Origin of the sequence: Shimia aestuarii, assembly GCF_022814865.1 — a bacterium.
GTDB lineage: Bacteria > Pseudomonadota > Alphaproteobacteria > Rhodobacterales > Rhodobacteraceae > Shimia > Shimia aestuarii_A.
This window is the reverse complement of record NZ_JAKVRD010000014.1, coordinates 57,341-97,733: the sequence shown is the minus strand read 5'-3', so window position 1 is coordinate 97,733 and position 40,393 is coordinate 57,341. Positions and strand designations below refer to the sequence as shown.

Genomic DNA, 40,393 nt, shown 5'->3' with positions numbered 1-40,393 from the left:
CGCTCCGTGACCTGCGCCACCGCATCGATCTTGAACTCATCCGAGTAGCGAATTTGCCCTGACATTTGCATCGTCCTTTGCTTCCGAAATTACCAAGCAAAACGTCTACAAATCTAGGGGCACCTCAAGCAGCGGGAATCGGCGCGATCGTCGCCTGTCTGAACTGGCGGCTTGCCCCCGATGAACTGCGGCACTGCATCGATCTGGTCGAGCCGGTTCTCGCGGTTGTCGAACCGGAACTTTCAGAAGCTTACCGCGCCGTCGCGTCGACACCCTGTCTAACCGTCGGGCCAGACCTGGAAACGGCCATTGCCGGGGTCGAGCCGGACCCGCGCACCGGAACCATGGTTGACGACCCCGAGGCCGGTCTGACGATCCTCTATACCTCGGGGACCACGGGCCTGCCCAAGGGGGCGCATATCAGCCACCGCGCGCATATCGCCCGATCCATGGTTTTTGCGGCCCAGCTGGCGCTGGATCCCGGCGACGGGTTCATCGCCTGGGCGCCGATGTTCCACATGGCCTCCACCGATCATGCGCTGGCAACGATCCTGCGGGGTGGGACCGTGGTGATGGTGGACGGGCTGCAGCCCGCCGTCATCAACGAGGCGCTGTCACGCCACAGGATCGGCTGGTTCGTGATGATGCCCGGGGCACTGGAGGCTTTTATTAACGAACGGCACGCCAACCCTTTGCCGCTGAAGGGGATCAAGGTTTGCGGCGCAATGGCTGATCTGGTGCCGCCGCATCAGATCGCGGAACTGACCGGTCTTCTGGACACGCCCTATCTGAATTCCTTCGGGGCGACCGAAACCGGCCTGCCGCCGGGAACCGCCGATCTGATCGCGCCGGGTGTGACCCCGGACCGGCTGTCCAAGCGCATCAGCGCCTTTTGCGAGGTGCGGCTGGTCGATCCCGACGACCGCGAAGTCCCCGATGGAACGCCGGGCGAAATGGCGCTTCGGGGTCCGACGCTGTTTTCCGGGTACTGGAACGCCGACGACACCAATGCCCGTGACTTTCGCAACGGCTTTTTCCACATGGGCGATCTGTTCCGGCGCAATACGGACGGCACCGTCGACTTTGTGGATCGGGCGAAATACCTGATCAAGACCGGAGGTGAAAACGTCTATCCGGCGGAAATCGAACGTGTGCTTCTTTCTCATCCCGATGTGATCGATGCCGCCGTGGTAAGGGCCTTCGACGCGAAATGGGGGGAAAGCCCGGTGGCCTTTGTCGCCTGTGACGATGACGGGCCGGATGCCGAGGCGCTGCTGAACTTGTGCCGCGAAAGCCTCGCTGGCTATAAGCGACCACGCGAAATTCGCTTCATCGCGTTCGAGGATTTTCCCAGATCGACCAGCGGCAAGATCCAGCGGCATATCCTCGAAGCCCGGCTCGCAGATTAATTTTCGCTCTGACCCGATCGTCAGCCAGCCACGCCAGTTCGCCCCAATAGCGATAAAAGCGTTCTTATCCTCGTTGCCACGAGCTTCTTATCCCCGCCCTTTGGAGTAACCCCCTGAAAGTGATCCACCATCTGGGATAGATTGACCCGCGATTGAAGCGCAGCCCTCTGTCGGACTACACGGCTAGGGTTTTCCGGGTGTTTGAGCTCAGGAGGATTCGTAGATCCCTGAGCCATTCATCAATGCGATCGGTGGTTTGTTCCCGGTTTCGCTGTGGGGGCAGCAGTAACCCTGCGCATCGCACGGACGGGCATGGACTGCCGGCAATTGCCGGTTGGGGCTGCTGCGGGCCTTCAAGGGAAAGTCGGCGACTATCCGATGTGCGGGACAAAGCGGACATTCGCCAAGCGACCTCAAACGTCCGGTTCTGTACTGCGGCCCGACAAAACGATATCAAGTGATCAGCGGTCAGCCGATCGCACCTGTGTAACTGTCTTCTTCGGCCCTCCTGTCTGCATGATCTGGGACAGGTAAGAATTGCGCCGTCTGATGAAGTCACGCAGAAGGGTCGGGTAATCTTCACTGACGGCATTCTTCACAGAAACCCGACGCTCCAGTTCATGTCGCCAGGCCCTTACACGGGCAAGCCCTGTGAAGACGCCAAACTCTCCGATGGTGTCAAAAACGTCGAAATAGCGGAAGACCGGCCGAATACGACATCGACGAGGCTGAACCGGTGGCCATCGAACCATGGTCCCTCCCCAAGCTCCGCGTCCAGCCGAAGGAACTTTGCGCAGAGCGCCGGCACTTTTTCTTCCAACGCTTTCTCGTTCGGCGCCGAGTAGAACCCCGCAATGCCGTTCAAGACAGCAGATCCAAATTCAATCCAGGCACGGTGGCGGGCGCGATCGAGAGCGTCGTGCGAATGAAGCGCGTGGGGTTGTGTATCCTCAAGATATTCGAGGATAACCGCAGATTCGAAAATCGGCGTCCCGTCCACAACTAGGACAGGCGTCTTGCCCAGCGGAGATATGGCAAGAAACCAGTCGGGCTTGTTCGAAAGATCGATGTCAGTTCTCTCGAACGTGACACCTTTCTCAGTGAGCGAGATCGCCGCGCGCTGCACATATGGGCAGAGCGCATGGCTAATGAGGTGGAGGCTCATGTTGTCTCTCCCGCCATCTGCACGTTACCGGGCGCGAAGGAAGGGCTGAGGGCGAAACGGCCGTCGCCCAGAAGCCCTTGCACGATGGCAAGCAGCGTCAGATAGGCCGGGTATTCCCACCCGCCGTTCTCGTATCCGAACATCCAGCCGTTTCCGGAGTGAGCCCAGGTCGCACCGGCTAGGATGGGCACGGTCGCCGACGCGACCCACCGAGCCTGTACGCCGAGGACCAAAAGGGCACCGGCAATCGCCTCGACTGCAAAGACCATATAAGCAAACCAGCCGGGCAGCCCGATCGAAATGAAGAACTGCGCCGTTCCGGGAAGTGTGAAAATGAAGAGCTTGAGAAACAGGCTGTGCGCCAGGAACATGATCCCGAGTGCTATACGGAGCAGGAATATCCCAAATTCTGTGAGGTGCGATTGTGACATGATATGATCCCATATGTCGATGCAGTTGCATCTATATATAGCGCGTCACATGCGATGTCAAGGTTGATGCACTTACATGTACATGATAGGTGCTGGATATGAACGAGATTGACCATGCTACTGAGGCCGCCTGGACAGCCCTCATGACTAAAAGCCGCGTTTTGCTTGAGGCTGTCGAAACGTCTCTGAAATCGGCAGGATACCCGCCAATTGCATGGTATGACGCGCTTCTCGAACTCGAGAAGGCAGGCCCGGACGGACTCCGGCCATTCGAACTCAAAGACCGGATTTTGTTACCCCAATACGGTACCTCGCGGCTGCTGAACCGTATGGTGAAAGCAGGGCTGGTGAACCGACAGGACTGCTTGGAAGATGGGCGAGGTCAAAACATTTCTATCTCTGAAAAGGGTAAATCTGTCAGGAGGGCGATGTGGCCGATCTATGAACGAGTTCTGTCGGAAAGGATCGGCGCAAAGCTGAAACCCAAAGACGCCGCTCAATTGGCCTCGCTACTCTCAAAGCTCTGAAGTCTAGGTCGACTGACGCGAAACCTGTCTGTGACTTTCCACGCTAAGTGGCCCTGAATTTTTTCACGTTAGTTGGCCGACAGTTGCCTATGTCGGTGTGCGAAGGGTGTTTCGGGTTGTTTCGACGTCCTTTCGCATCCAACAGACTTCTGCGTGATCGTTGATAAATCCCATGGCCTGCATGAATGCATATACGGTGGTCGGTCCCACGAATTTGAAGCCAAGCTTTCGTAGGTCTTTGGACAGGGTCTCGGACGCTGGTGATTTGGACCGCATTTGTGGCAGTGCGTCGTCCTTGGCAGGTTCATATAGCCAGATGAATGCGGCGAAGGAGCCTTCCTCTTGGACGACCTCGAAAGTACGGCGAGCGTTGTTGATCACGGCTTCGAATTTGCCTCGATAGCGAACAATTCCTTCATCGGCAAGTAGGCGCTCAATGTCGTTGTCGTCAAAGTTCGCAACTCCCCGAAAGTCGAACCCGGCGAAGGCAGCACGAAAGTTCTCGCGCTTGGCCAGAATGGTGCGCCAGCTCAGCCCTGACTGGAAACTCCGGCGTGACGGCAGCCCATCGGCACCGTGGGCGTCCATCCGTTCCAATTACGGTTGCAGCATCAGGCCGCTGCCGCATAAACTTGAACAGAAACCGAACGAGATCCTCCGTTACGATACAGTCTCAGCTCTCCGAAAAACCCTGACGACGGACAATCGGCGACCGCACTGCTAAAGGCTATAACATTACTGCTTGGCAGGCCTGAACCTGCTGGCGGCGATCTGGATACCGCGCGCGCCTACGGGAAACGGTTGGCCGAGGTCGCGAGCCGCTGGAACAGCTGATCCAGCTGTCTGAATAATCGGCCCGGCCGCCCGGATCGGATGTGCTGCGGCCGGGTTGCGCTCAGTCCGCGACCCCCGCCCGCCCGATCAGCGCCATGAGCGTTCCGGTCATCGTTGCGACGAGCTTTTCATCCTGGCCCTTCACGGCATAGGCACGCGCCTCGCATATGGTCAGCGTCCTGCCTGGTTTCACCACGTCAGCGACGAAGCGAAACCGTTCGCCGTCCGCCGGGTTGAGTAGGTTGATCTTGAATTCGGCCGTCAACACTGCCGCGTCCGCTGGCATCAGCGAAAAGGCCGCGTATCCGCAGGCGCTGTCCAGCGCTGTCGACACGATTCCGGCATGCAAAAACCCATGCTGCTGGGTCAGTGCAACCTGATGTGCCATTTCCAGAACGATGCGGCCGGGTAACAACTCGGCAATGCTGATCCCCAACGTGTTCATCACCTTCTGGCGATCGAAACTGTTGCGCACGCGTGCGTCATAGTCGGGGTTTTTCTGTTTGAATTGTGTCATGGCGGGTCTTCCTCTTCGATTTCATTCGTCAATGACCAATCTTAGGCGGTCTTTGAGGCGCGTATCTTGTAGCGAAAGGTCAAAACGACGCGGAATAGACAGAGCGCGCAACGCGCCGGGCGGTTTGCCGGCGAAGATCCGGCAAGCGGCGGACAAGTGAGATTGATCGTAATATCCGGCGTCCAGCGCCAGATCGCTCAGCGGCAGGGTCTTTGACGCAAGCTGCCCGAGAGCCCGGCGAAAGCGTCGCAAGGTCGCAAGCCGCCGCCGCGACACGCCGGTTTCCGCCCGCACCTTTCGACGTTTGGTCCGGTCGCTGTAAGCTCCGGGTGGTGCGGCAAAGCGCAGGTCTCTCGCAAGGCCGTCAAGCACCGCGATGAGCGCAGGCAGGTCATCGTCCCCGGTCTGAACCCGGGCCAGTTCTGAGGCCAGCATGTCCAGCCCTTTGGAGTCGGGAAATCGCGGCGGTCGTGACGACAGTCGCAGCCCGGCCACGACACCCTGGAATGGCCTTGGGCGGGGCGAAAAATAGGGGCGCGGTTCTGCCAGCGATACGCGCCCGCCGCCGCTGTCGTCGCGCGTTACCGAAAGGGTAAAGAGGTCGGTTGCGAACCGCCCGCGTCCACCACCGCTCAGCACACCGGTATCGCGGAACACGAACAAATGTTCGATCTGTTTGGCCGCTTCCTCAGGCGGCGCCAGTTCGAGATAAAGCGGCGGCGCCATCAGGTTACTTGACGAAAGCATCCCGGTTCTCGGCGACGAAATCGGCAAATCGGCGCGCCGGGCGTCCCATCACATCGCTGACCGTGGTCTCGATGCCGGCAAGGTAGCCCTTGGGCGCGATGGAAGCCAATTCGACCATGGCTCTGGCGACCTCGTCCTGCATTCCGCCAGCCACCATACCCGCCTTGGCATTTTCGGCCGACAGGGGTGCGCAGGTGACAGTGCGCCCGGTCACCCTGGACAGGAGGGCGGCGATATCTTCTCCGGTAAGAGCTTCGGGCCCGGTCAGACCAAGAGCCTTGCCTTCGTAACCCGGAGCGGTCAGCGCCTCGGCGGCGACATCCGCGATGTCGCGGGCGTCGATCCAGGCCACGGGGCCGCCCAGATCGTCATAGTACACGGCGTCCTTTGCAATGTTACCGGTCTGCCACAGCAGGTTCTGCATGAAATAGGTCGGCTGGACAAAGGTCCAGTCAAGGCCGCTTTGCTTCAGCAGCTCCTGGGTTTCGGAATGCCACTTTCCAAAGGTCAGCCCCGCCTTGGGCGACGCGCCAAGCCCCGTGGCCACAACGATATGGCGCACGCCCGCGGCCTTGGCCGCCTCGATCACGTTCGCCTTCCACTGGCGCATGTTCAGATGGGCAGGCGTGACCAGGTATATCTTTTCTGCCTCGTCACAGGCCCGCGCCAGCGCGGCAGGGTCCGTGAAATCCGCTGCGACCGCCTCGCATCCTTTGGCCCTTAGCGCATCTAACTTGGAGGGGGCGCTGGTGACAGCGCGCACGGACGCGCCTTTTGCCAGAAGCGTATCGACGAGGGGCGCGCCAGTCGTGCCCGTGGCTCCGAAAACAGTGATCATGACTTTTCCTTTTGCAGGTCTGCGATGGGCTGAATGGTTTCCGGGTTGCTGATCGACGACAGATCGCCCGGATCTTCACCGAGAAAGGCGGCACGCACGACACGGCGCATGGTTTTCATGCTGCGGGTCTTGGGCAGCGCTTCGACAAAGTGGATCTCGCGCGGGCGGAAGGGCTTCGAGACGATCTCTCCGACACGATCCTTGAGCCGGTTCACGAGCTCCGCGTCCGGCGACACATTTGGGGCCGCCACGCAGACGCAGACGACGGCCACGCCCTTGATGTCATCAGGTGCCGCGATGGCAGCGGCGTCCACCACCTCTCCGGTTTCGGTCAGGGCCGCCTCGATCTCGGGCGGGCCGATGCGTTTGCCGGCGATGTTCAGCGTGTCGTCCGACCGGCCCAGGATATACCATGTCCCGTCCGGATCGCAGCGCACCCAGTCGCCGTGCCGCCAGAGGCCGGGGAAGGTGGACCAGTAGGTTTCAAGGTAGCGATCGCGGTCCCCCCAGATGGCCGGGGTCAGACCCAGAGGCGGCTGGGTCACGACCAGTTCGCCGACCTCGCCCGGTGCGGCTTCGCTGCCGTCCTGGCGCAGAACCTTGGCCCCGACACCCAGGGCCTGGGCCGAAAATCCGCCGGGCTTGAGCTCGTGCAGCACGGTCGAGGTCAGGATCGCGCCAAAAAGCTCGGTCCCGCCCGAGATGTTCAGCGGTACGGCGCGGCGGCGACAGATGAGATCGAGCTGCCAGAGCCAGGCTTCGTCGGTCCAGGGTTCACCGGTCGAGGCGACAATGCGCAGGGGCGACAAGTCGTAGCCCGACAAAGGTTCAGTATCCCGCGTCATGAACTGCCGTACCAGAGTCGGGGCCACGCCGAGATGCGTGACCTCCATATCGGACGCAAGACGCAGCAGCCTGAAGGGATCGCCGGGCATTGATGGTGCGCCCTCGGCGAGCACCAGGGTCGAACCAGACAAGAGCACCGATAAAAGGGTGAGCGGTCCCATGACCCACCCCATGTCGGTCATCCAGAGGTGCCGGTCATCCCGTTTCATGTCGAGGCAAAGCAAGAAATCGGCCGTGGCCTTGGCCTGCACGCCCAAGTGGGTATGCACGACACCCTTGGGCCGCCCGGTGGTGCCCGATGTATAGGCGATGAGAAAGGTGTCATCGGGACTGACGGGAACGGCGGCAAACTCCGGACTGGCGCGGCCCACTGTTTCGGTCCAGTCCAGATCGCGGGCCGGATCGGCCATCGCACCGCCGAACCGTCGCAGGCTGATTACGGTATGAACCGATGGCAGGTCGGTCAAAGCCTGGGCAAGGGTCGCTTCCATCCAGACCGGCTTGCCTCGCCGGGGTGTGGCATCCGCCGTCAACACCGCCACGGCATCCGCGTCGTTCAGGCGCGATACGATGGCATGAGGCGCAAAACCGGAAAACAGCGGCACCGCAACCGCGCCCAGCCGGGCAATACCCAGAAGCGCGGCCTCGATTTCGGGGATCATCGGCATATAGATGCCCACCGCCTGACCGGGCCTTACACCGCGCGCGGCAAGGGCCGAGGCGACGCGGGAGGCTTCGGCGGTAAGGTCGGAATAGGTCCAGCGACGGCGGCTTCCGTCTTCGCCGACCCAGTCGATTGCGACCTTGTCGCCCAAGCCATCGGCAATTCGGGCGTCAAGACAGGTTTCCGTCAGATTCAAAGTACTCCCGACGGCCCACCGGATCGATTCGGGCCCTTCGGAGATATCTCGCAACCGGCTGTAGGGCCGCGCGAACCGTATCCCGGCATGGTCAATGATCTGGCCCCAGAACCAGTCTGGGTCTTCATTCGAACGGCGGACGAGTTCCTCGTAACTGTCAATGCCGCAGCCCCTCAGAAATGCGGTCAGCGTGCTTGTCCGCTGGATGTCAGAGCCTGGCTGAAACATTCGCAACCTTTCTAGAATGAAGAAGGGCCGCACATAAGGCGCGGCCAGTCGGGGAGGTAACTCTTTTGGCACGGTTTGGCAGCAACGCCTGGTGTCCGGCGCTGCTGTCATGGCTTCAACCGTGCATGGACAAGCCGCCCGAAACCGAAATCACCTGGCCGGTAATGAACCCTGCGTCGTCCGACGACAGGAAGCAGATGATGCCAGGGTAATCCGTCGGCTGCGCCAGGCGCTTCATCGGAATCGCCCGCTTGAGACCTTCGGCGATCTTTTGACCGGCCTCGCCCTCGGCAACCTGAGCGAACAGAGGTGTGTCGGTCGGTCCCGGGGCGACCGCATTCAATTGAATACCTTTACGCGCCAGTTCGCGCGCAACGGTTTTGGTGAACGAGATGATGCCACCCTTGCAGGCCGAATACACGGCTTCGCCGGATGATCCGACGCGTCCGGCGTCGGACGCGATGTTGACCACACGGCCGCCGCCGTTCTTGACCATGCCCGGAAGCACCGCGTGATGCATATTCAGCGGACCGTAAAGATTGATGTCGATGACCTTCTTCCAAAGGTCGGGATCGGTGTCGAGGAACGGTTTGATCACGTCCCAGCCCGCGTTGTTCACCAGCACATCAATCGGTCCGCCGGATTCGAACTCGGCAACGGCGCTGTCGACTTGGGCACGATCGGTAATATCCGCCTGAAATGCCGCCGCTTTTCCGCCGGATTCAGTGATTAGTTTGGCGGTTTCATTCGCTCCGGCTTTGTTCAGATCGAAAACAGCGACTTCGGCACCCTCCGCGCCGAACCGTTCGCAAACCGCTCGGCCAATGCCGCTCCCACCGCCGGTCACAACGACCCGTTTTCCACTCAACCCTCGCATGTGGAGGCCCTCCTCTTCCGTTGCACCTTGAAAAGAGTTTGATTCGACACTCTCTCCGATGCATTCTAACAGTTGTTAGATTTATTGCAATGGACAGCCTCATCTCCGACAAGTATCGACAATGGATGGCACGACAGATTGAAGATACCAAGATAGTGAGTGACGATCTAAGCAAGTCGGAGAGGACCCGCGAAGCCATACTCGCTGCGGCCGCGCGACTTTTTCGGTATGAAGGCTATCACGCAACGACTATGCGCGACATCGCGCAGGAAGCTGGCATTGAGGCCGGCAGCATTTATTATCATTTTCAATCCAAGGACCAGATTCTGAGCGAAGTTCTCGATCTTGGCGTCCGTCAACTATATGAGGCGGTCAGTGAAATCGTTCGGTCGGCACCGACAAGTTCGGAGGATTTTCGCAAGACTTTCGGACTGCTGATTGAAACACATCTGAACTATCTCTTGACCGACAGCGACTTCACATCAGCCAATATTCGGAACTATCCGATGTTGTCGGACGAAACACGCGCCCCGCATCGCGAATTGCGTGCATCATATGCAGGGGCCTGGGGCAAATTCCTGAATGACGCCAAACGCGCCGGCCACCTTCGAAGCGACATATCCACTGCTGTGATCCGCCAGTTCATCCTGAGTGCCATGAACTGGACCGTAGAATGGTACGATGTCGACAAGTATCCGGTGCGCATCCTCGCGGAACGAATGAGTAAGCTGATACTTGACGGAATGTGTCCACATCGCAAGGCGGGTACCGAAGGCTTGAAGCTGTGCCCCGCCACTCCCGCCAAAACCCCGGATCCCGACAGCAAGGCGGCTAAGACCCGTGCAGAAATTCTAAAGGCCGCAGCGCGCGTTCTGAGGGACAATGGCTACAAGGCGACCACGCTGAGAAAGATCGCGGAAGAAGCGGACATGAAAGCGGGCAGCGTCTATTACCATTTCAACTCCAAAGAAGCGATCGTTGACGAAGTTCTAAACGCCGGACTGAGGGACTTGCTATCAGGTGTCGAAGCCGCCGTTCGGAAATTCGATGCCCCGTACGATCATCACGCCAAGATAGCGACTGCAATCTGGGCGCACCTGGATTTCCTCTTTAAGGCAAGCGAATTCACCTCGGCGAATATCAGAAGCTATGGAATGCTCCCCAATCATTTCAGGGAGAGGCACAGGGGTATTCGCCATGAGTATGGAACACTCTGGGATCGGATACTCCGTGAAGCTCAGGACGACGGTGCCATACGGTCGGATATCAAGATCGTCCCCTTGCGCCAGGTGATGTTGGGTGCCTTAAACTGGACGGTGGAATGGTTCGACCCGAACAAGGCAGGAGTGGAAGGATATCTATCACTGCCTGAATTCTCCAGCATGCTCATCAATCTGTTACTGGAAGGCATTTGTAACCGGGAAGCGGCCCCGTCCACAGGACAAGGTAGCCCTGAAAGCGGTTGCCCCGGTCAGACCAGAAGGAAGTGATACAGCCCTTCGGCAACCGCCTTTTCCCGATCCGTCTGCCAGCTGAGCACGCTGACGCTTGCCATCCGCTTGCCTTTGCGCGTGACGTTAGCGCGCGCAAAAAGCGGTCCCTTCACACCGGGTCTGAGGTAATCGACGGTCAGGTTGATCGGTTTGGCCGGAACGTCGGCGAAATCTGGCTGTACCGCGATGGCGGCAGTGGCCTCCATAAAACTCGCGATCATTCCGCCATGGTAGTACTCCATGATCGGGTTACCGATATGGCGGTCATCAAAGGTCATTTCCGCCTCAGCATGGAGACTGTCTAGACTTCTGACCTCAAAGTTGAGAAATCGGAAGAACGGCACCCGGGATACATTGGCATTGACAGTTTGCACGTCCATCACGAGGTTTTTCCTTTTGTCATTGCGTCAAACAGGCTGGTTTCGCCGCGCGTCAATGCAAACGAGGCGGTTCCCCTGGCTATTTCAGCATCCTCATGGCCCGCGAACCAGACGCTGCCGGAATTGAAGGCGATGTGGCGGGTCTTGCGAAAACAATGCGCTTGAACGATGACATCCGCGCGCGAACGGGCCGGGCGCAGGTAATCAACTCTGAGGTCAAGAGTGGCCATGGTACTGACGCCTTCGATGGCAACAAAGTTCGCCAGTCCAAAGACACTGTCCAGAAGTGCCGTCAGGATACCACCGTGGAGCAGCGATTGTTCCGCATCGACGCAAAAGTCCGGATTGAACGGCATCCGAACCCGAACACCTTCGGTCGAGACCTCTTCGATCTCAAGCGCCATATGCGTTATCAGACCCTTGCCGCGCGCATTCCACATCTGCGCGATTTGCTCCATCTTCTTTTGGGTGATGTCTGACATGCGATCTTTCCTTTAACGCCCCGTGAAATTGGGTTCTCGTTTTTCGACGAACGCAGCAACCGCCTCGTGGTGGTCTTCGGTCTGATGCATGAGCGCCTGATAGGCCGCCGCGGAATTCAGGAAATCCGGCAGGTCCATCCGTTCGGCATTGCGCATCAGACGCTTGGCGACCCGCACCGCGCGCGGCGGTTTCGCGGCGATGACAGCGGCCCGTTCGCGGGCACGTTCCATCAATTTTTCATGAGGCACGAGTTCAAGCACCATACCAAGCTCCAGCGCTTCCTTGGCCTCGACCATGCGCCCTGAGAAGGTCAGATCGGCGGCCTTCTGGTGGCCCAGACGACGCAACAGGAACCAGCTGCCCGCATCGCCCGGAATGATTCCGAGATTCAGAAACACCTCGCCGAACCTTGCTTTTTCCGACGCGATGCGCATGTCGCACATCATGGTCAGGTCGCACCCCGCGCCCACCGCCGGGCCGTTGACTGCGGCGATGGTCGGAATATCCATGTTGTAGAGCGCAAGCGGCAGCCGCTGCACCCCATCAACATAGCTCTGCGCCGCCGCCAGCGGCTCCTTGCGGAACACGCTGTCGGGATCGTTCATTTCCTTGATGTCGCCGCCGGCACAAAAGGCCGGGTCGGCGCCGGTCAGGATCATCACGCTGACCTGAGGATCGGCCTGCACCTTGGCGAAGGTCTTCAGAAGGGCAGCGATCATGTCGTTTCCGGTGACCGGGTTGCGCCGCTCGGGATCGTTCAGCGTAACCGTGGCGATCCTGTCGGAAATCTCCAGAAGGACGGGCTGTTTATTCATTCTTGCCATCTCCCCGTTCGCGTTTTTCGAACATCGCGGGGTTGATCATGTCCCGCGCGTCATGACCCATATGCAAGGTCTCACCGCCGTCTACATAAATGTCTTCTCCGGTGATGAAACCGCCAAGTTTCGAGGCCAGGAAAATGATCGTGCCTGCGATGTCCTCGGCCGCCCCCATCCGGTTTAGCACCGAGCGGTTCAGCTTTTTCCACTGTTCCGGCGGAATCGGATAGCGGCCAAGCGCATCGGTCTTGATCGTGCCCGGCGCGACACAGTTCAGCCGGATGCCGTACTCGCCCCATTCGGCGGCCAGCGTTTTCATCATGCCCGTCACACCGGCGCGGGCGGCGACGGTGTGTGTAAAGCCGGTAAGCGCGGTGCGCGCCGAGATGGCGGTGACAAACACAACCGATCCACCATTGTCGTACATGAAGTGATCGGCAGCGGCGCGTGTCATTTGCCAAGACCCTATCAGGTTGTTGCGGATCACGGCTTCGAAGCCCTTGTTGGTGATATCGCGGGCGGCCGCGATATACTGGCCGCCGGCATTGTTCACCAAGACATCCAACTGCCCATAGTGGTCCTTGATCCGCCCCATCGCAGTTTCGATACTGTCTTCGTCGCGGGTGTCTCCGGGCACGACAAAGGCCTCGCCCCCCGCCGCGCGGATCATTTCGGCGGTCTCCTCCAGCGGCTCTTCCCGGCGCGCGAACAGCGCAAGCCTGGCCCCGCAAGCGGCCATTTCGATCGCCGTCGCCCGGCCCATTCCAGATCCAGACCCCGTGACCAGGGCAACCTGGCCCGCCATGAGATCCGACGCGTAACGCCTTGATTTCGCTTCGCTCATGTTCCGCCCCCTTAGTTCTTCAGCAATTCGCCGGAGATGATGAGTTTGCGAACCTCCTGGGTGCCCGCGCCGACCTCAAGCACGCGACCGGTTCGGTACAGCCGGTTCACTTCGGTATCACGCATGTAGCCTGAGCCGCCGTGAATCTGGACAGCTTTGTCCAGCACGAAGGATGTCGCCTCAGCGGCCTTGTAGATCGCCGCAGCGGTGAGCTTGTGGATTTCGCCGCGCCCGCCTGCGCCCTCTTCGAGGCCCTCACACATGGCTGCGGTGCGCAAGGACAGGCTGCGCGCGGCCTCGATCTGCGTATACATGTCGGCCAGCATCGCCTGAACCATCTGAAAACTGGCGATCGGTTTGCCGAATTGCTGGCGTGTCTTGGCGTAATCGATGGAAATATCCAGCGCCCGCTGCGCAATGCCCAGAGCGTTGAAACAGACGATGCCACGTTCCAGATCAAGTCCGGACATGGTAACGGCAACCCCGCCATCCAGCTTGCCGACCATGTTTCTGGCCGGAACACGGCAATCTTCGAATACCAGTTCGCCCGTCGGCGAGCCGCGGAATCCCATCTTGTTGAGCTTCTGCGCCACCTTGAAACCGGGCGTGTCGGTTTCCACGATAAAGGCGGAAATGCCCTTGGCCCCTTTTTCGGGCGATGTCTTGGCATAGACCAGCACCAGATCGGCAATCGGCCCATTGGTGATGTAGATCTTGGCGCCGTTCAGGATGTAGTCGTCGCCATCCTTTTTGGCCGTGGTCCGCATCGAGCCAAGCGCATCGGACCCCGCACCGGGTTCGGTCAGGCCCAGAGCACCCACCAGCGTGCCGTTGCACAGGCCCGGCAGGTATTTTCGGCGCAACTCGTCATTGGCGTTGCGATAGATGTTGTTGACGCACAAATTGTCATGGGCCACATGGGTCAGTCCGATGGCCGCCGAGGCCCTAGACATTTCCTCGGTGATGATACAGGCCGAGGTAAAGTCGAGCCCGGCCCCGCCGAATTCCGGCGGCACGTTCAGGCCGAGATATCCCATCTCGCCCAGCTTGGGGAAAACCGAAGACGGCAGGTCATCAGTATCGTCCATTTCCGCATTCAGATGGTGGAACTCGGACATGAAGAACTTGCCGGACTGATCGGCCAGGGCCTGCTGTTCGTCCGTCATGAAATGTGTTGGCAGAGCGGTGTCGTTGCGCAGTTGCTTGTTCATTGTCTCGTCCCCCTCAGGCGCGCAAAAGTTCTTCGGCAATGATGATCTTGCGGACTTCGCTTGTACCCGCGCCGATTTCCAGCAGCTTGTTGGCGCGGAACAGCCGGTTGATCTCGGTGTCCTGCATGTAGCCAGAGCCACCATGAATATGGCAGGCTTCGGTCACCGCCTTGTTGAATGCCTCGCCGGCGTAAAGACAGGCCGCCGCCGTCAGTTTGTGGATTTCGCCGCGGCCCCCGGCGCCTTTCGGCAGGCCGGTACAGGCGGCCAGCGCGCGATAACCGAAGGCGCGCGCGGTTTCGACCTCGGTGTAGATCTCGGCCAGTTTCGACTGCATCATCTGGAAACTTGCGATCGGCTTGCCGAATTGTTCGCGGATCTTGGCGTATTCCAGCCCCAGTTCCAGCGCGCGTTCGGCCATGCCGACACAGACCGATGCGACCATGGCGCGTTCCAGATCCAGCCCGCTCATTACCACCGAAACGCCGGTGTTTTCCGGTCCAACCATGGCGGATGCGGGTACGCGGCAATCCTCAAACACCAGTTCTCCGGTTGGCGAGCCGCGAAAGCCCATTTTGTCAAGCTTTTGTGCCACCTTGAAACCGGGATTGTCCGTCTCGATGATGAAAGCAGAAATGCCCTTGGCGCCCTTCGACTTGTCGGTTTTGGCATAAAGCAGGATCACATCGGCAATGGGGCCGTTGGTGATGTAAATCTTCGAGCCGTTGATGACATAATCATCACCGTCGCGGCGGGCAGTGGTGGCCATGGATCCGAGCGCATCGGATCCCGCACCCGGTTCGGTCAGGCCCAAAGCACCGACGAGCTCGCCCGAGCAAAGGCCCGGCACGTATTTCTTCACCTGCTCTTCGGAGCCATTGCGCAGCAGGTTATTCAGGCACAGGTTGTCATGCGCCCCGTGCGAGAGGCCCACAGCCGGATTCCACTTCGAAATCACCTCGGACACCAGCGCCTGGGTAAACTCGTTCTGCCCCGATCCGCCCAGCTCCTCCGGCGCGGTAATCCCCAGCAGGCCCAGCTCGCCCATCTGCTTGAACAGATCATCGGGCCACCATTCCTCGTCATCCATGCGCGCCTGCAGCGGGTGCAGCACCTCGCGCGATACCCGATCCACGTGATCGACGATCTGGCGTTGCTCATCAGTCAAAGAATAGTTCGCCCTGATGGCTTCCAGATCAGCCGAGATGGCCTCACTTTGAGCGGTCATATCGTCCTCCCGAAAAATGTTGTTTGCGTTGTTGACCAAAATCAAACATATGTTAGAAAATAGATCAAGCCAAGCTTTTGACGACCTTACGTAAGAAAGCGCGGCGTCCTAGAATACAGGGGGGAGCTTCGGAAATGACTGAGAGCGTTGTTCAATCGCAGGTGCTCGGCAAAGAAGTGAGTATCACGATTCGACGTCCTGAAAATCGAAATGCCCTCAACCGTGAGGTCGCAGACGGGATCATGGCCGCCATATGTGCTGCCGAGAGGGACAGCGATTGCCGCGTGATCGTTCTGACCGGCGAGGGCGAGCGCGCCTTCTGTGCCGGGGGCGACATCAAGGCGGGGGCGGATGGCGGCCCGTTTGTTCAGGATCCGGCGGACCCGGATCATTTTGCCGGAAGGTTGTTCGAGACGATACAGGCGTGCCGAAAGCCAACGATCGCGCGCATCAATGGCGTCGCGATGGGGGCGGGAGCGGGCATCATCTGTGCCTGCGATCTGGCTGTGATGGCGGATCATGCCCGCATCGGAACGCCGGAAGTGAAGGTGGGTCTGTTTCCCATGACGATCGTGCCACCCATGATGCGCGTGCTGCCCCGGCGGAGGCTGATGGAGATGTTCATCACCGGCGTTCCTCTGACGGCCGAGGAAGCCCTGCAGTTCAATCTGGTCAACTATGTGACCGATGCCGCGGGGTTGGACGACAAGGTTGCAGAACTGGTTGCCCAGATTGCTGCGCAGTCGCCGAGCGCGATCCGGCTGGGAAAATACGCCTGCCACGCGATGGAGGACATGACCTATCCGCAGCAGATGCGGTTTGCAGAAACACTGTTACCGCGAGTAGCGCAGACCGAAGACGCGCGCGAAGGCTTTGATGCCTTCATCTCGAAGCGCAAACCTGAATGGACGGGCCGCTGATCAAACGGGGAGGAGAGGAATATGTCGGAACGCAAGCTGCGCATCGGATGCGCGTCGGGCTTCTGGGGCGATACGCCGGAAGCGATCGGTCAACTGGTCTCAAAGGGCGAGATCGACTATCTGGTGTTTGACTATCTGGCAGAGGTGACAATGTCGCTGATGGCGCGGGCCCGCGCCAAAGCGCCCGAGACGGGCTATGCGCCGGACTTCGTCAAGGCGCTGGCACCCTGGTTGCCGGATATCAAGGCAAAAGGGATCAAGGTCGTTGCCAATGCAGGGGGCGTGAACCCGCGTGGCTGCAGCGATGCGCTTGCCAAAGCCGCCGCCCAGGCCGGGATCGATCTGTCCATCGGAGTCGTGCTAGGCGATGACCTGTTGCCCAGGGCCGATGAAATTCGCAAAAACGGTCAGACGGAAATGTTCTCGGGTGTCGCATTTCCAGATGATATCTGGAGCATGAATGCCTATCTGGGTGCCCGCCCCATCGCTGCCGCGCTGGATGCCGGGGCCGACATCGTGATCACCGGACGCTGCGCCGACAGCGCGGTCGCGCTTGGTCCCCTGATGCATGAATACGGCTGGGGCGACGATGACTGGGACAAGCTCAGCCAGGGATCGCTGGCCGGCCACCTGATCGAATGCGGCCCCCAGGGAACCGGCGGCAACTTCACCGACTGGCAGGACGTGCCGGGTTGGGACAATATGGGCATGCCCATCGTCGAGGTGTCCGAAGACGGCAGTTTCATCATGACCAAGACGCCTGACACCGGCGGGCTGGTCGTGCCCGGGTCAGTCGGAGAGCAGATGCTCTATGAAATCGGGGATCCGCGCGCCTACCTGTTGCCCGACGTGATCTGCGACTGGTCCGGGGTCACCCTGGAGCAGGTCGGACCCGATCAGGTGCTGGTCAAGGGCGGCAGGGGGCTTGGGCGCACCGACAGCTACAAGGTGTCGGCGACCCATGCCGATGGCTGGCGCGCGGTCTCTACCCTGACACTGGCCGCGATTGATGCACCCGCCAAGGCCGAACGTGTGGCCGAGGCGATCCTGACCCGCTGTCGCCGGATTTTCCGCGACCGCAACATGGGCGATTTTCGGCAGGTCAGCGTCGAGGTGCTGGGGGCCGAGGCTGCCTATGGCGCAAATGCGCGCGCTCGAACCCGCGAGGTGGTGCTCAAGATCGGCGCGGTCCATGACGATCGCGCCGCGCTGAACATCTTTGCCGGCGAAATAGCACCGATGGCGATTTCGACCGCGCAGGGTCTGACCGGGTTCTTCGCCGGACGGCCCAAGGTGCAACCGGTGGTCCGCCTGTTCTCCTTCCTTCAGAGCAAGGCCGAGACCCCCGTCGCGGTCGAGGTCGACGGCAAGGATGTGCCCGTGAGCGTGGCCACTACGCCAGTCCACCTTGATCCACCTGCCGCACCGCCCGCAGATAGCCGCGAGCCCGGCCCGGACGCTGTCAAGGCCCGCCTCGTCGATCTGGCCTGGGGCCGCTCGGGCGACAAGGGGGATATCGCCAATATCGGCATCCTCGCGCGCAAGCCGGACTACCTGCCATATATCCGCTCGGCTCTCAGCGAAGAGGTGGTGAAGGACTATTTCGCCCATGTCTGCGAAGGCAAGGTCGAACGGTTCGACCTGCCCGGAAGCCATTCGCTGAATTTCCTGCTGCATGACTCGCTGGGCGGGGGGGGCATCGCTTCGGTCCGCATAGACCCGCAGGGCAAAGGGTTCGCGCAGATGCTGCTTGATATCGAAATTCCCGTGCCAGCCGATCTGGCCGCACGTGACGGACTGAATGCCGCGGCCCGGAACTAAGAGGACGACACCATGACCATTTCGAAACTCCTGGTCGCCAATCGGGGCGAGATCGCGGCGCGCGTGCTGCGCACCGCCAAGGCCCGCGGGCTTGCGACGGCCGTGTTGCGTCATGTCGCCGAGCAAGAGGGGCCAGCGCATCTGATCGCAGATGAGGTCGTGATGATCGACGGCCCGACGCCCGTGGCCGCCTATCTCGATATTCCTCAGATCGTCGAAGCCGCCAAAGGGATCGGCGCGGACGCGGTTCATCCCGGCTATGGCTTTCTGTCAGAGAATGCCGGTTTTGTCGCGGCGCTGGAAAAAGCCGGAGTGACCTTTGTCGGCCCGACGTCCGAGGTCATCGACCTGATGGGGGACAAGGTCCGCGCCCGCGCCTTCGTCGAGGAACGCGGGTTTCCCGTCGCCCCCTCGGCCATCGAGGATGATGATCCGGCGAGCTTTGTCGAACGCGCCCGCGCCGTGGGCTATCCGCTGCTGATCAAACCCTCGGCCGGCGGTGGCGGCAAGGGCATGCGCGTTGTGCGCGAGGACAGCACGCTGGAAACCGAAATCGAAACCGCGCGCCGCGAAGGCGAACGATATTTCGGCGACGGGCGGCTTTTCGTCGAACGCTATATCGAACGCCCGCGCCATATCGAGGTGCAGGTGATGGGCGACGGACAGGGCAACGTGGTCCATTTCTGGGAACGTGAATGTTCGATCCAGCGCCGGTTCCAGAAGATTATCGAGGAAACGCCGTCACCGGCGCTGACCCCCGAGCAACGGGATGAGATCTGCGAGACCGCTGCCGGAATTGCCCGTGCCGTCAAATACCGCGGGGCAGGGACCGTTGAATTCATCTATGCGCAGGACGGGGCCTTTTATTTCCTGGAAATGAACACCCGCCTTCAGGTCGAACATCCGGTGACCGAACTGGTGACCGGCTTCGATCTGGTTGCCGAGCAGCTGCGTGTCGCGGCGGGCGACGGGCTGAGCGCCGTGCAGGCGGATATTCCCCAAACCGGACACTCGATCGAACTGCGCATCTGCGCCGAGGACGCGACGGCCGATTTCCGGCCCGCGATCGGCGATATCCTGCTGCTGGACGAACCCCAGGGCGAGGGGATCCGCGTGGACAGCGGCATTCTGGATGGCGGCAAGGTGACAACCGACTTCGACCCGATGTTGTCCAAGCTGATCGTACATGGCCCGGATCGCGCGCAGGCCATCGCCCGTGCCCGGAGCGCGGTGCAAAGCTATGTGATTCTCGGGGTAACGACCAACACTGGTTACCTGGATGCAATCCTTGCACATCCGGATTTCGCCTCTGGTGACGTTTCAACTGGCTTCCTGGCTGAACAATCCGAAACGCTGACCGCGCCGGGCGAAGATGTCTCTGACTTGCTGATAGCGGCGGCGGCCCTATCGGACGAGCGCCTGGTGAGTGACGTAATGCAGATACCGGAAATGTACCGCAAGATGGGCGGGTGGAGAAACTGATGCAACGGATTTTTCAGATCGACGGAGAAGAGACTGATTGCTGGCTGGGTCATGATGGCAGCCGGTTCGTGCTCAATACCCCCACTGGCGCTGTTGCCTGCCAATTGGACCCGACGGGTCTGCCGGGCGGTTACAAGCTGCGGGCCAAGGGTGTTGTGCGCGAATTGCGACTGGCCGTGGGGCCGGAAGCAACTTTTGTGCACATGGACGGGCGAACCTACGAAGTCGGGCGGGTTGAGCCCGCCGAACGCCTGGCCGGAAGCGACGGTGGCGCGAGCGACGACCGATTGGTGGCGCCCATGCCGGGTGTCGTGGTGTCGGTTGCGGTTAAACCCGGCGATGCGGTTGAAGAAGGCCAGCCGCTTCTGGTGATCGAAAGCATGAAGTTGGAAACCACACTGACGGCGCCGCGCGGCGGGGTCGTTGCCGAAATGCCATTCGCCGAAGGCGACAGTTTTGGTCTGAAAGACATCCTGGCCCAATTGGCCCCGGAGGAGGAGTGACAATGCGCAGGATTGAAAGTCAGATCGACACCAATGCCGCCGACTACAAGGCAAATTTCGCCGCCATGTCTGAACGGCTGAAGGAATTCCACGCCCGCCAGCACGCGGCGCGTTTCGAACGTCCGCAACGCGATATCGACCGCCTTGCCCGCCAGAACAAACTGGGCGTGCGCGAGCGGTTGAAACTGCTGCTGGACCCCGGCACTCCGTTTTTGGAGTTTTCCACACTTGCCGCCTGTCGCGAATACGATGGCACCGTGCCTGGCGCCGCTGTGGTGACGGGCATCGGTATTGTGCAGGGTCGCGAGGTCGCCATCCACGCCAACGACGCTAGCGTCAAGGGCGGGGCTTGGTATCCACATACGGTCAAAAAGGTCGTGCGTCTTCTGGATGTCGCGCTGGAAAACCGCCTGCCGGTCATCCATATCTGCGACAGCGCGGGCGGTTTCCTGCCGCTGCAGCACGGGGTGTTTCCCGACCGGTATCTGGGCGGGCGGGTGTTCCGCAACCAGGTCAAGCTGAGCCAAGCCAATATCCCGCAGATTGCCGTGGTCGGCGGACACTGCACGGCTGGCGGTGCCTATGTGCCGACGCTGAGCGACTACAACATCATCATCGAAGGCACAGGCGCGATTTTCCTTGGCGGTCCCCCGCTGGTCAAGGCGGCCACCGGCGAAGAGGTCGGTGTTCAGGAACTTGGTGGGGCGGTTATGCATACCTCGGTTTCGGGAACCGGCGACTACCGAGCCGCCACTGAACAGCACGCCTTTTCACTGGCGCGCGAGATTGTCAGCCAATGGAAGCGCACCCCGAAAACGATCATCGAAACCGCCGCTTTTGAAGAGCCATACTACGACCCCAAGGAGCTTTATGGGATCATCCCCAAGGACCGGAAAACCCAGTTTGATATGCGCGAGGTTCTGGCGCGGATCGTCGATGGCTCGCGCTTTCACGAATACCAGCCCGACTATGGCACCACGATGGTTTGCGGCTTTGCCCATATCTGGGGTTACAAGGTCGGCATCCTTGCCAACAACGGGGTGCTGTTCAACGACAGTTCGCTCAAGGCAGCGCATTTCATGCAGTTGTGCAACCAGAACCGCACGCCTCTGGTCTTTTTCCAGAACATCACCGGCTATATGGTGGGCCGCGAATACGAAGAACGAGGCATCGCCAAGGATGGCGCCAAGATGCTGATGGCGCAGGGCGGCTCGGTCGTGCCGAAGTTTACCGTGATCGCCAATGCGTCTTACGGGGCCGGCAACTACGGGATGTGCGGACGGGCCTGGGACGCGCGCACGCTGTTCATGTGGCCCCAGGCCGAGATCGGCGTGATGGGGGCGGATCAGGCCGCAAATACCATGGCGGACGTCAAGATTCGGCAGCTTCAGCGCGAAGGCAAAGAGCTGACCGAAGAAGAAATCGCCGCGATCCGCGAACCGGTGCTGGAAAAATACAAGCGCGATGTCGAGGCTTATACCTCGACATCGGAATTGTGGGACGACGGCATCCTCGATCCGGCGGACACACGCAACGCGCTTGGCATGTCGATTTCTGCCTCGCTCAATGCACCGATCGACGATCCGCACTACGGGATCTTCCGTCTGTAAAGGCTTGAGGGACGGCACACCGGGTCTGGGAGTGCCGTTCCGCGTCAAAGCGCTTCCATCTGGCGCTTTCGGAATCTGAAGTAGTCCTGACCGGTCCGGTTCCCGGACAGGTCAGGACGATGTCCGCCGCGCCTCCTGAATGGAGACGACGTCAGAGGCCGCCATGCCGGGCCGGTTTGCCTCGACCGCCTTCAGCGGCTCGACCGGCGTCAATCCGGCCAGACAGTCGCGCGCAAGTTGCTGGTATTCCGCGGTGCCGCGCGTTTTCCACGCGATTTCTTTCTCGCTGACCTCGCGGATCACCTTTGCCGGCGATCCCACCACCATCGAACGCGGCGGAATCACGGTTTCGCCACGCACAAACGCCTGCGCGCCGACAATCGATTCCGCCCCAAGCTCTACACCATCCATAATGACGGAATTCATTCCGACCAGAGCGTTCCGGCCCACTGTGCAACCGTGCAGGATCGCGCCATGGCCGATGTGGCCGTCGCTTTCCACCACGGCGTCGCGGCCGGGAAAGGAATGGATGATGCAATTGTCCTGAACATTGGCTCCATCCCCGATCACGATCCTGCCGAAATCGCCCCGCAAGCTTGCTCCGGGGCCGATGTAGCATCCATGACCCAAGATGACATTTCCGATCAGAACGGCCTGGGGGTGGACATATGTATCCTCGGGCACGACGGGTATAAAACCCTTGAACTCATAACAGTATGCCATTCCGACCACCTTTCGTAAGCTGAGTGCTAAACGCTTGTCAGCGGTTGCGCCGGGACCAGAATCCCTCAATTGTGCCGCCAATCAGGGCGTGTGGCCCGAAAACAAACACAAGTTAGAAAATAGCGCAAGCTCCCTACGTCACAGCTTGGCGATATTGACACTTCCCAAGGTTGGAATTTAAAATCTAACAAATGGTAGAAAATAGGCTGGCGGACCGATTAGGGTGGCCTGACCGAACTTGGGAGAGAGAGAAATGACAGACAAAGCCTATGTTGCAGGCGTTGGGATGGTCCCGTTCCAGAAGCCGGGAAAATCCGAAAGCTACGATGTGATGGCGACCGCTGCGACCCGGTCCGCTCTGGCAGACGCGGGGTTGGATTATGATAAAGTCCAACAGGCCTATGTGGGCTATGTCTATGGCGACAGCACCTGCGGTCAGCGCGCCTTGTACCATGTCGGAATGACAGGCATCCCGGTTCTGAATGTGAACAACAACTGCTCGACCGGATCGTCCGCCCTGTTCCTGGCCAGGCAGGCAGTTGAAAGCGGCGCGGTCGAATGTGCTCTGGCACTTGGGTTCGAACAGATGCAGCCTGGCGCAATCGGTGCGATGTTCCATGACCGGGTCAGCCCGTTTGCGGCATTCGACAATGAAACCGACGAACTGGTTGGCAGTGCCGAGATCCCGCTGGCGCTGCGGTACTTCGGCGGTGCGGGCAAGGCGCATATGGACGAGTTCGGCACCCCCCTGGAAACCTTCGCAAAAATCCGCGCCAAGGCCAGCCGACATGCTGCGAAGAATCCGGTTGCCCTGTTCAGGCAGGAGGTGACGGCGGAAGACGTCATGGCCGCCCAGGTCGTCTGGCCCGGCGTCATGACCAAGCTCATGGCCTGTCCGCCAACCTGTGGCGCGGCCGCCGCGATCATTTGTTCCAAGGAATTCGCCGACAAGCACGGACTGGACAGTTCGGTTCGGATCGCGGCGCAGGCCATGACGACGGACGGCCCGGAAACTTTCGAAGCCCATGACATGCGCGAAGTGGTCGGCTTTTCGATGGCCAAGCGCGCCGCCGATCAGGTTTACGAGGACGCGGGCATCGGGCCCGAGGACGTGGATGTGGTCGAACTGCACGACTGTTTCGCCCACAACGAGCTTATCACCTATGAGGCGCTTGGCCTTTGCGGTCGCGGCGAAGCGGCGAAATTCGTTGATGATGGCGACAACACCTACGGCGGAAAATACGTGACCAACCCGTCGGGCGGTCTTTTGTCCAAAGGCCATCCGCTTGGGGCGACCGGCCTAGCGCAATGTACCGAGCTCGTTCAGCAGCTTCGCGGCCAGGCAGATGCGCGCCAGGTTGATGGCGCACGTCTGGCGCTTCAGCACAATCTGGGCCTCGGCGGGGCCTGCGTCACCACGCTTTATGAAAAAGCCTGATAGCGCCTTTCGGGAGGAATCAATATGACTGGAAAACTCGACGGGCGCGTGGCGCTGGTCTCGGGCTCGGGCCGGGGCATTGGCCGCGAAATCGCTCTCAAACTGGCCTCGGAAGGGGCCCGGCTGGTGATCAACGATCTGGACGCCGGTCCGGCCAATGAAACCGCCGAGGCGGTGCGCGCAATGGGAGCTGAGGCCGTGGTCTGTGCCGGCAGCGTTACCGAAGACGGTTTTGCCGAACGGTTCATCAAGACCGGCGTGGACAGTTTTGGCGGGTTAGACATCATCGTGAACAACGCAGGCTACACTTGGGATAGCGTCGTTCAGAAGATGTCCGACGAACAGTGGCAGGCGATCATCGACGTCCACCTGACGGCACCTTTCAAGATCCTGCGCGCTGCCCAGCCGGTGATCAGCGCCAAGGCCAAGGAAGAGGCCGCCGCCGGGCAAGAGGTGTTCCGCAAGGTAGTCAACATCTCGTCCATCGCAGGGACCGGCGGCAATGCTGGCCAGATCAACTATTCCGCCGCTAAGGCCGGTATCCTAGGGGTCACCCGGACGATGGCCAAGGAATGGGGCCGCTATAAGGTCAACGTCAACGCCGTCGCCTTCGGCCCGATTCGCACCCGCTTGACCGAAGGCAGCGCGGATGGCGACAGCACGATCAAGGTCGAAGAAAAAGAGATCAAGGTCGGCGTGAATCCCGATCTCCTGTCCCAGATGGAGCGCATGATCCCGCTGGGCCGGGTCGGCACTCCGGAAGAAGCTGCCGGTGCCGTCTATCTGTTCTGTGCGCCGGAATCGAACTTCATTTCAGGCCAGCACGTCATCTGCGGTGGCGGTTTCGTGATCTAAGGCAGTTGCCCGGACCCGATGACGTGGTCCGGGCAAGCACATTAATGTCTGGGCGGCCTCTTGGCGGTCGCCAATGCGGAATTTTCCGCAAACTCTAGTCTGGCACGATCACGACGATTGACTCACTTGAGTTATTAACCTAACAGTCGTTAGTTAGGTGTTGGGGGATACGAAAGTCTATGGCACAAAACGCGGCAATCAAAGTCAACGAGACATCGCGCAGCGCGGTTGGACGGGACGGGGTGCTGGACATTGCCGCGCGGCTTTTCCGCGAACAAGGCTACGGGTCCGTTTCGCTCCGAAAAATTGCCGAGGCCGCCGGGATCAAGGCGGGTAGCATATACTATCATTTCGGTTCCAAGGACGAGATCGTCGCGGCCGTTCTTGATGCAGGGATTCGAGTCGTTCACGCGAGCATGAGAGACGCCATCACCGACCTGCGGGCCGATACCGACGGCGAAACGGTACTGCGCGCCGCGATCCGGGCGCATCTGCGCGCGCTTCTTGATGTGAGCGATTATACATCGGCGAATGTGCGTATTTTCGGGCAGGTGCCGCAATCCGTCCGGGATGCCAACTTGCCTACGCGAAGGGCCTATGAGGCAGAGTGGGACAGTCTTCTGTCCCAGCTTAAGAAAGACGGCACGCTGAAGCAAGACGTCGATATCCGTCGCCTGCGCCTGATGCTGATCGGTACATTGAACGCCACGCTCGATTGGTTCGACCCGGACCGCGGTAGCGCCGATGCGTTGTCACGCACCTATGCCGATGTGTTCCTCAACGGGATACTCCAAAGACAGGATACCTGACTTCATGGCACGTCTTGAAACAGCGGTGCTGACCGCATCAGAGACCTACACCCGCAACCACGCCGCACAAAGCGAGCGCGTCGAAACGCTGCGCGCGCGGATCGCCGAAGCAACGGCTGGCGGCCGCCCCGATATGGTCGCGCGGCATCGCAAGCGCAGCAAGCTGTTGGTCCGCGAACGGATCGACCTGCTGGTGGATCCGGGCACTGCGTTTCTTGAGCTGTCGTCGCTTGCCGCCTACGGTCAATACGGGGGCGAGGTGCCCGGTGCGGGGATCGTGACCGGTATCGGGATCGTCCACGGGCTGCCCTGCGTTGTGATCGCCAACGATGCGACAGTGAAGGGTGGGTCTTTCTATCACGAAACCGTGCAGAAACACATCCGCGCCCAGGAAATCGCAGCCGAGAACCGGCTGCCCTGCCTCTATCTGGTGGATTGCGGCGGTGCCTATCTGCCAGAGCAGGACCGGGTTTTCCCCGATGCCCGCCATTTCGGCAATTCCTTTTATCGTCAAACCAACATGTCCGCGAGCGGCCTGCCGCAGATCTCGGCGGTCTTTGGAGGCTGCACGGCCGGTGGGGCCTATATCCCGGCCCTGTCGGACGAAGTCATCATGGTACGCGGCAACGCACGCATCCATCTGGGCGGCCCCTCGATCGTCAAGGTGGCGATCAACGAAGAGGTTGATGGAGAAACATTGGGGGGGGCCGAGATGCATTCGCGCTTCTCCGGTGTGTCTGACCATCTGGCCGAGGACGAGTATCATGCGCTTGCTCTGATGCGCGACATCGTATCCGAACTGGGCCTGTCGCGCCCGATGGGTCCCGATGCAACCTGCGCGCCGCCGGCGCGCAACCCAGAGGAACTGCTTGGCGTCATCAGCGCCGATCGCAAACAGCCCTATGACATGCGCGAGGTTCTGCTGCGCATGATCGACGCCGGCGAATTCCGCGAATTCAAGCCCGGATGGGGTGAGACGCTGGTCTGCGGCACCGCGCGGATTCACGGCTATCGAGTGGGCATTCTCGCAAATAATGGGGCGCTTGTGTCCGACAGTTCGCTCAAGGGCGCGCAATTCGTGTCGATGTGCGATCAACGCAACATCCCGCTTTTGTTCCTCCACAACATCTCGGGCTTCATGGTCGGCACCGAAGCCGAGCGCGGCGGCATTGCCAAAGACAGCGCCAAGCTGGTCTATGCCATGTCGGTTGCCAAGGTGCCGCGCCTGTCGGTCCTCTTGGGCGGCTCATACGGGGCAGGCAACTACGGCATGTGCGGACGTGGTTTCGCCCCGAATTTTCTCTTTGCCTGGCCCACGGCGGAACTGGCCACCATGTCTGCCGACATCGCCACAAATGTGATGCTGGAACTGCGCCGCCAGAAAGGGGGCGACCCGGGCAAGATGGAGGCCGACATGAAGCTGATCGAGGAGCAGGTTCGGGCCCAGTACGGTGAACAGTCCGATCCCTATTATGCCACCTCGCGGCTTTGGGATGACGGGCTGATCGAACCCGCGCAAACCCGCGATATCCTTGGCCTGTGTCTGGCCATCGTGACATCGGTGCCCGAAGCCGGGCGCCATACGCCTGTATTCAGAATGTGAGGCTTCAAGTTGACCAATACCTACAACACGATCCTTATCGAAACCGATGCGCGTGGCGTCGCCACGCTGACGCTCAACCGCCCCGACAAACACAATGCGCTGAATGGCGAATTGATCGCAGAGCTATACGATGCCGCCGAAAAGCTGGCTGCAGATGACGATGTGCGTATTGTGGTCCTGACCGGCGCGGGCAAGAGCTTCTGCGCGGGCGGCGATTTCAACTGGTTCGCCTCTAATGTCGAGAAAACCCGTAGTGAAAGGGTCGCACAAAGCGCCACGCTGGCGCGGCTGTTGCGCCGTCTTGACACGCTGCCCAAACCCTTGATCGGGAGGATCAACGGCCCGGCTTACGGTGGCGGTGTCGGCATGATCTCCGTCTGCGACTACACCATCGGCGCCGAAGGCGCGCGCTTCGGTCTGACCGAGGTAAAACTGGGCCTTCTGCCCGCGAATATATCGCCTTATGTGGTGGCCCGCATCGGCAAGGTGCATTCGCGTGAAACCATGCTGTCGGGGGCGTTGTTCGACACGGCCCGCGCCGAGCGGATCGGTCTGTTGACCGAGGTTGTCGCGCCGGGCGACCTGGACGCCACGGTGAACCGGGTGGTGCATGATCACCTTCAGGCCGCGCCGGGTGCCGTGGCCGATACCAAGGCGCTGATCGCCTATGTCGCGTCCCACGATCTGGAGACCAACATGATCTACACCGCCGACCGGCTGGCCGATGCGTGGGAGACTGAGGAAGGTATCGAAGGCATCAACAGTTTCATCAACAAGGGCGTTCCGTCATGGCGGGTGAAATGAGCTTCACCCGCGTTCTGATCGCCAACCGGGGCGAGATTGCCCGGCGCATCCAGCGCGGGTGCCGCAAACTGGGGCTGGAAAACGTAGCGGTGTTTTCGGACGCGGACCGCGACGCGCCCTTCGTGGCCGAGGCCGATCATGCCGTCTGCATCGGTGGGGCCGCCCCGTCGGACAGTTATTTGAACGTCGAGGCCATCCTTGAGGCCGCGCGGGCGACGGGCGCGTGTGCGGTGCACCCGGGCTATGGTTTTCTGTCTGAGAATGCCGGTTTCGCGGCGGCGGTCGAGGCGGCGGGCCTTGTGTTCATCGGGCCGGAACCCGACGCTATCGCGCGGATGGGCTCCAAGATCGAGGCCAAGGCTGCCGCCGAAGCCGCAGGCGTGCCCGTCCTGCCCGGCTATCGAGGCGAGGATCAGTCCGACGCGCGCCTGCTGCAAGAGGCCGAGGCGCTAGGCACCCCCTTTCTGGTCAAGGCCAGCGCCGGCGGCGGCGGACGCGGGATGCGGCTGGTCTCCGATCCGGGCGACGCACCCGAAGCGATTGCATCTGCCCGGGCCGAAGCGCAGAGCGCCTTCGACGATCCGGCGGTGTTCCTCGAACGCTATGCACCCCGTGCCCGCCACGTCGAAGTGCAGGTTCTGGGCGACACTCACGGCACCGTGCTGCATCTGGGCGACCGCGATTGTTCGCTGCAACGCAACCACCAAAAGCTGATCGAAGAAGCCCCCGCCGCCGATCTTCCCGAGGCTGTGCGCGACCGCATGCGGGCGGCAGCGGTGCGGTTGGCGCAGGCGATCGGCTATCGCTCCGCCGGGACGGTGGAATACCTCTATGACCCCGGGCGCGGTGAATACTACTTTCTGGAAATGAATACCCGGTTGCAGGTGGAACACCCCGTGACCGAGGCGATCACCGGCATCGATCTGGTCGAATGGCAGTTGCGCATCGCGCGGGGCGAGCCGCTGGCGCTGACGCAAGGCGATGTGCAGTTTGACGGGCACGCCATTGAAATCCGCATCGCCGCCGAAAACCCGGCCGAGAATTTCCGCCCCGAAACGGGCGAGATCAGCCTTTGGGCTCCGCCCGCCGGCGTGCGGCTCGATACCGGGGTCGAGGCAGGCTCGGTCGTCAGCCACCATTACGATTCGATGATTGCCAAGCTGATCGTCCACGCGCCGGATCGGGCCGGTGCGATCCGCCGGGCGGTTGTCGCAATGGATGCCTTTGCAGTCGGTGGCGTCGGTCTGAACCTGGCCTATCAGCGCGCGTTGCTGACACACCCGGATTTTGAGGCGTTCCGGCACCATACCTCAGGCCTGCCCGAGATGTTTCCAGGCGGCTGGACTGAACCGTCCGCTGATCCCCGGGACATGGCCCTTGCCGCGATGGCGCTGCATCTGCATCTCGCCCCGGCGGGCGCGTCGCCCTGGGAAAGCCTGGGGTCATGGCGGCTCACGGCCCCTGCGGGGTGGCCCGGTGCAGCATCCTATTGGGAGACGACAAAAGACGACCCGATCCGCGTAAACGGCTCCGGGTCGGTGTTGACAGCCGTACAGCCGGACGGCCAGACCATCACGGTCGAGAGTGCCGCCTTAACAGGATGCCGTCTGAGCGGACGCATCGACGGGGTTCCGTTTTCGCGCACCGCCTATGTCGCGCGCGCGCCGGGTCACTGGCGGGTGCACCTGCAAACCCCTGCCGGAATGACCGCGACAGACCTGCGCACGCTGGAAGACCAGCATCTGCAACGTGCCACCGGCGGGTCTGGCGTCGCTGACCTGTTGTCCGCACCCATGCCCGGCGCCGTTGCCGAGGTGCGTGTCGCACGCGGCGACCGCGTTAAAGCCGGTGACACGCTTGTGGTGCTTGAGGCCATGAAGCTGTTGCAAAGCCTGCCCGCGCCGGTCGCGGGCGTAGTGACGGAAATCTATTGTGCACCGGGCGACACGGTTGCCGGGCACGCCCCACTTATCAAACTCGATCCAGAGGAAAACACATGACCAGACAAGACAACATCACCGCGGCCTCCGGCCCGTTCAACGAAGACCTCAACTTGATCCGCGACCAGCTGCGCCGGTTCATCGAAACCGAGGTGACCGCCAAGGCCGAGCCCTGGGAGGAGGAGGGCATGGTGCCCCGCGACGTGCTGCGCCGGATGGGTGATCTCGGCGTTCTGGGGATGCGCTATGACGAACAGTATGGCGGCGCGGGGCTGGACGTGATGTCCAGCGTGGTTTTGGCCGAAGAGGTCGGGCGATCCACCTTTGGCGGATTCTCGGCCACGGTTCTGGTCCACACCGACATGGCCTCGCCGCATCTGGAAAACGCCGGCAAGCCCGAACAGAAGGCGCGGTGGATGCCGTCGATCACCTCTGGCGAAATGATCACCGCCGTCGCCGTGACCGAGCCGGGCGCGGGCTCGGACGTGGCCGGCATGCGCACCCGCGCGGTGCGGGACGGGTCGGATTGGGTGCTGAACGGCACCAAGATGTTCATCACCAACGGCGTGCATGGCGATCTCTACTTTGTCGGCGCCAAGACCGATCCCGATGCCAAGGGGTCGCGCGGGATCACCATGTTTGCGGTCGAAAAAGGCACGCCGGGCTTTTCGGTCGGACGGGCGTTGAACAAGACCGGCTGGCTGTGCTCGGACACTGCCGAACTGATCTTCGAAGATGTCCGCATCCCGGCCGAAAACGTTCTGGGCGAGGTCAACCGCGGCTTCTATTCGGTGATGAAGAACTTCCAGAACGAACGCATCGTCCTGGGTGCGATGGCCTGTGCCGAAGCGCAAACCGCGCTGGACATGACCGTGGATTACGTCAAGCAGCGCAGGGCCTTTGGCGGCGTTCTGTGGGACAAGCAGGCCGTGCGCCAACGGCTGGCCGACTGTCAGACGCGGATCGCGGCAGGACGTCAGCTGGTCTATCACGCCGCCGGTCTGGATGCCGCGGGCGGTGACTGCGTGAAAGAGGTCTCGATGGTCAAAGCCTATTGCGGCGAACTGGTGAACAGCGTGCTTTATGACTGCGTCCAGTTTCACGGCGGCATGGGTTATATGCGCGAAACACCGGTGGAACGCATGTCACGCGATGCCCGTGTGCAGGCCATCGGCGGCGGGGCGAGCGAAGTCATGTTGGAAGAAGTCGCCAAGCGCATGTGAGCTTACTATCCAAATAATTAACAATCTACAGAAGCAAGGACGAAAAAGATGAATCTGGAAACCACTCAAAGCCAATCAGTCGCAAGTGATGGCTCAAGGGTCGTTGCGACGTTTTCCTCTATCTCAGCTTCATGATCTCTTCTCTGAAGGCCTCGGTCGGTGTGCGCCACCCAAGGCACTTTCTGGGAGTTCCGTTCAGGCGGTCACAAATCGTCTTCATATAGCGATTTGAGAGCGCCGCGAGCTGGGTATCTCGAGGCAGGTATCGGCGGGCACGCTTGTTCAGGTTCTCGACCGATCCTTTCTGCCAGGGAGCTTGAGGGTTGCAAAACCAACTTTCTGTACGGATGCCGGATTGAAGCCTGCGCCATTCCCGGAACTCGAAGCCTCGGTCGAAGGTGTTCGAACGCCGTGCCGACTGGGGCAGGGGCTCCATCACATCCATCAGCTTATTCATCAGATGCGTTGAGCTGCGATCATTGTTGCGGAACAGCACAGCAAAGCGGGTTTTTCGCTCGCCCAGAGAAGCGACGTTCATCTTTCCCTGGGCGCGTTCAAAGATCATCAGATCGCCTTCCCATTAACCGAAGGTCTCACGGGTCTTCACATGCTCCAGGCGTTGATGGATGGACCTATCTGTTGGGAAAACCTGGCCTCTGGGCCGTCTGGCATAGCGCGGCTATCGTTTCTTCCGGCGACTGGGTAGGTGGCGCGCCAGCCGCTCGGATTGGCCTTCGCGACTGTAGACATAGGCGTAGATCGTTTCGTGGCTCACTCGAACCGGCTGTTCATCATAGGCAAGGCGGCCAGCAATCTGTTCTGAGGTCCAGCCAACCTTCAACTGTTTTATGACATGGGCGCGCAAACCTTCCAGCCGGATCAATTTGCGGCGCCGAGCGCGCCGAGCATCAGCCGCTCTATGCGCATTCACACGGTAGTAGCCATTCAAATACGGCAGTTCGTCATCTTCGAATTGGTTGCGTTTGATCTCACGATAGACGGTCGAGCGATGCCTGCCGATCTCAGCCGCGATCTTGCTTACAGGCATCTTTGCGTTCAACATGTCTTCAATTGGGCGTCTCTCACGCAAATCCAGCTCTGTGTGGGCCATGTTCTTTCTCCTTGCTTTTCAGCAGGATAAGGGATTTGTCGCAACCCAGTTTAGAATGTGCCCCTGCAAAAATAAATCTCGTAAGGTTTATTATGTTAAGTTATTTCATGCCACAGAACCGACATACAACCCAGATCCCCGATGCTGCAGGCACAGCCCGCTTTCCGGTCATTCGCTGAATCTGATCAATCTAGCAACGATTAAATTCGTAAACTTAGGTCGTAGTATCGTTTCCCTGGGGCTAGGTCTCAAAGCCGCCGGAAATGAGCACTGGCCCTGAAATACCTCTGCGGCGCTTGAAAGCTTCGACCGAAAGGTCAACGAAGTCGGATGTGTCTGCTCCCGGCGCGCGGATGACTTCATCAATGACACCAGGCTGCCCAGCAACAATCGTTATTTCTGTGTCATCTCGCGCGACAGAAGCGATAGGTACTTCGATGAGAGCTGCATACTGAACGCCCATCAGTTCCACAGATATTGGCGCTAGGATCTGCTCAACCTCGTCAACGATTCCATCGTCCGGCCATCTTGGAAAAATCAGTTGCCCTTCTGGTATCGAACCCAATGCGAGCAATTCCGCGTGTGTACCTACCCATTCATTGAATGCCTCAAATTGAATAGTACCTTGAACTTGGCGCGTGGACTTGCCGATTGCTGTAGAAATTCTTCGCAGCATTGGTGCTACAGGAATCCAATGCTTGAACGGGCCCTCGTCTTCAATGATGGGAAAGGTCATCCGAGCGTCTTGGACCTGAATTGTCACTTTCTTTTTTGGTTGCGCCAGGATTGCGCCGATTTCGTAGACCTTCACTGCTTCCTCAAAATCAACCGTCCTGCTACCATCGTAGTCGAAAGTGATGCCAGCTCGCTCGGCTTGAAAATCAAGGGCCAATTCCAGGTATTGGTTTGCAAGTCGGATTTTTTGGGTTTCTTCGTCTGCTGCAAAGGGAGGTGGAACGAAGACGTCCACGGGAACAGCCGCCCATTCTCCGGTATCGGCTTCAAGCTCGATTGACGCGGACAGAAGTGCAGGAGCCTCCATTTCAAGGATGGCGTCCCGGAGATAGATTTGATCGTTGCTCAGCGGTATTCCGAACCGTTGTTGCTCGATCGTCAGGTGATTGATCTCAAGTTGTCTTTTGCCGCCGAGGAACAGATCACCAAGCATTTGACGGGCATTTTCTCCAGGAACAAAAAAGCGCCCGATGACTGGTTGCCCATCGAAACCGCAGGTCTCCCGTATCCGTTTTTTGTGAATGGCGTAGCTATCGGGGAAGCCATTCACGATGCTATGCAGGGCTCGTGACAATCCTTGCCCGTCTGGGCCGATTTCCGTTGCGCGATCCATAGGAATAGGAATTTTGACTTTATGAATGTCTCGGTTCCCTTTTGCTTCTTGTTCGCGGACACGGAGCAAGGTGTCGGCAACAAGGTCATCATCCACTGGCACAATCACACATCGTTTCGATCGCCGCGCCCTTCTCTCATAAAAGAGAACTGCGATCGCCGCTGGCAGATCCGTGTCGACCAGATGTTTTAGGGCCGACAGCTTAATACGCGGAGCCGATTTGGACTGTTCTGTCGTTTTTACCTGAACGAGAAACTTCGGGAGGTCATTCTGACCATCGAGGGGCCGGTTGGGACAGCGCTGCGGATCAGCTTCAAGCATGAAATCCCAACCAAGACGATCAGGCTCGGACCTTTGCGCGTATAACCCTTCTGGTTCGCACCAGCTTGCGAACTCATTCTGTCCTCTCGTTCCCGGGTCTGCCTTCATGGAGTATGTTCCGCAATCCTATAGTCGACGCGAGCGTTGGGGCCGCCTAAGTCTGGTTATCGTTCAAGTCGCACCCGGAGACGTCGTGCGCGCTCTTTGAATGCCTCTTCACCGCCTTCCAAGATATCGCAGACATGTTTTCGCATCTCTGCATCTTCGAGGCCGCCGGATTGGTAGGTTATTGGGGGCAACTCGCCCGGGCTGTGTGGACCGGCAGTCGCGACGATGATCTGGTCCGCATCAGTGTTTATCACGAGATTGGCATTGTGAGTGACCATGATGACTTGCCGTTTTGCCTTTGCGGCGACGAACAAGCTAACGAGTTCATCAAAAATCGATTTGGGGTCTAAGTTCTCTTCCGGTTGATCAATGATGAGAGGCCGTTGGTCGGCTTCGTCGAGTGCGAGATAGAGTAGCAAAAGCACGATGCCGCGCGTGCCAGGCGACAATTTGGTGATGTCTGTCCCTTCATAGTCGATACCATATTCGATCTGGATGTGGTTCGTGCTGAACAGCCATTTTGCAAAACGCATCAACCAGTTTCGATACGCCGCCGCGTCATCAGCCGGCACATTTGCGACGGCCATTAGTTCGTCTTGCCATTCCTCTGTGAAATGTTGGAGTGCCTTATCAATTGATGCGACATCTCCGGTCTCCCAAGCTGCTCTGATGTGAGTGTTCGCCCATTGCTCGATCGAGCCTTTGCCCTTGAAATCCCCTGCCCGTCTCAGATCGAACAATCCTTCTCCGTCAGAAGCCCACGTGCGGACATCGGCCTTTCGAGTGGCCGAGAATGAGAGCTTCTGCAGCGTGCCTTGTGCAGCTTGGAGCCGGTCGACCAACGGCTGATAGAGATCGCGCAAAACTTGCTCTTCGGCGATGATGGCAGCGAACACATTTACATACGCCTGCTGTCGGCTTTGGCTGAGCGTTCGCATTCGCTCCGCGGCCCCCTCACAGTCGGCCAATGAAGTTCGTAGGTTCTCAATCTGCGTATTTTCACCAGCAATCCGTTTTACAAGTCCGGCAAACTTTTGAGCGGTCTCGGTGTCAATGTTGATGAGCTTTTGAAGACGCGTAGCTTCGGCTTCCAGTACGGCAAGAGACGTTTTCTCCGGATCCGCCTCTTCAGAAAGGTAGGGCTGATTGATATCCGCAATCGGATCTGGGATGGTTCCCCGCCAGTCATTGGCGTTTTGCTGTGCCGTGGCGAGTTTTGCCTTAAGTGCTGCGTCGACATCGCCGTGATATTCAAGAAGAAAGTCATCCCAGTCGCTTTCTTCGAGACGGGTCGCAACGAAACTAGCCTTCGTCGCACGCAAGGTCTCTGGTGCCTTGTTTTCTCGGAACGCTTTGACTTCGTCCTGTAGCGACAACAGCGAGGTTTCCTGATTTACAAAGTACCGGACATATGAGCGGACCTTCTCGGCTGCATTGGCAATAACAGTGAGCCTCTTTGCCCGAGCTTCGCTGCCTTTCACGATGAGCTTGTCCCGATCAGTTTCCAATCCCTTAACCAGACGTTCTTTCTGGTTGAGCTGCTGCTTGAGGCCCTCAATTCTTGACCGCTTCTCTCGCTCCGCACCGATCTGATCCGAAAGAGAAACGATGGCTTCCTCCGCGCGTCCTCGCGCCAAACGATGCCGGGTTGCACGGAGTTCGAGCAGTTGATCGAACCGGAACGTTCCATCTTTTTCTGGATGAGCCTCGAAAATGACGCGCTCTATCTCTGCCAGAAGTGCATCCGTCATACCGTCCGCTGAACAGAGCTCTTCGACGAATTTCTGCGAAAGGTAGAGTGCTCTGGGAAACCGTCCCTCAAGTTCGGGATCATACTCGTAATCGAGGAGATCGCGTTCCGACGGATCGCCACTACCCCAATCGATCGTCACGCTAACGCCCGACAACAGATCGCCGGCACGGATTAGGAAGGATGCCGTGCTTAAGCTCTGAGAAGCCGCATCGCAACCGGCAGCAATTGCATCGGCAAGGGCAGTCTTTCCAGAACCACGTGCTCCGATGATTGCGACTAAACCTGGGTTGAGATCAATCTGTGGCGAGGCCGCCCAGTCGGCACCCACAATGGTCGCACGCGAAATTACCTGCGAAGGTGTTGCGCGCATGGGTGGCGCTGCTCCCACATAGGCACGCCCACTAGGATCAATGACCGCTTGCCTGAGAGTGTCAAAATGAGCACCACCCTTAACCCAGGAGAAACGATCGCCGTCCGGAACACCGACTTTCTCCGTATCATGAGCATCGCTGCCATGAAGGCATGGCTTGAGTGCACCATAGCGCTGCCGAATATCGCTCTCAGAGGTCTTCCTCCCCAACCAGTAGTCACGCTGACTTGGGCTACTCGAAAAAACGATATGGGCAAACTTTTCGACTTCTTGGCGTTGGGCGCCTTCGGATTCTCCCCGCATGCCGGAGGTGCCGTCATTGCCACTGCCTGCAACGGCGATGAGGATGTTCTGTTTTGCCCAATCAACAGCCCGATAGACTTCCACCAATTGCTCAAAACTGACCTTGAACTGTGTTGCCCCACGGGCGAGCGCAGCTCGTTCGGTCAGCTTGCCGTCAATCTTTGAACCGAGCCGCGTAAGATCATCGGGCGTACAGGTGAATCGGTCACCAGAAAAATCAAATGTCAGTTGCGCCAGAAAGCGTTGTGTTGCCTGCACATGATCTGGATCCTCTGGATTGATGAGCAGATGGCAATTGACCCAATTGCCTTTGACTGTCCCAAATGCCAGTCGAAGTTCGACGTTTGGGAATATCAGATCCACACCAGAAAGCCGACCATCTTGGTATTTTGCCGCGCGAACTTCTTGGTAAGTGTCCAGCAAATAATAGTCTGTGACCCCGAGCGCATGGATTTGCGGACTCGAAGCCTCAATCTTCGAGAGATATTGTTCTCTGCTATCCGCTCCCTTGAACTGGTCGTTGAGGACAGTTCCGGGTGCGTGGATATGCGGTTCCCATCGCAGCCATCGAGATCCAGAGTTTGTCATGTCAGCCTCGTAGTTTGTCTAAATGTCTTTCTTACAAATCAGGCCGTGTTTCACACGGAAATCCAAACCTTGCCGTTTCCAGTGAAGGCCGGTGGCGAGCGTATCCTTTAGGAACTTAGGAAAACCGCAATACAATGGATCGTTTCGACATTACGGAGAGTTTCTCGATAAATCCATATTTTTCATGAATTTAGTAGGCCGTGCCTTTCCCAACGGCGAAGGCAATGTCATCATGTTTTCAGGTTGGGTTCTGTATCTGCAATTCAATAAGGGCACTCAGGCTCTGGTCGTTTTACTCCCTCTGAAATCGTCTTGCCTTCAGCTGTCTCCAGCCCTTTCTCCGCCAACTTTAGGATATGCAGTTCCTCTACTATTTCCGATCGCAGATGCCCGTCTCCTTCGAGAGACGATGCAAGTGTACGCAATTCTGCGCGCGTGCATGTCAATGCGAGGTGGCGTAGCCAGTCCAATAGCACATCCTCGTTAGACCGATACTCTGGAGACCGGCTCAGGAATCGTAGGATGGCCAGCGAACGATGTTGTTGGAGAATTTGGGTCGTTTCATTTTTCCGGTTACTCATTAGACCACCTGGTGTCCCTAGTTTGGGCCAAGGCGGGCTGCTTCTGCCAGCAGCCAATCCGCATGGTCGTCACCCTCTTCCAGCTCCCAATCCCGCGCCTTCGCTATCTCGTAGCCGATAAGGTCGCGCGCCTCTGAAGCGGTGCAGCCAGCTTTCCTTAGCCTGATCTGTTTGATGCGAGCATCTGTGGCCCGACGCTGGTGGTCTTCAAATTCGGCAATCGCTTCTAGAAGCGATGAGTTGTTGGTGATCAACTCTTCGACACTCTCGAAGTTCACGTCGTGAGCAACGTTTGCCGTGGCCGGAGTTGCCAACTCTCGCAGATTTTCCAGTGTTAGTGCCCGGGCGTCCAGGTCCGCTCGTCGCTGTCTTTGTTTGGCGACAATTTCTCGGCAGTCCTGGCAAATCAGCTCGTATTTCGGTTCGGAAATGACGATGTCCCCCGCTCCATCAAGTCGACGCCGCCAAAGTTGCTCTGCGTCAACCTCAATGTCGAACCCTTCAAAACGGTGAATCCTTGCTGTCCATTTCCCGCGATTAGAGCGTCGGCAAATATCTCTTTTGGTGCGCCCGCAGCACTGGCATTTCCAGGTATCTCCTGCATTGCGCCAGTGTTTGCTATTCGCGCTCTGCTCCGCATCGAGCATCGAGTATTCGGCATCTGTTGGCGGCTTTACATTCTTCCGTTTAGAAGGCCTTTGGTTTCCGCCCACACCATCGCGGGCCACAGATCGGGTCTCTATTGCAGCGCCAAGGTGCAGACTGTGAATGTCTGGTAGTTCTTCTTGGCAAAGCCGAAACAGGATGTCTCTGGCCTGCGGCTGGCCTTGCATTTTTTGACCCGGCGCGACCTCACGATGGTGGCGGCCTTTTGCAATTCTCGCTGCCATCCGCCTAGCAAAGTCGACGCGGTCAGCTAAGCCTTCCTTCTCTTTCTCCCAAATGGCCCGGGCGCGTTCGAAATCTACTTCGTGCACGCGGTTGTCGCTCACAGTGATGAAGTCGGCGATTTCCGACGGCGTGAATGTGAAATGCGGCGCGATTTCATCCCAAAGCTCACGCTTCACACGCCCATCCGCAAGATTGCAATCCGCGCAAATCTGGGCGGATTCAAAACGCTCCACAAGTGGTCTGAGTGCCCCTTCTGCACGACTGATCTGCACACGGATCTCCGGATTATCGCAACAGGAGAGGATCTCCTCGAACAACTTCTTTACCAAATCATCCAGATGATCATGGTGAAGTTCCAGATGGCAGAGCAAAACCCCTCCTGGCGTCAACCTGACGATCTGGCGTTTGTGCCTCTTACAGCAAGGGCAGCTCCATTCGGTCGAGGTTGAAGCCCAGCCCCGGTTAAGATCCAGTCTCCGCGTTTTAAACGTGGCCAATAGCTGTTTGGTTTGAGCACTCCACCGGCCGTCGCGAAAAGGTGCGATTGCAGGCATGTCCTCATCACCGAGCGAGGAGATGTTTGGTATGGTAATAGAAATGTGGGTTCCGTCGGTCGTTGTCATGAAAAGTTATGCTCTTGGGCGCAGTCTAAACACACTACGCAGGGCTTGAGCGTTTGCCCGGCTGGATTGAAGTTGCTGCTGAACTTGGCTGAACACGGGCTGCGTGCCATCTGGGTCTTCGATTGTCATGACCAGTGCGAAGGGTACGCCGTCAGCAGGAAAGGTCGTTTCGGCCCGAACCAAGCTCGTAACTTCCAACCGCCAATCGGTTGTCTCTCCGACTTCGTTCAGCGTCATCTCGTACTGCTTTAGTGGCCACCATTTTAATCCATGACTGATCAACGCCTTCTCAGGTACGGCAAGGCCTTGTGCGTTCGGCAGGTATTTCGGTTTGGCGCGATTAGCGAAGCGGACACCGCCGTCTTTTTTGGTCTCTATCAGGCGCTGTTTAAGCGACGCTTCGAGATTTACCCGAACGAACTCTGCACCGAACGCCGGGTCCAATGGCGGTGCGTATGCTAAGGTCATGCGCACTTTGCCGGAGCAACTACTTCCGCTGACTAGGGCCTGGGGCCAACTAAAAGGAAAGCGCAGGATTGCTGGTTTTCGCTCCCCGATTGTAAGGCGGCTCTGGAAAACCAGGGTGACTTGGTGATCGTCGGTTTCGAGCATCTCCATGGCGCCGCAGGGGCGGCCATACCCTGCGAACTGACGAGCAATATCTTTCAAACCGCGTTTTGTTAGCGGATCTGGCATCTGTGCACTATGCACCATCATGGCCTTGATCGCCTCAGGCGTCAGTCCGCCAGCAGTTGCGGTATCCAATTCCGCAGCACTTCGGGCTATCAGTGGAGCAGCGAAGCTCGTGCCGACGACTTTTGTCTTGTGGCCTGTGACGGAAAGCGAAGACATTCCCGTGGTTTTCGCTGGATTTGTCTCGCCGGCACCACCGTATGCAGCGACGTCTGGTTTCACCCCAACTTGTAGAC

Annotated in this window: 35 protein-coding genes and 1 pseudogene (1 of these 36 only partly in view); 15 read left to right on the top strand and 21 right to left on the bottom strand. The window is 59.2% G+C overall.

Going from position 1 to position 40,393, the window contains the following annotated elements; genetic code table 11:
- The first annotated feature begins 77 nt into the window (after window positions 1-77).
- The gene (locus MK745_RS13935; RefSeq protein ID WP_243613905.1) at window positions 78-1,409 is read left to right on the top strand and encodes a class I adenylate-forming enzyme family protein; all 1,332 of its coding nucleotides are present in this window, start codon (window positions 78-80) and stop codon (window positions 1,407-1,409) included.
- A 634-nt stretch (window positions 1,410-2,043) separates the two neighbouring features.
- Here MK745_RS13935 and MK745_RS13930 read toward each other — a convergent pair.
- Together MK745_RS13930 and MK745_RS13925 are read right to left on the bottom strand one after the other, a co-directional pair.
- Window positions 2,044-2,574 carry a glutathione S-transferase family protein gene (locus MK745_RS13930; RefSeq protein ID WP_243613904.1) on the bottom strand — a complete coding sequence of 177 codons (531 nt, stop codon included), beginning with the start codon at window positions 2,572-2,574 and terminating at the stop codon, window positions 2,044-2,046.
- Window positions 2,571-3,005, bottom strand: a complete 435-nt coding sequence (locus tag MK745_RS13925; RefSeq protein WP_036051600.1) for a DoxX family protein — start codon at window positions 3,003-3,005, stop codon at window positions 2,571-2,573. Before MK745_RS13925 ends, MK745_RS13930 begins: the two co-directional genes overlap by 4 nt.
- 98 nt (window positions 3,006-3,103) lie before the next feature.
- Between MK745_RS13925 and MK745_RS13920 the strand changes: the two genes are divergently transcribed.
- Window positions 3,104-3,532 (top strand): MarR family winged helix-turn-helix transcriptional regulator, encoded by a 429-nt coding sequence (locus MK745_RS13920; protein ID WP_232237122.1) that lies wholly within the window; start codon window positions 3,104-3,106, stop codon window positions 3,530-3,532.
- Between the two features lie 87 nt (window positions 3,533-3,619).
- Here the strand turns inward: MK745_RS13920 and MK745_RS13915 are convergent, their stop codons facing one another.
- The 6 genes from MK745_RS13915 to MK745_RS13890 form a co-directional block, all read right to left on the bottom strand.
- Window positions 3,620-4,120, bottom strand: a complete 501-nt coding sequence (locus tag MK745_RS13915) for a DNA-3-methyladenine glycosylase I (RefSeq protein WP_243613908.1) — start codon at window positions 4,118-4,120, stop codon at window positions 3,620-3,622.
- A gap of 307 nt (window positions 4,121-4,427) precedes the next feature.
- On the bottom strand, window positions 4,428-4,883 hold the full coding sequence (locus MK745_RS13910) for a PaaI family thioesterase (protein ID WP_243613903.1): 456 nt from the start codon (window positions 4,881-4,883) through the stop codon (window positions 4,428-4,430).
- A 21-nt stretch (window positions 4,884-4,904) separates the two neighbouring features.
- Window positions 4,905-5,609, bottom strand: coding sequence for an AraC family transcriptional regulator (locus tag MK745_RS13905; protein WP_243613902.1), 705 nt, complete (start codon window positions 5,607-5,609; stop codon window positions 4,905-4,907).
- A 4-nt stretch (window positions 5,610-5,613) separates the two neighbouring features.
- The gene (locus MK745_RS13900; protein ID WP_243613901.1) at window positions 5,614-6,468 is read right to left on the bottom strand and encodes an SDR family oxidoreductase; all 855 of its coding nucleotides are present in this window, start codon (window positions 6,466-6,468) and stop codon (window positions 5,614-5,616) included.
- The gene (locus MK745_RS13895; protein WP_243613900.1) at window positions 6,465-8,402 is read right to left on the bottom strand and encodes an AMP-binding protein; all 1,938 of its coding nucleotides are present in this window, start codon (window positions 8,400-8,402) and stop codon (window positions 6,465-6,467) included. Before MK745_RS13895 ends, MK745_RS13900 begins: the two co-directional genes overlap by 4 nt.
- Before the next feature lie 115 nt (window positions 8,403-8,517).
- Window positions 8,518-9,279 (bottom strand): glucose 1-dehydrogenase, encoded by a 762-nt coding sequence (locus tag MK745_RS13890; protein ID WP_243613899.1) that lies wholly within the window; start codon window positions 9,277-9,279, stop codon window positions 8,518-8,520.
- An 89-nt stretch (window positions 9,280-9,368) separates the two neighbouring features.
- Between MK745_RS13890 and MK745_RS13885 the strand changes: the two genes are divergently transcribed.
- On the top strand, window positions 9,369-10,769 hold the full coding sequence (locus MK745_RS13885; protein ID WP_243613898.1) for a TetR/AcrR family transcriptional regulator: 1,401 nt from the start codon (window positions 9,369-9,371) through the stop codon (window positions 10,767-10,769).
- On the opposite strand, the gene MK745_RS13880 is transcribed toward MK745_RS13885, so the two are convergent.
- Genes MK745_RS13880 through MK745_RS13855 form a run of 6 tightly spaced genes read right to left on the bottom strand, consistent with a single transcriptional unit; the run spans window position 10,751 to window position 15,775 of the window.
- On the bottom strand, window positions 10,751-11,152 hold the full coding sequence (locus tag MK745_RS13880) for a PaaI family thioesterase (protein ID WP_243613907.1): 402 nt from the start codon (window positions 11,150-11,152) through the stop codon (window positions 10,751-10,753). The genes MK745_RS13885 and MK745_RS13880 overlap by 19 nt on opposite strands.
- Window positions 11,152-11,634, bottom strand: a complete 483-nt coding sequence (locus tag MK745_RS13875; RefSeq protein ID WP_027264417.1) for a PaaI family thioesterase — start codon at window positions 11,632-11,634, stop codon at window positions 11,152-11,154. The genes MK745_RS13880 and MK745_RS13875 overlap by 1 nt, the downstream gene beginning before the upstream one ends.
- Window positions 11,635-11,646: 12 nt before the next feature.
- On the bottom strand, window positions 11,647-12,450 hold the full coding sequence (locus MK745_RS13870) for an enoyl-CoA hydratase-related protein (RefSeq protein WP_243613897.1): 804 nt from the start codon (window positions 12,448-12,450) through the stop codon (window positions 11,647-11,649).
- A complete protein-coding gene (locus MK745_RS13865) occupies window positions 12,443-13,297 on the bottom strand; it encodes an SDR family NAD(P)-dependent oxidoreductase (protein WP_027264419.1) in 855 nt (284 codons plus the stop codon). The genes MK745_RS13870 and MK745_RS13865 overlap by 8 nt, the downstream gene beginning before the upstream one ends.
- A gap of 11 nt (window positions 13,298-13,308) precedes the next feature.
- Window positions 13,309-14,508, bottom strand: coding sequence for an acyl-CoA dehydrogenase family protein (locus MK745_RS13860; protein ID WP_243613896.1), 1,200 nt, complete (start codon window positions 14,506-14,508; stop codon window positions 13,309-13,311).
- A gap of 13 nt (window positions 14,509-14,521) precedes the next feature.
- A complete protein-coding gene (locus tag MK745_RS13855) occupies window positions 14,522-15,775 on the bottom strand; it encodes an acyl-CoA dehydrogenase family protein (protein ID WP_243613895.1) in 1,254 nt (417 codons plus the stop codon).
- Between the two features lie 95 nt (window positions 15,776-15,870).
- On the opposite strand from MK745_RS13855, the gene MK745_RS13850 reads away from it, so the two are divergent.
- Genes MK745_RS13850 through MK745_RS13830 form a run of 5 tightly spaced genes read left to right on the top strand, consistent with a single transcriptional unit; the run spans window position 15,871 to window position 22,072 of the window.
- A complete protein-coding gene (locus tag MK745_RS13850) occupies window positions 15,871-16,656 on the top strand; it encodes an enoyl-CoA hydratase-related protein (protein WP_243613894.1) in 786 nt (261 codons plus the stop codon).
- Window positions 16,657-16,677: 21 nt separating this feature from the next.
- The gene (locus tag MK745_RS13845) at window positions 16,678-18,477 is read left to right on the top strand and encodes an acyclic terpene utilization AtuA family protein (RefSeq protein ID WP_243613893.1); all 1,800 of its coding nucleotides are present in this window, start codon (window positions 16,678-16,680) and stop codon (window positions 18,475-18,477) included.
- A 12-nt stretch (window positions 18,478-18,489) separates the two neighbouring features.
- Entirely contained in the window at window positions 18,490-19,959 is a 1,470-nt protein-coding gene (locus tag MK745_RS13840) for an acetyl-CoA carboxylase biotin carboxylase subunit (protein ID WP_243613892.1), read from the top strand.
- Entirely contained in the window at window positions 19,959-20,462 is a 504-nt protein-coding gene (locus tag MK745_RS13835) for an acetyl-CoA carboxylase biotin carboxyl carrier protein subunit (RefSeq protein WP_243613891.1), read from the top strand. The genes MK745_RS13840 and MK745_RS13835 overlap by 1 nt, the downstream gene beginning before the upstream one ends.
- A 2-nt stretch (window positions 20,463-20,464) precedes the next feature.
- On the top strand, window positions 20,465-22,072 hold the full coding sequence (locus tag MK745_RS13830; protein WP_027264426.1) for an acyl-CoA carboxylase subunit beta: 1,608 nt from the start codon (window positions 20,465-20,467) through the stop codon (window positions 22,070-22,072).
- Window positions 22,073-22,183: 111 nt separating this feature from the next.
- On the opposite strand, the gene MK745_RS13825 is transcribed toward MK745_RS13830, so the two are convergent.
- A complete protein-coding gene (locus MK745_RS13825) occupies window positions 22,184-22,795 on the bottom strand; it encodes a transferase hexapeptide repeat family protein (protein ID WP_043753615.1) in 612 nt (203 codons plus the stop codon).
- Between the two features lie 253 nt (window positions 22,796-23,048).
- Between MK745_RS13825 and MK745_RS13820 the strand changes: the two genes are divergently transcribed.
- The 7 genes from MK745_RS13820 (at window position 23,049) to MK745_RS13790 (ending at window position 31,467) form a co-directional block, all read left to right on the top strand.
- Window positions 23,049-24,233 (top strand): lipid-transfer protein, encoded by a 1,185-nt coding sequence (locus MK745_RS13820; RefSeq protein ID WP_138424257.1) that lies wholly within the window; start codon window positions 23,049-23,051, stop codon window positions 24,231-24,233.
- Between the two features lie 24 nt (window positions 24,234-24,257).
- Complete coding sequence (locus tag MK745_RS13815; RefSeq protein ID WP_067927628.1) at window positions 24,258-25,088, top strand: SDR family NAD(P)-dependent oxidoreductase; 831 nt, start codon at window positions 24,258-24,260, stop codon at window positions 25,086-25,088.
- A gap of 179 nt (window positions 25,089-25,267) precedes the next feature.
- On the top strand, window positions 25,268-25,897 hold the full coding sequence (locus tag MK745_RS13810) for a TetR/AcrR family transcriptional regulator (RefSeq protein ID WP_243613890.1): 630 nt from the start codon (window positions 25,268-25,270) through the stop codon (window positions 25,895-25,897).
- 4 nt (window positions 25,898-25,901) lie between these two features.
- Window positions 25,902-27,500 (top strand): acyl-CoA carboxylase subunit beta, encoded by a 1,599-nt coding sequence (locus MK745_RS13805; protein WP_243613889.1) that lies wholly within the window; start codon window positions 25,902-25,904, stop codon window positions 27,498-27,500.
- Window positions 27,501-27,509: 9 nt separating this feature from the next.
- On the top strand, window positions 27,510-28,304 hold the full coding sequence (locus MK745_RS13800) for a crotonase/enoyl-CoA hydratase family protein (RefSeq protein WP_028288551.1): 795 nt from the start codon (window positions 27,510-27,512) through the stop codon (window positions 28,302-28,304).
- Window positions 28,301-30,304, top strand: a complete 2,004-nt coding sequence (locus MK745_RS13795) for an acetyl/propionyl/methylcrotonyl-CoA carboxylase subunit alpha (protein WP_243613888.1) — start codon at window positions 28,301-28,303, stop codon at window positions 30,302-30,304. Before MK745_RS13800 ends, MK745_RS13795 begins: the two co-directional genes overlap by 4 nt.
- Window positions 30,301-31,467 (top strand): acyl-CoA dehydrogenase family protein, encoded by a 1,167-nt coding sequence (locus MK745_RS13790; RefSeq protein ID WP_243613887.1) that lies wholly within the window; start codon window positions 30,301-30,303, stop codon window positions 31,465-31,467. Before MK745_RS13795 ends, MK745_RS13790 begins: the two co-directional genes overlap by 4 nt.
- A gap of 118 nt (window positions 31,468-31,585) precedes the next feature.
- Here the strand turns inward: MK745_RS13790 and MK745_RS13785 are convergent.
- From MK745_RS13785 to MK745_RS13765, 6 genes and pseudogenes are all read right to left on the bottom strand, one after another.
- Window positions 31,586-32,578, bottom strand: a pseudogene (locus MK745_RS13785) (IS30 family transposase).
- 241 nt (window positions 32,579-32,819) lie between these two features.
- A complete protein-coding gene (locus MK745_RS13780) occupies window positions 32,820-34,355 on the bottom strand; it encodes a hypothetical protein (RefSeq protein ID WP_243613886.1) in 1,536 nt (511 codons plus the stop codon).
- Window positions 34,356-34,411: 56 nt separating this feature from the next.
- On the bottom strand, window positions 34,412-37,369 hold the full coding sequence (locus MK745_RS13775; RefSeq protein WP_243613885.1) for a TrlF family AAA-like ATPase: 2,958 nt from the start codon (window positions 37,367-37,369) through the stop codon (window positions 34,412-34,414).
- Between the two features lie 263 nt (window positions 37,370-37,632).
- A complete protein-coding gene (locus MK745_RS19895; protein ID WP_431978977.1) occupies window positions 37,633-37,950 on the bottom strand; it encodes a VpaChn25_0724 family phage protein in 318 nt (105 codons plus the stop codon).
- 17 nt (window positions 37,951-37,967) lie between these two features.
- Entirely contained in the window at window positions 37,968-39,464 is a 1,497-nt protein-coding gene (locus MK745_RS13770; protein WP_243613884.1) for a hypothetical protein, read from the bottom strand.
- Window positions 39,465-39,470: 6 nt separating this feature from the next.
- A protein-coding gene (locus MK745_RS13765; RefSeq protein WP_243613883.1) for a S8 family peptidase crosses the window boundary here: on the bottom strand, window positions 39,471-40,393 show its end. Its footprint extends 1,612 nt past the window's final position; 923 of the gene's 2,535 nt are visible here — the last part of the coding sequence; its start codon lies off the right edge, out of view; its stop codon occupies window positions 39,471-39,473.

Bases quoted from the DNA above. Each gene is read 5' to 3' on its own strand.
- MK745_RS13930 (WP_243613904.1), bottom strand. From the start codon at position 2,574: ATGAGCCTCCACCTCATTAGCCATGCGCTCTGCCCATATGTGCAGCGC.
- MK745_RS13925 (WP_036051600.1), bottom strand. From the start codon at position 3,005: ATGTCACAATCGCACCTCACAGAATTTGGGATATTCCTGCTCCGTATA.
- MK745_RS13920 (WP_232237122.1), top strand. From the start codon at position 3,104: ATGAACGAGATTGACCATGCTACTGAGGCCGCCTGGACAGCCCTCATG.
- MK745_RS13915 (WP_243613908.1), bottom strand. From the start codon at position 4,120: ATGGACGCCCACGGTGCCGATGGGCTGCCGTCACGCCGGAGTTTCCAG.
- MK745_RS13910 (WP_243613903.1), bottom strand. From the start codon at position 4,883: ATGACACAATTCAAACAGAAAAACCCCGACTATGACGCACGCGTGCGC.
- MK745_RS13905 (WP_243613902.1), bottom strand. From the start codon at position 5,609: ATGGCGCCGCCGCTTTATCTCGAACTGGCGCCGCCTGAGGAAGCGGCC.
- MK745_RS13900 (WP_243613901.1), bottom strand. From the start codon at position 6,468: ATGATCACTGTTTTCGGAGCCACGGGCACGACTGGCGCGCCCCTCGTC.
- MK745_RS13895 (WP_243613900.1), bottom strand. From the start codon at position 8,402: ATGTTTCAGCCAGGCTCTGACATCCAGCGGACAAGCACGCTGACCGCA.
- MK745_RS13890 (WP_243613899.1), bottom strand. From the start codon at position 9,279: ATGCGAGGGTTGAGTGGAAAACGGGTCGTTGTGACCGGCGGTGGGAGC.
- MK745_RS13885 (WP_243613898.1), top strand. From the start codon at position 9,369: ATGGACAGCCTCATCTCCGACAAGTATCGACAATGGATGGCACGACAG.
- MK745_RS13880 (WP_243613907.1), bottom strand. From the start codon at position 11,152: ATGGACGTGCAAACTGTCAATGCCAATGTATCCCGGGTGCCGTTCTTC.
- MK745_RS13875 (WP_027264417.1), bottom strand. From the start codon at position 11,634: ATGTCAGACATCACCCAAAAGAAGATGGAGCAAATCGCGCAGATGTGG.
- MK745_RS13870 (WP_243613897.1), bottom strand. From the start codon at position 12,450: ATGAATAAACAGCCCGTCCTTCTGGAGATTTCCGACAGGATCGCCACG.
- MK745_RS13865 (WP_027264419.1), bottom strand. From the start codon at position 13,297: ATGAGCGAAGCGAAATCAAGGCGTTACGCGTCGGATCTCATGGCGGGC.
- MK745_RS13860 (WP_243613896.1), bottom strand. From the start codon at position 14,508: ATGAACAAGCAACTGCGCAACGACACCGCTCTGCCAACACATTTCATG.
- MK745_RS13850 (WP_243613894.1), top strand. From the start codon at position 15,871: ATGACTGAGAGCGTTGTTCAATCGCAGGTGCTCGGCAAAGAAGTGAGT.
- MK745_RS13845 (WP_243613893.1), top strand. From the start codon at position 16,678: ATGTCGGAACGCAAGCTGCGCATCGGATGCGCGTCGGGCTTCTGGGGC.
- MK745_RS13840 (WP_243613892.1), top strand. From the start codon at position 18,490: ATGACCATTTCGAAACTCCTGGTCGCCAATCGGGGCGAGATCGCGGCG.
- MK745_RS13835 (WP_243613891.1), top strand. From the start codon at position 19,959: ATGCAACGGATTTTTCAGATCGACGGAGAAGAGACTGATTGCTGGCTG.
- MK745_RS13830 (WP_027264426.1), top strand. From the start codon at position 20,465: ATGCGCAGGATTGAAAGTCAGATCGACACCAATGCCGCCGACTACAAG.
- MK745_RS13825 (WP_043753615.1), bottom strand. From the start codon at position 22,795: ATGGCATACTGTTATGAGTTCAAGGGTTTTATACCCGTCGTGCCCGAG.
- MK745_RS13820 (WP_138424257.1), top strand. From the start codon at position 23,049: ATGACAGACAAAGCCTATGTTGCAGGCGTTGGGATGGTCCCGTTCCAG.
- MK745_RS13815 (WP_067927628.1), top strand. From the start codon at position 24,258: ATGACTGGAAAACTCGACGGGCGCGTGGCGCTGGTCTCGGGCTCGGGC.
- MK745_RS13810 (WP_243613890.1), top strand. From the start codon at position 25,268: ATGGCACAAAACGCGGCAATCAAAGTCAACGAGACATCGCGCAGCGCG.
- MK745_RS13805 (WP_243613889.1), top strand. From the start codon at position 25,902: ATGGCACGTCTTGAAACAGCGGTGCTGACCGCATCAGAGACCTACACC.
- MK745_RS13795 (WP_243613888.1), top strand. From the start codon at position 28,301: ATGAGCTTCACCCGCGTTCTGATCGCCAACCGGGGCGAGATTGCCCGG.
- MK745_RS13790 (WP_243613887.1), top strand. From the start codon at position 30,301: ATGACCAGACAAGACAACATCACCGCGGCCTCCGGCCCGTTCAACGAA.
- MK745_RS13780 (WP_243613886.1), bottom strand. From the start codon at position 34,355: ATGAAGGCAGACCCGGGAACGAGAGGACAGAATGAGTTCGCAAGCTGG.
- MK745_RS13775 (WP_243613885.1), bottom strand. From the start codon at position 37,369: ATGACAAACTCTGGATCTCGATGGCTGCGATGGGAACCGCATATCCAC.
- MK745_RS19895 (WP_431978977.1), bottom strand. From the start codon at position 37,950: ATGAGTAACCGGAAAAATGAAACGACCCAAATTCTCCAACAACATCGT.
- MK745_RS13770 (WP_243613884.1), bottom strand. From the start codon at position 39,464: ATGACAACGACCGACGGAACCCACATTTCTATTACCATACCAAACATC.